The organism is Anaerocolumna jejuensis DSM 15929 (genome assembly GCF_900142215.1).
GTDB lineage: Bacteria > Bacillota > Clostridia > Lachnospirales > Lachnospiraceae > Anaerocolumna > Anaerocolumna jejuensis.
In genome coordinates this window covers 461374-519044 of record NZ_FRAC01000006.1, presented here as the reverse complement: position 1 = coordinate 519044, position 57671 = coordinate 461374, and the positions used below count along the sequence as shown (strand labels likewise).

Annotated in this window: 62 protein-coding genes (1 of these 62 running past the window's edge); 57 read left to right on the top strand and 5 right to left on the bottom strand. The window is 33.7% G+C overall.

The window, feature by feature from the left end; genetic code table 11:
• The 5 genes from BUB77_RS02360 to BUB77_RS02340 all read left to right on the top strand — a co-directional run.
• Positions 1-305 carry the 3' portion of a bacteriophage abortive infection AbiH family protein gene (locus tag BUB77_RS02360; protein ID WP_073272529.1) on the top strand. It extends 937 nt beyond the left edge of the window, so 305 of the gene's 1242 nt are visible here — the last part of the coding sequence; its start codon lies beyond the left edge, outside the window; the stop codon is at positions 303-305.
• Between the two features lie 21 nt (positions 306-326).
• On the top strand, positions 327-1370 hold the full coding sequence (locus BUB77_RS02355; protein ID WP_073272527.1) for a toll/interleukin-1 receptor domain-containing protein: 1044 nt from the start codon (positions 327-329) through the stop codon (positions 1368-1370).
• 32 nt (positions 1371-1402) lie between these two features.
• Positions 1403-2734, top strand: coding sequence for a pentapeptide repeat-containing protein (locus tag BUB77_RS02350; RefSeq protein ID WP_073272525.1), 1332 nt, complete (start codon positions 1403-1405; stop codon positions 2732-2734).
• A gap of 36 nt (positions 2735-2770) precedes the next feature.
• Positions 2771-3034, top strand: a complete 264-nt coding sequence (locus tag BUB77_RS02345) for a hypothetical protein (RefSeq protein WP_073272523.1) — start codon at positions 2771-2773, stop codon at positions 3032-3034.
• Positions 3035-3197: 163 nt separating this feature from the next.
• Positions 3198-3908, top strand: coding sequence for a hypothetical protein (locus BUB77_RS02340; RefSeq protein ID WP_073272521.1), 711 nt, complete (start codon positions 3198-3200; stop codon positions 3906-3908).
• A 121-nt stretch (positions 3909-4029) separates the two neighbouring features.
• Here BUB77_RS02340 and BUB77_RS02335 read toward each other — a convergent pair whose 3' ends face one another.
• Complete coding sequence (locus BUB77_RS02335; protein WP_073272519.1) at positions 4030-5076, bottom strand: hypothetical protein; 1047 nt, start codon at positions 5074-5076, stop codon at positions 4030-4032.
• Between the two features lie 120 nt (positions 5077-5196).
• Between BUB77_RS02335 and BUB77_RS30370 the strand changes: the two genes are divergently transcribed.
• The 17 genes from BUB77_RS30370 (at position 5197) to BUB77_RS02260 (ending at position 17690) form a co-directional block, all read left to right on the top strand.
• Positions 5197-6207 (top strand): DUF4314 domain-containing protein, encoded by a 1011-nt coding sequence (locus BUB77_RS30370; RefSeq protein WP_073272517.1) that lies wholly within the window; start codon positions 5197-5199, stop codon positions 6205-6207.
• Between the two features lie 18 nt (positions 6208-6225).
• Complete coding sequence (locus BUB77_RS02325; protein ID WP_242962339.1) at positions 6226-6417, top strand: hypothetical protein; 192 nt, start codon at positions 6226-6228, stop codon at positions 6415-6417.
• 236 nt (positions 6418-6653) lie between these two features.
• Positions 6654-6845 (top strand): MerR family transcriptional regulator, encoded by a 192-nt coding sequence (locus tag BUB77_RS02320; protein ID WP_073272515.1) that lies wholly within the window; start codon positions 6654-6656, stop codon positions 6843-6845.
• Between the two features lie 18 nt (positions 6846-6863).
• Positions 6864-7295, top strand: a complete 432-nt coding sequence (locus BUB77_RS02315; RefSeq protein WP_073272513.1) for a hypothetical protein — start codon at positions 6864-6866, stop codon at positions 7293-7295.
• A gap of 138 nt (positions 7296-7433) precedes the next feature.
• Entirely contained in the window at positions 7434-7688 is a 255-nt protein-coding gene (locus tag BUB77_RS02310) for a hypothetical protein (protein ID WP_073272511.1), read from the top strand.
• A complete protein-coding gene (locus BUB77_RS02305) occupies positions 7661-8551 on the top strand; it encodes an ADP-ribosyltransferase-containing protein (protein WP_170866559.1) in 891 nt (296 codons plus the stop codon). Before BUB77_RS02310 ends, BUB77_RS02305 begins: the two co-directional genes overlap by 28 nt.
• Before the next feature lie 131 nt (positions 8552-8682).
• Complete coding sequence (locus tag BUB77_RS02300) at positions 8683-8943, top strand: hypothetical protein (protein ID WP_073272507.1); 261 nt, start codon at positions 8683-8685, stop codon at positions 8941-8943.
• A gap of 226 nt (positions 8944-9169) precedes the next feature.
• Entirely contained in the window at positions 9170-9307 is a 138-nt protein-coding gene (locus BUB77_RS29730) for a hypothetical protein (RefSeq protein WP_170866558.1), read from the top strand.
• Positions 9304-9654, top strand: coding sequence for a hypothetical protein (locus tag BUB77_RS02295; protein WP_073272505.1), 351 nt, complete (start codon positions 9304-9306; stop codon positions 9652-9654). Before BUB77_RS29730 ends, BUB77_RS02295 begins: the two co-directional genes overlap by 4 nt.
• A 63-nt stretch (positions 9655-9717) precedes the next feature.
• Positions 9718-9852, top strand: coding sequence for a hypothetical protein (locus tag BUB77_RS30650; RefSeq protein WP_278277701.1), 135 nt, complete (start codon positions 9718-9720; stop codon positions 9850-9852).
• 1124 nt (positions 9853-10976) lie between these two features.
• Complete coding sequence (locus tag BUB77_RS02290; RefSeq protein WP_073272503.1) at positions 10977-11489, top strand: hypothetical protein; 513 nt, start codon at positions 10977-10979, stop codon at positions 11487-11489.
• Positions 11490-11569: 80 nt separating this feature from the next.
• Positions 11570-12145, top strand: a complete 576-nt coding sequence (locus BUB77_RS02285) for a hypothetical protein (protein ID WP_073272501.1) — start codon at positions 11570-11572, stop codon at positions 12143-12145.
• Positions 12146-12242: 97 nt separating this feature from the next.
• Positions 12243-12977 carry a hypothetical protein gene (locus BUB77_RS02280; RefSeq protein ID WP_073272499.1) on the top strand — a complete coding sequence of 245 codons (735 nt, stop codon included), beginning with the start codon at positions 12243-12245 and terminating at the stop codon, positions 12975-12977.
• A 112-nt stretch (positions 12978-13089) separates the two neighbouring features.
• Positions 13090-14598, top strand: a complete 1509-nt coding sequence (locus BUB77_RS02275; protein ID WP_073272497.1) for a hypothetical protein — start codon at positions 13090-13092, stop codon at positions 14596-14598.
• A gap of 111 nt (positions 14599-14709) precedes the next feature.
• Positions 14710-15615 carry a hypothetical protein gene (locus BUB77_RS02270; RefSeq protein ID WP_073272496.1) on the top strand — a complete coding sequence of 302 codons (906 nt, stop codon included), beginning with the start codon at positions 14710-14712 and terminating at the stop codon, positions 15613-15615.
• Between the two features lie 335 nt (positions 15616-15950).
• Entirely contained in the window at positions 15951-16367 is a 417-nt protein-coding gene (locus BUB77_RS02265) for a hypothetical protein (RefSeq protein ID WP_073272494.1), read from the top strand.
• A 105-nt stretch (positions 16368-16472) separates the two neighbouring features.
• Positions 16473-17690: a hypothetical protein gene (locus BUB77_RS02260; RefSeq protein WP_073272492.1), complete on the top strand. Its 1218-nt coding sequence runs from the start codon at positions 16473-16475 to the stop codon at positions 17688-17690.
• Between the two features lie 174 nt (positions 17691-17864).
• On the opposite strand, the gene BUB77_RS02255 is transcribed toward BUB77_RS02260, so the two are convergent.
• Positions 17865-19217, bottom strand: a complete 1353-nt coding sequence (locus BUB77_RS02255) for an HD domain-containing protein (protein WP_073272490.1) — start codon at positions 19215-19217, stop codon at positions 17865-17867.
• Between the two features lie 301 nt (positions 19218-19518).
• Here BUB77_RS02255 and BUB77_RS02250 point away from each other — a divergent pair, with 301 nt between their 5' ends.
• From BUB77_RS02250 to BUB77_RS02145, 22 genes are all read left to right on the top strand, one after another.
• Positions 19519-20616 carry a Fic family protein gene (locus BUB77_RS02250; protein ID WP_073272488.1) on the top strand — a complete coding sequence of 366 codons (1098 nt, stop codon included), beginning with the start codon at positions 19519-19521 and terminating at the stop codon, positions 20614-20616.
• Between the two features lie 158 nt (positions 20617-20774).
• Positions 20775-21311, top strand: coding sequence for a hypothetical protein (locus BUB77_RS02245; protein ID WP_073272486.1), 537 nt, complete (start codon positions 20775-20777; stop codon positions 21309-21311).
• A 498-nt stretch (positions 21312-21809) separates the two neighbouring features.
• The gene (locus BUB77_RS02240) at positions 21810-22586 is read left to right on the top strand and encodes a ParA family protein (protein WP_170866557.1); all 777 of its coding nucleotides are present in this window, start codon (positions 21810-21812) and stop codon (positions 22584-22586) included.
• 2 nt (positions 22587-22588) lie between these two features.
• Complete coding sequence (locus BUB77_RS02235; RefSeq protein WP_073272482.1) at positions 22589-22990, top strand: hypothetical protein; 402 nt, start codon at positions 22589-22591, stop codon at positions 22988-22990.
• Positions 22990-23670, top strand: a complete 681-nt coding sequence (locus BUB77_RS02230) for a YkgJ family cysteine cluster protein (RefSeq protein ID WP_073272480.1) — start codon at positions 22990-22992, stop codon at positions 23668-23670. The genes BUB77_RS02235 and BUB77_RS02230 overlap by 1 nt, the downstream gene beginning before the upstream one ends.
• A 492-nt stretch (positions 23671-24162) precedes the next feature.
• The gene (locus BUB77_RS02225) at positions 24163-24393 is read left to right on the top strand and encodes a MerR family DNA-binding transcriptional regulator (protein ID WP_073272478.1); all 231 of its coding nucleotides are present in this window, start codon (positions 24163-24165) and stop codon (positions 24391-24393) included.
• Positions 24386-24853: a hypothetical protein gene (locus BUB77_RS02220; RefSeq protein ID WP_073272476.1), complete on the top strand. Its 468-nt coding sequence runs from the start codon at positions 24386-24388 to the stop codon at positions 24851-24853. The genes BUB77_RS02225 and BUB77_RS02220 overlap by 8 nt, the downstream gene beginning before the upstream one ends.
• 17 nt (positions 24854-24870) lie before the next feature.
• Positions 24871-25602 (top strand): hypothetical protein, encoded by a 732-nt coding sequence (locus BUB77_RS02215; protein ID WP_073272474.1) that lies wholly within the window; start codon positions 24871-24873, stop codon positions 25600-25602.
• Positions 25603-25617: 15 nt separating this feature from the next.
• Positions 25618-26334 carry a hypothetical protein gene (locus BUB77_RS02210; protein WP_139241083.1) on the top strand — a complete coding sequence of 239 codons (717 nt, stop codon included), beginning with the start codon at positions 25618-25620 and terminating at the stop codon, positions 26332-26334.
• A gap of 26 nt (positions 26335-26360) precedes the next feature.
• On the top strand, positions 26361-27197 hold the full coding sequence (locus BUB77_RS02205; protein ID WP_139241082.1) for a hypothetical protein: 837 nt from the start codon (positions 26361-26363) through the stop codon (positions 27195-27197).
• A gap of 428 nt (positions 27198-27625) precedes the next feature.
• Positions 27626-28069 carry a hypothetical protein gene (locus BUB77_RS02200; protein WP_139241081.1) on the top strand — a complete coding sequence of 148 codons (444 nt, stop codon included), beginning with the start codon at positions 27626-27628 and terminating at the stop codon, positions 28067-28069.
• Positions 28070-29671, top strand: coding sequence for an S-layer homology domain-containing protein (locus tag BUB77_RS02195; protein WP_073272469.1), 1602 nt, complete (start codon positions 28070-28072; stop codon positions 29669-29671).
• Between the two features lie 32 nt (positions 29672-29703).
• Positions 29704-33609, top strand: a complete 3906-nt coding sequence (locus BUB77_RS02190; RefSeq protein WP_073272467.1) for a hypothetical protein — start codon at positions 29704-29706, stop codon at positions 33607-33609.
• A 207-nt stretch (positions 33610-33816) separates the two neighbouring features.
• Positions 33817-34020, top strand: a complete 204-nt coding sequence (locus BUB77_RS02185) for a hypothetical protein (RefSeq protein WP_073272466.1) — start codon at positions 33817-33819, stop codon at positions 34018-34020.
• Positions 34021-34177: 157 nt separating this feature from the next.
• Positions 34178-34699: a hypothetical protein gene (locus tag BUB77_RS02180; protein ID WP_073272465.1), complete on the top strand. Its 522-nt coding sequence runs from the start codon at positions 34178-34180 to the stop codon at positions 34697-34699.
• A 380-nt stretch (positions 34700-35079) separates the two neighbouring features.
• Positions 35080-35769, top strand: a complete 690-nt coding sequence (locus BUB77_RS02175) for a hypothetical protein (protein WP_073272463.1) — start codon at positions 35080-35082, stop codon at positions 35767-35769.
• Between the two features lie 966 nt (positions 35770-36735).
• Complete coding sequence (locus BUB77_RS02170; protein ID WP_073272462.1) at positions 36736-37131, top strand: hypothetical protein; 396 nt, start codon at positions 36736-36738, stop codon at positions 37129-37131.
• Positions 37118-37462 carry a hypothetical protein gene (locus tag BUB77_RS02165; RefSeq protein WP_073272461.1) on the top strand — a complete coding sequence of 115 codons (345 nt, stop codon included), beginning with the start codon at positions 37118-37120 and terminating at the stop codon, positions 37460-37462. The genes BUB77_RS02170 and BUB77_RS02165 overlap by 14 nt, the downstream gene beginning before the upstream one ends.
• Positions 37463-37715: 253 nt before the next feature.
• On the top strand, positions 37716-38318 hold the full coding sequence (locus BUB77_RS02160; RefSeq protein WP_073272459.1) for a recombinase family protein: 603 nt from the start codon (positions 37716-37718) through the stop codon (positions 38316-38318).
• A 373-nt stretch (positions 38319-38691) separates the two neighbouring features.
• Positions 38692-39978, top strand: coding sequence for a LysM peptidoglycan-binding domain-containing protein (locus BUB77_RS02155; protein WP_073272457.1), 1287 nt, complete (start codon positions 38692-38694; stop codon positions 39976-39978).
• A 565-nt stretch (positions 39979-40543) separates the two neighbouring features.
• Positions 40544-41644 (top strand): hypothetical protein, encoded by a 1101-nt coding sequence (locus BUB77_RS02150; protein ID WP_073272455.1) that lies wholly within the window; start codon positions 40544-40546, stop codon positions 41642-41644.
• 136 nt (positions 41645-41780) lie between these two features.
• On the top strand, positions 41781-42884 hold the full coding sequence (locus BUB77_RS02145; protein WP_170866544.1) for a hypothetical protein: 1104 nt from the start codon (positions 41781-41783) through the stop codon (positions 42882-42884).
• Between the two features lie 97 nt (positions 42885-42981).
• On the opposite strand, the gene BUB77_RS02140 is transcribed toward BUB77_RS02145, so the two are convergent.
• The 3 genes from BUB77_RS02140 to BUB77_RS02130 form a co-directional block, all read right to left on the bottom strand.
• The gene (locus BUB77_RS02140; RefSeq protein ID WP_073272452.1) at positions 42982-44064 is read right to left on the bottom strand and encodes a hypothetical protein; all 1083 of its coding nucleotides are present in this window, start codon (positions 44062-44064) and stop codon (positions 42982-42984) included.
• A gap of 225 nt (positions 44065-44289) precedes the next feature.
• On the bottom strand, positions 44290-45309 hold the full coding sequence (locus tag BUB77_RS02135; protein WP_073272450.1) for a helix-turn-helix transcriptional regulator: 1020 nt from the start codon (positions 45307-45309) through the stop codon (positions 44290-44292).
• 166 nt (positions 45310-45475) lie between these two features.
• Complete coding sequence (locus BUB77_RS02130) at positions 45476-46324, bottom strand: helix-turn-helix domain-containing protein (RefSeq protein WP_073272448.1); 849 nt, start codon at positions 46322-46324, stop codon at positions 45476-45478.
• Between the two features lie 307 nt (positions 46325-46631).
• On the opposite strand from BUB77_RS02130, the gene BUB77_RS02125 reads away from it, so the two are divergent.
• The 13 genes from BUB77_RS02125 to BUB77_RS02065 all read left to right on the top strand — a co-directional run bounded on the left by BUB77_RS02125 (position 46632) and on the right by BUB77_RS02065 (position 57468).
• Positions 46632-46850 (top strand): hypothetical protein, encoded by a 219-nt coding sequence (locus tag BUB77_RS02125; protein ID WP_073272446.1) that lies wholly within the window; start codon positions 46632-46634, stop codon positions 46848-46850.
• Positions 46851-46868: 18 nt separating this feature from the next.
• Complete coding sequence (locus BUB77_RS02120; RefSeq protein WP_073272444.1) at positions 46869-47723, top strand: hypothetical protein; 855 nt, start codon at positions 46869-46871, stop codon at positions 47721-47723.
• Between the two features lie 113 nt (positions 47724-47836).
• Complete coding sequence (locus tag BUB77_RS02115) at positions 47837-48382, top strand: hypothetical protein (protein WP_139241079.1); 546 nt, start codon at positions 47837-47839, stop codon at positions 48380-48382.
• A 32-nt stretch (positions 48383-48414) separates the two neighbouring features.
• The gene (locus tag BUB77_RS02110) at positions 48415-48984 is read left to right on the top strand and encodes a hypothetical protein (RefSeq protein WP_139241078.1); all 570 of its coding nucleotides are present in this window, start codon (positions 48415-48417) and stop codon (positions 48982-48984) included.
• A gap of 225 nt (positions 48985-49209) precedes the next feature.
• Positions 49210-50055, top strand: a complete 846-nt coding sequence (locus BUB77_RS02105; RefSeq protein ID WP_073272439.1) for a hypothetical protein — start codon at positions 49210-49212, stop codon at positions 50053-50055.
• 15 nt (positions 50056-50070) lie between these two features.
• Positions 50071-50805 carry a hypothetical protein gene (locus BUB77_RS02100; protein WP_073272437.1) on the top strand — a complete coding sequence of 245 codons (735 nt, stop codon included), beginning with the start codon at positions 50071-50073 and terminating at the stop codon, positions 50803-50805.
• A 162-nt stretch (positions 50806-50967) separates the two neighbouring features.
• The gene (locus BUB77_RS02095) at positions 50968-51450 is read left to right on the top strand and encodes a hypothetical protein (protein WP_073272435.1); all 483 of its coding nucleotides are present in this window, start codon (positions 50968-50970) and stop codon (positions 51448-51450) included.
• A gap of 349 nt (positions 51451-51799) precedes the next feature.
• Complete coding sequence (locus BUB77_RS02090; RefSeq protein WP_073272433.1) at positions 51800-51976, top strand: helix-turn-helix transcriptional regulator; 177 nt, start codon at positions 51800-51802, stop codon at positions 51974-51976.
• Positions 51977-52091: 115 nt separating this feature from the next.
• The gene (locus tag BUB77_RS02085) at positions 52092-53393 is read left to right on the top strand and encodes a tyrosine-type recombinase/integrase (protein ID WP_073272431.1); all 1302 of its coding nucleotides are present in this window, start codon (positions 52092-52094) and stop codon (positions 53391-53393) included.
• 574 nt (positions 53394-53967) lie between these two features.
• Positions 53968-54219 carry a DUF6061 family protein gene (locus BUB77_RS02080; RefSeq protein ID WP_330392476.1) on the top strand — a complete coding sequence of 84 codons (252 nt, stop codon included), beginning with the start codon at positions 53968-53970 and terminating at the stop codon, positions 54217-54219.
• A 478-nt stretch (positions 54220-54697) separates the two neighbouring features.
• Positions 54698-56149, top strand: coding sequence for a hypothetical protein (locus BUB77_RS02075; protein WP_073272429.1), 1452 nt, complete (start codon positions 54698-54700; stop codon positions 56147-56149).
• A 299-nt stretch (positions 56150-56448) separates the two neighbouring features.
• Positions 56449-57159, top strand: coding sequence for a hypothetical protein (locus tag BUB77_RS02070; RefSeq protein ID WP_073272427.1), 711 nt, complete (start codon positions 56449-56451; stop codon positions 57157-57159).
• A 120-nt stretch (positions 57160-57279) separates the two neighbouring features.
• Positions 57280-57468 (top strand): helix-turn-helix domain-containing protein, encoded by a 189-nt coding sequence (locus BUB77_RS02065; protein ID WP_073272426.1) that lies wholly within the window; start codon positions 57280-57282, stop codon positions 57466-57468.
• Positions 57469-57671 lie beyond the last annotated feature (203 nt).

Here is a 57671-nt window from a genome sequence, read left to right as displayed (position 1 = left end):
GTATACCATTTTCCTTCAAACAGCAGGATGCTTTGAAATTATTAAATAGTAAAATGGAAAATCATAATGTATATATTTTTGGACACTCGTTAGATATAACAGATAAGGATGTTTTGTGTGATTTGATTCTAAATGAAAACGTGCAAACCACAATCTTTTATTGTAATAGAAAAGTATATGGTCAACAGATTGCAAATTTAGTGAAAGTTGTCGGTCAGGATGAGCTAATTAAAAGAACAGGTGGCTCAACCAAAACAATAACTTTTAAGCAGCAAGCAGATATGGTAAGTGCTGCTAAAAATTAATTTTAAGATGGGAGATAATTTATGACAGAAATATTTATATCTTATTGTCAGAAAGATAGCAGTTACATAGATTTAATGGATTCATATTTTAATGCTAAAGATATTGTTCTTCGTAGAGATATAAGAGAGATAAGCCCTTGGAAAAGCATCAAAGAATATATGCAAACAATTAGAAACACCGATTATGCTGTATTATTAATTTCAGATAAGTATTTGAAATCATTCAATTGTATGTACGAAGTATTAGAAGTAATGAAAGAACAGAATTATAGAAACAGAATATTTCCGGCTGTGCTTGAAACTGGAATATATGATACTTCGTGCAGGGTAGAGTATGTTAAGTTTTGGCAGGATAAATATAAGGAATTGGGTAATCAGATGTCACAGATTGATATGGTTAATGCATCTGGTCTTATTGATGATTTAAAGAGAACACAGAATATTGCAGCATCAATGAGTGAATTTCTTGCGTTGGTAGCTGATATGAATAATCCAAGCATATCAGATATCAATACGGCAATAGAAAATAAATTAAATGAATATGGAGTGATTGGAAAGGCATCAGGAGTACCACAAAGCAAATGTCAACCGGTCCATGATATTTTTTCTTCGTTGAATATTCCAAGGGTAAATGCGATGACAGAACCAACTGACTTAGAAAAGAACCAATTTATGACTGATAGCTTTATAAAGATTAATGAGCTATTAGAACAACTATGCGAGCAGCTTCAGAATGATATTAGTAGTATCAAAGTATTAGTGAACCGGGTAGATGCTAAAAATGTTATGTATCGATTTTATGCAAATGGTAATCAGGTAAGGGGATTAAAATTATTTTTAGGGAATATCTTTGGTGGCAGAGATATGAATATAGGTATTTCTACTGATATGCTTTTGTCTGGTAACAACAACTCTTTTAATGGAATGCTTTCGTTGAAATTTGAAAAAGGACAATTGTTATTATATGCAATGATGTCTATGTCTATGAATCAAAGGACAATGACAGTAGAAGAAGCGGTAAAGGATATTTGGGAAAGCTATATACAACCATATTTAAATAGATAAAGAGTGTTGTAATGGTTCGCTGGAGGTTCATATTGAAGATAAATTATAAGAAAGAAAATAAGAAATATGAGAATCAGATTATTGAATATCGTAAGGTGACTGAGGAAGTAAGGGTTAAAGAAAAAATAGATTTAGTTAAGAGTAATCATAATAAAGAAGAAGTAACTGAAACACCGCATGAGGTATTATTTTGGGATGTGAAAATAAATAATCTTCATTGGAGTCAAGACCCAATAGAATTACCAAATAAGACTTATTCCTTTGTCACATTTACCAATACTAAATTTGGTAAGAAAGCTATTCTATCAGAGGATGATATGTATGAGCAAGATGCTACATTTTGGAATGTTACATTTACCAATTGTGAGTTCCAAAATATAAGATTTGTTAATTGTAGATTCTTTGGATGTAAATTTATCAGTTGCAAAACTAATGAATTGGGGATTGTTTTTGAGGATTGTTACTTTTGTAAAACTTCTATCGGTCATAATGAATTAGTTGATTTTGAAACCAAAATAGTCTCAACTGAATTTAAAGATTGTTGGATTACAGCTAAGTTTAGAAGATGTAAAATGGAAAATTTTTTATGGGATAATTGTACCTTGATGTTAACTACCTTTAAGGAATGCTCTCTGATGAATGCTATATTTACAAAGTGTGGATTTTACTCTGTAGTTTTAAATGAAACAGATATAGCGGGAATGGGTATTATTAAAATGAAGAAAGCAGATATTGAGTTTTATGGTAATTATAAGGATAGTGAATTCCATAAAAGTACATATATAGATTTGATGAGCTATAAAGATGTATCTACGAATAAGCAAATGAAGAAAATAGATTTGAGAAATTCTAATAAAAGCAATGCATCCGATTTATCAAAGATGTACTATACCCTAGTAAATAGTCTGCAGACAAAAAATGTAGATATTGATTTCTTAAGTGAGTATAGATATCAGTACCAAAAGCATCATATGATTGAAAAGGACAAGTGGTATTCAAAAACATGGGATTTTGTAAGCTGGGGACTCTGTGGCTTTGGTGAAAAAGTATTTCGTTTCTGTATTTGGTTAATGGTATGTGCAGTTGTATTTGCAATAGGTTATATGTTTACTGGGATACAATTTCAAAATGAGAATATACAATATGTGTTTATTGGTGGCAATCCTTTTGATTTTATTCAAACAATAAAAGACTTTGGGGTATGTTTTCATTTTAGTGTGTTAACTTTATCAACAGTAGGATATGAAATTGCATTACCTCTTGGAAACATCACTCATATATTAACGACAATCCAAAGTTTATTAGGGCTAGTATTTATAGCGATTTTTACTTCAATTATGATTATTAAGCTAATAAGACAATAAATATAAAGAGTGTGAAAGAAAGGAAAGGTGATTGTTATGGATATTGAATTATACCGTAAAAATCTTGAAAAGGATGAGAAAATAAGTAGTGAAGATGGTATAAAATCAAGAATTAGTCGAATACAGAATATTGAGGCTATATTTGGCGTTGACGTGGATAAAGCAGTAAAAGATGACGGCATAATGCTAAATGCTCTTACAATTATTAAAAACAGTAAGGTTCCAAGACCAGATAATTATAGCAATGCATTGAGAAAATACTATCTATATGAGAACGGTAAGGAGTTTCCAAGAACATAGTAATAGTTAAAAGATTATATACTTATGATAGAGGGGCATTAGTATTTCAAATGCTCCTCTATCTACCCTTCGAGTTTATTGTATTCTTATTGAACAGATACACCCTTTTAGTGGACACCTAATTTTACTTTATTTATCAAACAGTAAAAGAGGGTGTTTTTAAATGCACGAGGAAGTCAGTAAAGTCAGTATGCTATGCGTGGTTTTGTTTGCCTTAGCTGTAATAATCAGCTTGGGGTATGTAGTTTTTGTTTCAGCCAAAGGGGTAAGTGATAATCTAGTAATGGATACACAGGCATCTTTAACCACAATAACTCAGGCTGATTTAGAGATGTACGACCAAAATGAAGTATCCGGCACAGAGGTTATGGACGCATTTTATTTGTTTCAGGGTAGGCCAATCGCAATCTTGATACACAATTATTCTATGGAAAATGGTCTGAAAACCAATGTAACAGAGGATAATGACCCTGATACAGTAGACCCATCTCCTTATGCAATTGAAATTGAAAGGGTAAAGGCTGGCACCGAGACTATAGAGAAGATACAATGCCTAAACTATAATGCACTCTTGGTAAGCGATGAGCAAGGTACTTTGCCAAAAGAGTTGGCTAAGACTGGGGTAGTTGTAGCAGACGGTTCTCAGGGTATTCTCACTTTGAATAAGGAAAAGGGTTATACAGCAAATTATAGTTTTGCAATAGATTTGGATGAGGAATCAGATGACAAAGGACAAATACGTAAAAATTACGGTGTAGGCGGATTTCAAGCAAAAAATACTTGTGAGTATATCCCTTCTGGCGCAAGATATAATGCATCTTTAATAAGGTTTACCGATGGGACAATTATGGGAATTGTCTTTATTCAAAAATAGTAGAATTTCCTAAATTACTTTATTTTAAATAATAAACGCGATATAATATCAGTAAGGGGTTATGTGGTAAATTATGCTACATAAAAGACAAAAGGGCTTACTTAGAAGCCCTTTTATCTTGTCAAAATAAACCTACCTCAGCTAAAATTCTGTTGTGTTCTTCTAAATCTAATTCCTTAAAACAAAGATTTTCTTTTAAGGGTATCAAATCTTCAATTAAATCCTCAACCTGCGGGTAAATCTGCAAATCTGGAAAATACATTGTAAGAGAGTTACTGCAGTACTCAATTATAAGTCGTGTGGGTAATTTCCTAAAGCCTTTTTCATCTAGTTGGCAATAATCTAGTACCAGTTCTTTTATATATGATAATTCATCATATTTATTAAGAACATCAACCCGGCTAATATCAACATAAGCGGCATAATAACCATTGTCACAAAACCCAGATTTAATGTATCGCACACCCCGTGTATTTGGGTTATACCAAGCAGATACAGTATTATCACCAAGGCAGATAAGCGGGTCCGAATGCGAACCCATAATAAAGTTGTCAGTAGGCTTTCTAAGGGTAGGAGCAGAAGAAAGCCTGCTATACCTTATATTCTCTTCGAAAAACCATTGCCACATTTTAGTATACTCTTGACCATCTAATCTAACAGGGTATTTCACAACACAAGGTGTACCATCTTTGTAACATAGCCGGCCAATGCCGGCCCGTTCCTCATGGAGCAGCTCGCCAAGGAAATCTATTGTATATTCAAGTCGGTCAGATTTACCTATCTCATAAAGCTCTGTATCGCGGCTTATTATATCAGCCCATACTTTGGGGTAGGTATCAAATAGCCCTGTGAGTTCTTCAAAATCACAATCAAATCTATGCATAACAGTAGAGATTATCCTTGCAGCCACTTGAGTAGCAAAAGCACTGTCCTTATCCTTATTGGGTATTCTGCTTTCTGCATTTAAGCCTCTTTCCTTCATTAGTTCTTCAAAACACTGCCTTGCATCTATCTGTAAATGGTCATTCCTGGCTGCATACACCCGGTTTCTTGTGTATGACCAATACCACAATCCTATTGCTTGTTTTCTATGAATCTGCGACTCTCGCATAATAATTTCAACTATATTGCCATCTAAAATCATTTTACCTATATCTTTAACATCCATAGTCACCCGCACCTCCTCAATTTGGCCAATTATAACTCCATGCCTGTTATAACTCAAGCACCCGTTTACACAATTTGGCGCATTCGATACAATGAGACCAAAGAAAGGCAGGTGCATGTAATGAAACAAATAGAAGAAGATTTAGAAGATTTAGAAGATTGGGACATAAGTGAGAGAGCCGACCAATGCTGTATGATACTCATTGATTTGTATTTTACAGTGGTAAATGTAGGTGGTGAGATAAGATTAAGGGTATCACTAAAAGAGAATGAAAATGCTTACTTGGACTTGTATTTAAGGGGTAAGCAGTATTTTGAGGTTTGCCGAAGGAAAGATATAAGTGATACAGACTTTTGGAGAATAAAATTTGATGTCGAAAGAAATCAACAGTATCTAAAAGATGCAGTAAAAGGTAAAAAAGACCTTGTAGAAGCTATGGGAAATAAAGATTACATTGTAGACAAGAAAACAGAAAGGCTACCTATCTCTATGAAACCAGAAGAAATAGCAAAGGTTAAAAATGATTACCCTAAAAATGCAGTGATTATACTTACAGAGGATATGTATTCCGATGGTGTACCTGAAAAAGATATGAATAAGAATCTAACTGGTAGGGTATCTTTTGTCGATGATGCCGGGCAAATCCATGTGAAATGGCAGAATGGTCGAGGATTGGCTTTAATACCTGAGGTAGACCATTTTCAAAAAGTTGAAAAGTTTACAAAAGCATATGATTTAATGAAAGCGGTCTTTGAACGGATGGAAGAGGATAATAATGAGGGTAGACCTTCACTAGGATATTTTGATGAACATTATAAGGTTATATCAAAGATTAGGATAGCCGATAGTTGGATATCTGGCAGTACTTATCAAGACACCTCAGTTAGTAAAAAGGAGTTGGAAAAGCAAGTAATATCAGGCTATTGGGTATTTACACATTCTGGACACGATGGTGATTTTTCTGCGAGATGCTTACTGACATATGACGATGCTTACTATGTAGTATCTCACCTAATATTACAAGATAAAGGTGTTGAGGGTATGGGGTATTTTACAGATATTCTGATTATACATAATACTGAGGTACAGTTTTATCTATCTATTTACAATAAAGGCCAGATTAAACTGTGATGGAAAGGAGGCGGTAGCATGATTGAAAAGCCAATATGCCGATTAATAGGTGAGGATGGTAATGTTTTTAATTTGGCAGCAAGAGTAAGCCGAACCTTAAAGGATAATGAACTTCCAGACCAAGTCCAAGAGGTGTGGGACAAATTAAAAGAATGTGAATCCTATGACCATGCATTGGAATTATTTATGCAGTATGTAGAAATTGAATGAGGCACCTAACGGTGCCCCGCATCCACAATTAAATATTTTACCAGTATAAGAAAGTGTTGAAACCAAAGGGTATTCGGCACTTTTTCTTTTTACAGGATGGGCAGTTGAACATCCTTGACCTACACATACCAATACAAACTTACACATATATAAACAAACTTGCACACAGTTTTATGGACAGAAAAAAATATAATAAGTGAAAGCAATAAAAGGTTATGAAAGGATAGGTGGTGGTGATGCAAGAGATGGTAGGAATCGGTGTGGCAGCAAAGTATTTGGGAGTAACAACAAAAACAATGAGAATTTGGGAGGATACAGAGGGTTACATAACCAAAGGCAATGTAACTATTAAGGTATATCGCACCAACGGTAAAATCAGAAGGTATGTTGTAGAAGATTTAGAAAGATTAAGACAAGTAAGGGTGTAAGAAGAAGGAGGAGTTGTTATGGTTTTGAAATCAAATGCAGATAAGAGAATATATAAATGGATAGTAATTATAGTATTAGCTATGGTTTTACCGATTTGTGTAACAGTTAATGAAATACCTGTATTTGTTATTAATGTGCTTGTTTCTATATGTATAGTTTCTTTTTTTACAAATGATAGAAAAAGAAAAATATTGGAGAGAGCCTATGGGTATAAGTCAGAATGGTTTGAAGCTGCTGATATGAAAGTGATAGAAACAGGGAAAGTATCGAGAAAAGTAGCATTTGCAATAGGAAAGGAAGAAAATAAAGAGTTGGGTACTCAAAGTAAGTATTCCATTATTTTCTCAAAAGGAAGAAAAAAGCTTACAGAATATAACCGAACTTTTGAGGGTAGTTCTTTTTCAGAAGTAAGTGATTATTTGGATTATGTAGCAGAACAGATTAAGTAATAGTTTGACCAAATAAAAGTTTTTGGGTACTAAATCAAGAGTTTTCAGTGAAAAAATTTGATAAAACCGAATTTTAAAGGAAGCCAAAAATAACGTGCTAATATAGCACTATAAAAACTGAAAGGTAGGTATTGTATTATGAGAGGAATTGTAGAATTAAAGAATGTTGAATTGGAAGCACGAAAGTTAAAGAGAGGTCAGTTGTTGCCGGACGGTATTTATAAGACTTATTCTGCTGATGAATTTGAGTATGAGAGAATCTATGTTATTAATGGTAGAGTGGTTTATTCGACCCCAAGTGAATCTCAGGATTTGGGTAAAGCAACAAAGACCAATCTTATACAGCAGATAAGAGAGACAGATAAGTGGCGCAAGCAGGTAATGGGATACTAATACATAACCCACCAGACCATCAAAAGTTTGGTGGGAACACAAACAGAATATTTGGAGGAGTTATAAAAATGAGATTTTTAGCAAAGTTAAGAACAGCAAATGCTCCTGAGGTATATTGCATTTTTAATGATTATGACTTAGTAAGAAAGAATGGTGTAAACCAAAATAATGCAGCTAAGTTAATGTTTTACAAAGCAGTATATAATGTTGCAGAACCAGTAATGAAAAGAAATACACCACTTATGCGTGAAGATTTTGAGGTTGTATCAGTTGAAGAGTGGCCGGAAACAGAATCCAGAGTAGTTAGAGGTAATAATAAATTTATTGGTTTTGCCTACAATGTAAAAACAAATGAAAGTATGAATATTGGTGTAGATACAATGAGTGGTGTAAAATCAGCTTATAACAGGATAATTGGTTCGTTGAGTAAAAAATGTGATACAGTGGTAATTATTTATCAGGGTAATAACTTTGTAAAAAACGATGGTTTAGCAACTAAGAATACAGTAGATGTAAAGAAAACATTTTATCACGGAACGGACGCACAATTTGAAACTTTTGATGTAGTTAAAACACAGCCCGGATTTTGGTTTACAGAGGATAAAGCCTATGCAAGCACACACGGAAAGTACTTAATCAAGGTTACATTAGATATAAAAAAGCCGTTAGACCTTGAAAAAGTAGATATTATGAAACCATTCGAAAAATGTTTTAAAGGTAAGGATTTCAACGAGAGTTTGGTATTTAGCAAAACTTTTAGAGATTACTTAGTGAATGAAAACTATGACAGCCTAATGTGGAAACATCACGGATTTTACACAGTTGTAGTTTTCCACTCGAAGCAAATCGGACTGTTTAACTAGCATAATTAAGGATTTTGAGCAGGTAGCCGAGGAAGTAGCAATGGCATTAATGTAATTAATATTCCACCAGCCCTTAATGGTCTGGTGGGTACTATATCTATAACAATAACAGAAAGAAAGAGGTATTTATTATGAGAACATATTTAAAAGTAACACAATTTTTAGTTTTAGTAGCAGCGATAATTTTAGTTGCAGTTGTAGGTTTTGGTGCGTTTGTGGGTATTGGTAGTTTAACAGCCTGCACCGTAGCAGTAGCTTTTGGATTTATTGGATGCCTTTACATAGTGCCAGCAATTAAGTTCCAAAGTAAGGCAGTTGCCAAGGTAAAACCTCTTGTAGATGCATATCTACAAGAAAGCTATATAGAGTTAATGGCAAAGAAACAGGCATAAAGAAATAACTAAAGGACTTGGTGCTTTTGAAAAATTGTATCAGGTCCTTCTCCTAAGGGTAGATAATTTCTTTTAGGTTGATATAAAGAGATAATTTACATCGGATGGACACATAGAAAAATAAGTGGTCATAAATGGGGACATAAAAAGAAAAATAATTAGAAGAGTTAGTTAAAAAATTTCGGGGCGATGATATTGGAAAGATATTAAAAGAAGGAACTAGAAAATGATAAATCTAAGACTCTTTCTGTTCTTTTCTATATTGCCCCCTATTAAGAATTTGGACGAGTGGGGAGCAATCCCCAAAGTCAGTAATATGGAGGATAAGATTAAATGGGACACCAAGAGAGTTTTATTAGAATGAATAAATCAAAGGATTTCAATTCCTTAGTATCAGTAATAAGAATGCAGGGCGAAGCCCGTTTTGAAGAAGCCACACCAGTAGTGGTAATCACATTGAACAAACCTATCAGAGGTAATCTTCTATACCAATGTGACCCCTCAAAGTATCATTTTAAAGCCGGAGAGCAGTTTGTATACATAAGTGGTGAGCGAAGCGGTCAGAGAAGTGCATGGGATTTCTTTGAGAACTGTGAGGGTATTGATGACTTGTATTTAGAGGATTTAGAGATTTACTTTGCAGAGTGTTTTCCTGTAGAAGAAATCTTTGAAAATCCAGAATTTGCAACTTACGAGGATTTTCCGTGGTAGTAATTAAGCAGTAAGGGGCAACTTCGTTGCCCCGCATCTATATAAATGAGGGAGTTGATAATAATGGCAGAAAGCAAAACAATATCAGAAATATTTGAAGATGCAATACCATTAATGGATTTGATAAGGGACAGGGTAATTAAACAGTATGAAGATGAGGAAGAACGCGGTTATGTAGAATTTGAAGTAATCCTTTGATAGAGGGCAATCCGGGGGCGAAGGCGAAGCCGAGCCAATAGAATAAGAAAATATAGTGGAAGATAAGCAGCCTATTGTTTATCTTCTTTTTCTTTACCATCCAATATCAACCAACCAGATAGCGGGGCATTTGTTTCCAAATGCCCCGCTATCATCAAGATTAAGCAAAGTAAGAAGTTAAGCATCAGAGGTTATATAAGAAACCCTTACTTTCACATTAGTAATAAGCAAATTCCCTCTTTCATAATGACTTTTTTACATAATCAACAGCCTGTATATTCAGCAATAATAAGGTGTTTAACCAATTCCAATATAATCTCCTTTCCCAAGGGAGGAACATTTCAATGTCTACTTTAAGTGATTATTGCTGATAAAACCCCTCTTTCACTTCGCAAAAAGTATTCCTCTAACAGGGTAGAAATGTAGTAATCACAAGGTTTTGTAAAAAGGTTGTTATTTCACTTGGACTAAGCTGTACCAGTAAAAACAGGGTTTTAGATTAATATTCTAGTATTTCTAATTTTCCCAAGTGAAAGTTCGCAAGAACGAGAGCCAATTTATGCTCTGTCTATAAGGTTTTTCAATGCTAAATAGGTAATGTATCTGAAAAGGGAGTGTATACTCAGACAGAGGGTTTATGTGATTATTGTTACATAAACACCACCTCAACTTCGCAAATTCAAGCATCGAAAGTAGCAAGAAAGACTGTAATCAGAGGATATTAAGAAAAGCATTGATTTTGCACTTGGACTAATGTGTATCAGTAAAAACAGTCTTTCTTCTTACAATGACAACAAAATTAATTTTCCCAATAGAAATCTTCGCAAGAATGACAAGGTAAAAGAATTGATTTTACAATGTTTCAAGTACATTAAAAGGTAATGTATCTGAAAAAGGAGAGTATGCTCCAACAGGGTATATAAGTTGTATTAAGGGGTAAATCGCAGTGTTGACTTCGTAAAAATAGTAAATAGGAAAATGGGTAGACCGGGCGGCGAGCTTGCGAGCCGGGTGATGTTAATAGTAGAAAAAATATATAAAATGAACATAAACAGAACAGTTGGTCATAAAAGTGAGCAGTTAAATCCACTTTTATTATAAAAATCAAGTGGAGGATACTGATTATGAAATATACAATAAACAAGGGAACTGAAGGAATCCAAGAGGTTTTAGTAAGAGCGAAAGAATATAAGTTATCAAGATATATAAGGGTAACAGAGTGTAAGCTGGTAAACCTTTTAACCTTGGTTAACTATTTAGTTAGGGTGGAATATGAACTGGTAGAGGATACTGAGATAATTGTGAATCTAACTGTAAATGCAAATTATAAAGATAAATTTTTACCTAAACCAATTAGGGTAATAGAGAATGATTACTTGAACATTATGGACTTGCTTAGATTGCCTGAGGATGTATTACCTTTTGTGACTGCATTACTTTTAGATAATAATGAGGACTGTACTGACCTGTTTAGTACTTTGCTGTCTGCCTATGCCTATTCAGTAAGAAATGGTGCACAACCTAAAGTGAGTGATTTAGTAGGTCTGCAGACTATTTTGACAGTATCAAATCAAGCAAAACAACACCTTGCAGAATTAGATGAAGCAATAGCAGAAATAGTAATTAAAATGATATAAGGGTATCAATCCTTTAAATATAAGCAATTTGTAGAGCAGGTGGCACCTACGGTGCCCCGTTCTTATAGGAGGAATCTGTTATGGCGAAAGTAAAAGCAAAAGAAGTGGAATCAGTATTAAGTAGTTTGGCAGATAGTTTGGTTTATACAAAAGGCTCAATTAAGCCTTTACTTGATAATAAGTTAATAGATGCCTTGTTAAAGCTGTATGCAGAGGGAGTAAGTGTAGATACAATGTCAAAGGCTCTGAATTATAGTAAGGTCTTTATATTGGTTAATTTGGGTATCAATAGACCTGATGACCAGAGCCGAGAGGAGTTCTTTGGTGAAGATATTGAGGTCAAATCCATAGGAGCAGGTATAAGTTTTATCCTTTCAGAAGCCTTTGAGGAAGATGGAATAGCTTATATAGCGCATCTATTGGAAGAAGATAAGAGTCGTGCTTATTATGTGATTACAATGGGATATGAGGGAACTGAAACAGAACCAAGCAGTGTAACTGTAATGGGTAATGTCTGTGGTGCTGAAAAGAGTACTTTGCTGATGTCTTTATTTAAGGATGACAAGGGAGTGCTAGAGAATTTAGAAAAACTAAGTAAGTCATATAAAGCAGTAGAACGCTTTGTTACGGAAGAATTAAGAGCTGGGGTATTATAATAACTAGATAGCCAAATTGTAGCAGTCCGGGCAAATGGTTTCCATTTGCCCCTGCATCAACAATCTAAGCAACCCGTAAAAATAGGAGGTATTGAAAATGCAAACAATAAAAGAAAAAGTAGCCCACTGCAAGGAAACTTTAAAATCAAATGGTATTGAGATAGACAAGCTCAATCGTCTCTTTAGTGATTCTAACTTAAAGGCAGTACTAACAGACCTTATAAATGATGGTAACAGCATAGAAGTATTAGCAAAAGCATTATATAAGCGAAAGAAAGGGTATAGAGGTTATCAGTACATAGATGTAGTAAGACTGTTGGATATGCGAAGACCTCAGGGTACGGGATTAGAGGAATATTATGGTAAGCGAGGTTTTACAGTATCTGATGAAAACCTATATATGATAGCAAGTGGTGTAGATAGTTTGATAGATAACCTATATCAAATATTTCTTTTTGAAAATAAAGAAACTCGCTTTCATTATATTATTACTATTAGGTATAATAATCAGACCCAAAATGAACCAATGGGTCCAATACAAAGTATTTTAGTTGAGGCTAAAATGGACGATGGTGAGAGAAAAGTGTTTTTGCCAATAACTGAGGGTTTACTTGATTTCAAAGGATTACTTTCACTGGGTATTAAAGCACCCGAAATGCTTTCATTTGTAGTAAGTTTTATTATGAACGAAAGAAGTGCGAATACAGAGTTATTAGAGCAAAAAGTAAAGAAAATCATAGATAATGATAATGCTTATATGGGTAGTGCAGATGAATTAGAAGTGTATAGGCAGATAGATGCAATTATAAAGAGCTGTCTGTCTTGGAGTTAATAGCAATTGCAGTCAATGGAGCCGGGTTCTTACTAACCCGGCTCCCCGTTATCCCGCTTGTAAATCAGTAGGTAACGCGTTAATCTACAGATAAAAATAGGAGGCCAAAGCTATGAAAATTGTAGAGATAGCAGAAAGAATACTTAATTGCCGGAAGGAATTAGAACCTTATGATATTGAAAGTAAGCTGACAACACATAAGGAAATTGGTATAGAAGTAGTCGAAGACAATGAGGTGTTAGAAAAACTAAGAGAGTTGCTTAATCAGGGTAACAGCATTGATATATTGGCGAGTGCTACAGACCTTAGCAATGGGAGTATTATAGTAAGCCTTAATCTTAAAAGACCAACCGGGGTAGATATTGATGCTTATTATGGAACAGATTTTGAATTTGATGTGTATCCTACAAGACCTGATTATCTGAGATGTATTTCTTCAAAAATTAAGTTTTATACTTGTGCTCGCACTCATACAGATGTTTTGGAAAACATAGAGACCTTAGATAATTATGTGATTTATGGGGTTGTCGATGGCGATACTTTAAATTATATAAATCTATTAGTTCGAGAGAATATTAATAACAATGTTACTTATCATTGGGTAATTAAAGATAACCAATTATCTATAAGTAATCTATTGGGATTATGTGAGGACATTGCTCTTATTATAATAAACAAAATTGTTATTTTTTCTAGTAATATAAATGAACTACAGGAAATCTTATTTAATAACCTGAATGAAACCATATCTGATAAAGATAGAAGTAGATTACAAACCTATATAATAATGTTTGAAGAAAGAGATTTTGATTATCTGGAAGATGGTACAGAAAGTGTAGCGGATTGGTGTGACAAAATTGACCGAGAGAGAAATAAGGGTACAATTTGTCCAAATACAGATGATGTTGTGATTATAACAAATTGCTTACCTTTTGATAAATCTTTAAAAGATTGTATCAAAGTTATGGATGCTTTGGGTGGTATTCAGTTTTATGATAGTCAACATAATGCTGAATTAAGTTTTACACAGCATAAAGCATTACAAATGTTGTATGCAGAAGGGTATACAAACCTTTCTGTTTTATCGCAAGCATCAGAAAATAGTATTGGCAGCCTTTTATGGGTGTTAGAGATAACAAGACCAATAGGATTAAGTAAAAAGGACTTTTGGGGTATAGAAAGCAGCGAGATTGTAGATACCTTCAGCGAAGATTTAGACTTTATCTGTAGCAGGATAATTGATAAGAACGGTGTTAGGTATATAGAGTATGTTGTTGAAAATTCCAAGTCTTTAACCAATTATACATTGACTCTTAAAGTCTGTAATGATACTGTCAACTCTGCTGAATTATTTATTAACACAGCAACCGATAGACATTACATATATTTGCAGAATAATGTAAGATTACCGTTTTCAAGGTATGCAAAACTAAATGTCCAAAAGAAAAATCAAAAAGAAATAATCCCTTTTATATGTACTGTAATCAAAAGAGAGGCGAAAGAAACAGCAAATCAAATGGCTTTAAGGTGCAAAAAGTATTTACAAGAGGGTAAAGCCAGAAAGAATGTTTTGGAAGCAAGTAAGGTCATATATCAATACATTACCGGGGAGACTGAGTAGAAGCGATAGGATGGCAAAGAATAATTAACTTACCATCCTATCTACACCCTGCACCCCGCTTGATATCATCCCCAAAGCGCGTTATTGTACAACTAAAAGGAGGCCGAGCCTATGATAAAAGATAAGAAATTAATAGATAAGATTGAACAGATAGAAGAATGTAAAAGGGTACTGCAAGCCTTTGGTGGCAGAATGATTGAACTTAATGACAAATACCTGGTCCCGGACGAAGTAATGTTGGAATCACTGAATACATTGTACCTTCAAGGGTATAGCATAGAAGTGATAGCGAGGGCAGCAGGATTAACGATGGCTAAGGTTCTAAAGGTGCTGGGTATTGATACAAGAAAGGATTTCAGAACCAAGAATGCCTTCTACGGGAAAGTAATCCCAGATAAGGACATTGAGGAATATATTGACTCCTATCATAAAAAATTGGTCTGTATACAAAAGGAAACCTCCCGCACCATAAAAGGAACTATCTTGATAGAATATATATTGGAGAGCAAGTATGACCACCTAATTTATGTGGTAACTGCAAAATATGAGGAAAACATTGAGGGTAGACAGAAAGAACCGCTTCCTTCAGATGGATTTGATAAGGAAAGGTTTTATAAAGAAGTAGCCGATAACTTGGTTAACCTGAAATTAGATTATTATTTTTCAGGTAAGCGCAGAATTATTAAAGATGGTGAGATGGATGCCCTTGCAATCCTAAGTTTAAATGATATTATTCTTCCTTTTGTACTAATGTTAATTTATGAAAATTATCATGGAAAAACAGATGAATTATTTGATGAATTGGGTATCTTAGCAGCAAAGCAATTATGTGACCGCAACCAAAAGTGTTTTTACAATAACCTAAATCTTTGTCATGATATTCTTGTAGAGGGCAGCCTTTGGACACAGGCCCAAGAGGAGTATGAGAAAGCAGTAAGAGAGGGCAAAGCCAAGGGTATTATTGTTCCGGGTGTAATCCCAGGCACCGAAACCATCAATAAAGAAATAACTGAATAATTAAGCAGTATGCAGTCCGGGGCAAGTGTATAAATCACTTGCCCTCTTCTCTTGCCCCGCATCCCGTTCTACTGGTAGGAAATTTTCTTTTGTTGTATTTACAGGCTTTTTAACATTGGATGGACAGTTGAAGAATTATTGGACATAAACACTTGCTGATTTAACTAAAAAGTATAAGGAGAGGGTTAGTAAAATTGTTAAAGAAAATCTTGCTCCGGGGAATGTTGTTATAAAGATGAAAAGAGTGAGTAGAAAGATAGATTACATAAGGGTAGTTTGGAAATAGGTTATATGGTATATGGCAGTGATAAATGAACACTATGGAGGATAAGATTATGAGATATGATATAAGAACAGAGAAACCTACAATATATAGAGATGGGACAGAAGCTAATTTTATTTATGATTTGTTTGATATTGTAGAGTTAGATAATGGTAGAGTAGGTATAGTTACAGGATTTCATCCACAGATAGATAATGGTTATTTTTTAGAAGTCTATCGTGTATATGGTGATAAGATTGATTTGGGTTTAGCTGATTGGTATTACACAGTAGATTGTAATATAAATAAAAATGCATCTATTATCCAAAAATTAGACCAAAATACTGCGAGAACTTTATTTTTAGAAAAGCTAATAGAAGCACTTGAAGAAGAGCAAGAAATGATAAGAAAGAGTTGGAATAATAACTTTTATGAGATATTTAAAGCTGATAATGAAAAAGATATTGCATTTATAAAAAGCCATATGTAGAGCCAGAAGGTAATGGGGCGAATGAACATTCGCCCGCCCTTATCCCAATTAGAGTAAACGAGAGTCCCGGACAACAAGATTATAATTAGAAGGGTAGTGTATAGTATGTTTATAGTAGATTTTAAGAGACCTGACGGGACACTAATTCAGGCAATAGTAAAGGCCGATAATGAGGAAGATGCAAGAGTAAGAGCATCTTTTAATTTGAGTAATATGGCTAATGGATTAAGAAAAAGTGCCATAGAATATTTTAGAGATAGGCTGTATGATTTTGAGGATAATTGGGAATTTGTGAAGGATGAGAAACAAAATTTTAAATTAATCAAAGTAACTGAGTTCAATGATAATGATTTGGAACTTAATTTAATAAATGGATTATCAAATCTACCCTATGGTAATAAAAGCTACAGAGTAACTGTGCTTGATGGTGGTTGTTTTTACTATACTGCAAATAACGTTAGAAATTTCGAAGAGGCTTATACTAATGCTGTTATTAATTTTTATAGAACAAAACCTGTTGAAGGATTTGTTTTTGAATTATGCCAACCATATAAGGTTCATAAGGATAGGGTAAGAATAATTGAGTATGAGTATGAGGTTGGTAAAAATAATTATTCTGTAGTAATGGAACAATATGCTGATTACTCAAGAATAAGTATGCAGCATAATGCAGCAGGAATGACATTTGTAGGTCAATCTATGACGATAGAGAAGATGTTGGGTAAGTTAATCTCTAAAGGTACAAAGGAAGAAAAAGCAATTCAATTAATAAACCATATGCTTAAAATAAACCAAAATACTTTTGTTTGGGATAATTCAGATATTAAAGTGGCCGACAGAAACGAAAGGTTTCATACTAAAAGTGCATTTGAAGATTACCTTAAGTATGAAAATGTAATAGATATTACACATCAAAAGTCTGTATACATTGATTGGAAGGCAGTCGAAGAAAAACAAAAGAAACTAGATGAATTTGAAAGTGCTAAACGAGATTTAGGTAATACATTAGGTGAGTTATTCTATGAATTTGAAGAGATAATGTCAGAAGAGGAAAAGAATATTATATACCAAATGTATCAAATGTATAAAGACCTTCATTTTGGTATAGGTTGGGGTAATTGTAATCATGAATACCCAGCAATGCCTTGTAAAGCGTTGGATTTGGATGAAAATGACGATGATAATTGGGGTATTCGCTTTGAAGATTTCTCCTTTGAATACACTTCCAATGACACCGAACCACAAGTAAACCCAAAGAAGTCCACCAAGCCAAAATCCACTAAATCGCAGGCCTCAAAGGGAAGTAAGAAGAAGGGTAAATAGGCGACAAGACAGGAAAATAATATGGGTAATGTAATATTTACATATATATAGCATAACAGTACGATAGAGGGGCGAATGTAATTCGCCCCTCTATCTTTAAGCATTGCCCCGTTGCCCCCGTAGCAACCGTAGTAATCAATTGCAGATAAGAGCCTATGAGCATTATTCAAGGTATTACAGCATTTTTTCAATTTTTCCTTTAAATAAGCCATCTACAATAAAGAGCAACCGCCTTGATTCAGCAAATCTCAGATATTCAATATCAAACTCATATCTATAGTTGTTAAATCGCACCCGGTCAAGACAGTCAGCATCCTTAAAAATTTTATATAAATGTACTGCTCTGTTTTTATCACTAATCAGGGTATTCTCAGTGATTCTGGATATGCCTTCCTCATCCGAAATACAATGGTATCTAATAATATCCTTAGCAATCAGCAGGTTTTCATATGACAGGTCAAAGGGTAATACATCTAAATCATCCTCTTCTTCAAGTCTGTTAACACTTTCATATCCATGGTTTTCATCAACCCCGTCATGGCACCGGCCAGTGTCGTGGAAAATGCTGCAGTATGCAAGAATCTGTATGTCCTCAATATCTTGTACTTTAAGGGTATCAGCAACCATAAGGCTGTAAAATAGCACTCTGGCAGTATGAGAAAAATCGTGGGAATCGCCAGTAAACCAATCAGAGTCAATGAATCTACCATAACCGTTGTAATAAGGGTAATGCTTATTAACGAGAGATTGTAAAGTATCCTGACTGCAAGGTTCAAGGTCTAATAATTTAACTTCTTTAAGGTTTCCATATCTTACAATCACCTCTTTTTCATTTCTATCATCAGTATAAAATAGTATGTCCTCAGGGTAAACAGTTGCAGTAGCGATAGCCTGACCATAACCAAATCTGGTGGCAAACCAAAGTGCAACATTGAGGTCAGTAGTCCAAGAGTAAGAGTTTTCTAATGGTGTACTTTGAGTTCCTATACCTCTGTATATAGTAAGCGGCTCAGTGATTTCAGTTGGCTGGCAGAATTGAAATACATAATCAAGAACAGCCTTGCCCCATATTTCAAATCCAAAATCAAAGTCAGTGTAAATATCAAGCCATACCTCTGCCACTTGGGTAGTCTTGATGTCTTTGTATCTACGATGGAAGTCATAAACCTTTAAACTAGTAGGTACAAAAAGATAAAAGCATAGATAGTCTTGGTTATCCAGTAATTCTTTGATTTTATCTTTACTAGCATTGATTCTTTCAGGTAGCTTCATAAATTCGAGCATACCTTTCTCAAAGACAGTGCAATCAATATAAATCCCATTTTTGTAATCTATATAAAAACAATTCAGCATCTTACTATCAGTAACGTAAAAGTTGGTTATATCTAAACCTAAATCAGTAATGTATTGAACAAAATCAGAGTAAGTCCAACCCTCACATTCAAAGGGTTGGAAAAGTTCTTCTGTAATTTGATTTACTTGGTCTGTAACTCCGTTGGATGCTTGCATAACATCTACAATATTCATATGTTCTCCTCCTTGGGGTATCTTACAGATTATAACATAATGCTATGGTGGATATCAAATAGAAAACGAGAGCGAGCCGAAGGCGAGCGTCTATATGGACTATATGTTTAATTTGCATAGGTTAGCCAATAAGGAGTAATGGGCTTTGTTCCAAAGCCCCGCATCCCCAATTTAGCAAAGTAATTGATTTTATGAGGTTTGCAAAAAGTAGTCTATGTTGTCTTAAACTTTATGATGCCAAAGGTAAATAAAAATGTTATAATGGACAATAATCATAAAATGGTAAAAGGTGGTGAGCAGAATGATACATTATGAAAGCTATAATACTTTAAAGAGAAAAGAACAAAATGGTGATGTTAATGCTGGACTAGAGTTAGAGTTGAGGAAGCTGTTTAGAACTGATTTTGGATTGAGAGGCATAAATGAAGAAATTATTTGTTGTCAGTCAGAATCAATGTTCTTATCTTTACCTACTTCTATTCATGAAATAAATTTGCTATATAAAGATATGGAAATCGGTGATGAAGCTTATAGAGATAATGTTATTATTGACAATTATCATTCGGCTACCATTGAAGGTGCACGAACCACAGTAGAAAATGTTATTAATGCTATGAAAAGTACACCAAAAACCAAAGATGATGCAATGGTTGTAAATAGTATAAAGGCTTTTAACTATGCTATGGATATAAAGCCGAGCATCAATAATCTACAGACCATCTGGGAAACAGTAGTCGAAGGTGTATGTGAGAATGAAGGACAACGTGGTGAGAAATATCGGAAGGGTATGGTAACTGTAAGAACTGAAACAGAAATTATTCATACACCAGAGATACCAGAAAAGATTGAGGAAAGATTGAATAACCTTTATGCTTTTTTAGAGTTGTCAAAGTTAGATGATATTCTAAAAGCTATTGTATTTCATTTTTACTTTGTATATATTCATCCATATCCTGATGGCAATGGTAGAACATCGAGAATTATGATGTCCTCAATTTTAAAAAATGCTGGTTATGGTAAAGTAGGTGCAATGCCTATATCACGTTGTATTAATGATAATCTCAATGGGTATTACAGAACCTTAAAAGAGAGTGAGGAAGTACAGATAGACGGGGGCAAGAAGTATTTAGATATAACTCCTTTTATCGTTTATATGCTTAATATATTGGAGCAAAGTATAATTTCTGCAAAAGCATCACAACATAGGTTATCTGAATTTGAAAGCAGAGTATTGATAAAGATGAAAAAAAGTTCAAGCTCTGAAATCTCAATTTTGAAATTTGCTAAAATATTCGGTGTAACTGATATTTACGCAAAAGAAATATTGGATGGACTCGTTGAAAAAGGGTATTTAGCACGATATAATGGTAAACCAACCATTTATAAGCTAATTGTATAGCTACAGTAAAGATAGAGGGGCAAATCAACAAAATGATTTGCCCCGTTGTTTATTGAGAGGATATATGACGTAATGTAAGTATTAAATATAACTTGAATAAGCATAGACTTTTAAATATACTATATTTAGACATAAAACAACGATAGGAGAAGGGTATTATGGGAGATAACATGGACAAAAGAACAGATGAGTATAAGAAGTTGAATTTAGATTTAGAAGAGCATATTGTAGAGAAGAAAGAGCTGATATATTTTGAATCAGCTGAATTAGAAGAAGAAAGATTAGGTCATATAAAAGGCTATGATATACATAATTTTGATTTAGCAGAACAAATCGAAGAAGTTTCAAGTAGTGTTGGTGATGTTGTAGTTAAAGATATAAATGAGTTGCAAGAAAATTATAACGGGATAAAGATGGTATCTAAAGCAGTGTATAAACAAATACCTCTAAGATTAATTAAGATACTGTTTAAATTGGCTGAGGAGATGCCCGTAGAGTATACACAAGGAACTCAAATATATTTTGTAAGTGCAGATAATGAGGGTAGACAAGCAATAGTAATGAATCGACGCGAGCCTGCTTATGCAAAGATATATAAATGTAAATATGAAGTAGAAAAACCAACAGATACTTTTAAAATCATTATTGAGAGTGGAATAAAATATTGTTGTATGTATTTAGATAGTGAATATTAAGATAGGAATGGGTATCCAATCACTAAGCAGATTGGGTACTTTTTTTCTGCCTTTCTTTATCTAGGAGCATAGGCACAACCTTTGCAGTCGAGGGCACAATTTACATTGTGCCCCGCATCCCCAGTGGAGCAGATTAATTATTGTAGCTAATATGGTAAGTTCTAGCCAGTTTCATTCAAAAGTATCTCAACTTGGGGTACTTTTCTTTTTTTGCATTTAATTAAGACCTAACAAATTACAATGATAAAGGTCAGTGCTTACACTTCTTAGGTCTTAATAAGCCTTAATAATTTTCCTGGCACCAGAGAATTTCATTGTAATAACGACCAGAACCACGGTATTGATGAAACCCTGCAATCGTAGCATTCTCACAAACTTGAGTTTTGATGTCAAAAAGTTATGGATATCCTGACTGCAACGCGGTATACCGTGTATATAGCACATATGACATCATAGTTGAGTAATCAATAAAAATAGAGAGTTATGGAGGAAGAAAGTATGGGTAAAATAATCGCAGTAGGAAATCAGAAAGGTGGGGTTGGTAAGAGTACCTTAACTTATAATCTTGCTGTATCTTTAGCAAAAAGAAATTTCAAAATTTTGATGGTGGATGCAGACAGTCAAAGTTCTTTAAGCCAGAGTGTAGGAATAGACCCCATGCAGATGGAATACAACATTACTACATTATTTGATAGTAAGGCTACAGAGCATATAGCAGATGCGATTTATGATTTGGGTATTGAGGGTTTAGATATTAACATAATACCGAGTACCCCGATGCTGGCCTCTGTGGAGATGAACTTATTCCAAGCGCAAAATCGCGAGTATAAGCTCAAAAAGGCACTTGGGTATATAAAAGATTACTATGATTTTATATTAATAGACAGTCAACCTTCTTTATCATTGTTACCAATTAACTGTATCAGTTGTGCAGATTATTTACTCATTCCGGCAGAGGTATCAAGGTTAAGCCACTTTGCATTTCAACTTTTCAATGACACGGTTTCTGAACTTACAGAAGAAATTAATGAAAACCTTAAAATACTTGGGGTTGTTGCCACTATGTATGATAGCAGAATTAGCGAAGACAAGGTAGTTTTAGAGGATTTGAAAGAAAATCACACAGTATTGGGCGTAATTCCACGAGCTTCGGCAGCTAAGAAATTCGTTAGAATAGGTTCTTGTGCGGTGCTTGAAGCACCAAAAACCAAAATTAGCTTAGAGTATCAGAGCATTGCAGATAAAATAATAACTATGGTTGAGGAGGATAAATAATTATGTTAGAAAGAGCAGAAAGACAGGTAAAACAAAGCCCTCTGAAGGCTATGCTTGGATTAAATAGAGTAGTAGAACAGGATAAAGAAGACAGGGTAGTTGAAAAAGCTGAAACCAAAGAACCCACTACTACATATAAAATGGGTGCTGTTGGAAGTAAAGAAGAAACCAAGAAAAAGCGCAATGAGCGTAGCTACAAGCGCTGGAGGGGCAAGGCTGAAGGAGTTGCTACTAAACCGATGAGTTACTATATAAGTGAAAATCAAATCGCTGCTATCCTACTGAGAACACAGCGTGAAGGTGGGGATAAGGACAAATCTGCGGTTGTACGAAGTGCTCTTGAAATGTACCTCAAAGAAGAATTGACTTTTATCCAAAATCAGAAGAAAGAAGGTGCGAAATAATGGGGTATGACGAGAAGTTTATAGAAGATATGAGGAAAAGACAATTAGGCTTAGATGATATTTTCCAATTTTCCTGTTTGGAATCCTGTAAAGGGCAGTGCTGTAAAAATAATGATACTATTATCCTTAATCCTTTTGACATCTTTAGGATAGCCAAACACTTTAATCAGCCTATTTCAGAGGTTATTAAAGATAACTGCGAGTACTACCACGGTTCCGACAGTAGGCTACCTATAATGTCCATCCGTAGGAGAACCGGGGATGGCAGTTGCAGATTCCTACGGATGGGTAAATGTACCTTACACGGGACTTGTAAACCAATTAGTTGCAGAATCTATCCATTGGGGCGCTACCATATGCCGGGTTCTGATGAAGGGTATATGTATTTCCTACAGCAAATAACTTGCGGTGGTAAAGAAACACAAACAGTCCGAGACTGGATTGATGCTGACACTATAGGCGAAATTGATAGAATGAGCCTTGCATGGGGTAAGGCAGTCCTTGAATTATCAACCTACCTGAGAAGTATTAATAATCCTGAGCATCTAAAGATGGCGCAGAGAGCAGTAATGATAGCAACCTATGTGTCATATGATACTGATATAGATTTTGTAGAGCAGCTAGAGGGTAACCTAGATAAGCTACAACTGGTGCTACCGGGCTTTAAACGAGGTAAATAGATTACATATAGGGTATATGAGAGAGAGCCTTTCACAGGCTCTTTTTTCAGTTGTTGTACACATGTAGGATATAATGAGCAGTTATAGGATATATAGAGGGTGTTGGAATTATAATTGATATAACCAAAAATTCCCTGAAAGAGGATGGTGATAATTATGGTTAGCTATCATAAACAACATGGGGTTATATTTTTTAGACTAAGCCTAATAGATGAGTTTTTCTTATACTTAAGATTTGATTTAAGTCCAGAGGTACGATATGCAAAGAGGATGAGGAACATCAAGAAGTTTTAAAAACATAGATAAATCAAGAAGTAGAGCCATTGTAGGCTCTATTTTTTTTTTGCCTAAATGACTAATCCAGTATTTCTGACATTTCCATTTTTTTAGACTCTACAGTTTTTTTCAACGAAAGGGACATATCAAATTATTTCACGGAGTTATATGGACATAAAAAACTATATTAAGTAGCAAGGATAGAGAGGTGGTTTTATGGGCGAGATTCGAGAGGTTGATATTGAAAAGTATATAAGAATTGGTGAGTTTTCAAAGAAGGTGGGGTTAGCTATTTCTACAGTAAAAAAGTATGAGGATATGGGGATTATCATACCTCATCATGTTTCAAAACAGAGTGGTCATAGATATTACACCGAGAGACAGGCAGAAGATTACAACAGAGAAAATCAGATAGTGTATAAGAGAGGAGGAAAATACTGTGTATAACAACGGATATATGAGTGGGGTAGCAGGTCAAGTTACTCTTGCATTAAGAAATGTACAAGCAGGTGTTAATAACCGTAGATTTGCAAGTGGTTTAAATAGACCAACAGTAGTAACACCTAAAGACAGTGTTCATAAGGGTAAGGTTTTAGAGGATGTGCATTTTAGATTAGTACGTACAAAAGAGTATTTTGGAAATGAACAGGTTAAGGACAGCATGATTATAAAGTTTAAGGACTCGAATGACCAAGTAATTAAAAAGAATGAGGTATATTTACCTGCCAATAAAAATGTGGATTATTCCAAAGAGGTTTGTAGGATAGCAAAAATTTGTGAGTCTGGGGTATTAAGTTATACTGCCGGGGTTGTAAATGTTTCTGGCAGACCGATGAGAAAAACCTACATTGATAAGGCAGAACAAGAACGCTTAATAAATGAAGGCTATGCAATCCGAGTGCAGTAGTAGAGGGGGAGGTAAATATGATTTATAAGTTGAATTTTAAGTTAGATGACCAATCAGAGATGATAGCAATAGTAGATAAGGTAGGTGGCGAAAAAAAAGCATTCAATAAGGCCATCATAATCTCTAAACGTTGTTTTCCGGCAAAGAGTAAATACCAGTTATCAAAGGATAATACTTACCGCGCTGAGAGATTTAGAGTGGATGGGGAACAGGGTACTGCAAAAGGGAATTATAGTTGTAGGATATTAGCTCATTATATAAGTGGTAAGCAAGATAGTAGAGAGTTATTTAAAATAAAGGGTTCAAGGACAGCATATGCAGCAATAACGAAGGATAACAAAGTCAAGCCGGATGTTGTTTTTATCTATAGTCTAAGCCAAAAAGAGGTTAAGGAAATAGGTAATAAAAAGGCCAAAAAGATTTTGGGTAACGAGCAAGAAGCTAAAAAAGTATTGCGAAAATTTGAGGATGCAGTGGCACATATACCGGGTATTGGAGGTATAGTACAAGATTTTTTGGTTCTTGGTTCGATGGTTTTGGATTATGTGACGGGTAAATATCGTGAAGTTCCTGCAAGCACAATAATAGGTATTGCAACTGCAGTAGTTTATATAGCGGCACCGGACCTAATACCGGGAGCTTTTGATGATATAGCAGTTTTTAAATTTACATATGACAGATGTAAAAAAGACATCGAAGCATACAAAGAGTGGAGAGATGGTAAGAAACCAAAGCAGATAGCGGGGTAGGTGTTAAAAATGAGGATGGGTAAGAGATTATTTATATTAGTAGCGATAATGATGTTATTTAGTTCTGGGGGTATATATGCAAGTGATTTAAACGGTGTGGATACAGAGACTCAAGTATCAACAGAACCTACACAAGATAAACAGACCACTGTAGAGCAGGATACAACTGCAAAAGCAGTAGGTGATATGTTTGGTGAAGCCGGTCCGAAGGCGGAAGATATTAAAGAAGCACAAGTTTTTATACAACCATTCGCTAAAATAATGAATTTTACAATGGCAGTTATCTTAGGTATTACCGCACTTCTTATGATGGCTGTTTCAGTTTTGGATTTACTTTATATAGCTTTTCCACCAGTAAGAGATATTTTGGACGGTGGTTCATATGGTGGACAACCTCAAATGGGAAGTCCAAGAGGAATGGGTATAGAAAGTAACCCTTCGATGAATGGCCGGGGAATGCAAGGCAATGAACCCGGAGGAGGCTTTTCTTCTCTCGGAAGGTGGGTATCTGATGAAGCAATAGCAGCTTGTATGGAGTCAAAAGGCGGAGTAGCTATTGGTGGTATGCCAACAGCACCCAAAAACATGATAATAGGTTACTTGAAGAAAAGAGCAATATTTCTAAGTATGTTTGGAGTCTGTGTGATTTTATTCACATCAACAGTGTTCACAGACTTGGGTATTAAGTTAGGAATGAAAATTTTAAACTTTATAACAGGTATTAGTATTTAACCAATGAGGGGGTAATTATTATGAGTATGAAACAGACAATTAGTAGAGTTAGTTTATTATTAATATTATCAATGCTTCTTTCTAGTTCTATGTTTTCTATATTTGCAGAAACAAATATTCCTATTTCTGCTAATGATAAAGGAGATATAGAAGCAGCTATAAAGGAAGCATCTGAAGCAAATGGAACAGAATCAAGTAGTACAAGTGAAGTAGTTATCAAGAGTACAGATAAAAATGCAGATGGAACAAAGACAGCAAAAATTTTTGAGTATAATGGCGAAAACAGTATAGTATTTGATGAAAAGGAATTTAAGAGAGCAAATCAAAAAGAAGCAAGAAAGGCTTTATTTGCATTTGTAAATTCTCTTAAAGAGTCCTCAATTTCTGCAGATACTCAACAAGAAATCATGAACGAGATACAGGAAAGCGATTCAGATGTTGCGGCTATGATGTTGCCAATGGTATTTGATAATACAAAGGCAGATATATTCACAGCATATAAGTGGTTAGCTCCATTTATGTCAGTTATAAGAGTCTTCTTTGGTTTAGGCTCTGTAGTGATAATTATTATGGTTATAAGTTCAACAATTTTTGATTTGGCCTATATTGGGTTACCAGTATGGAGAGAAACACAGGATGAAAAAAGTGGTGGCAAGAAACCATTTGGTGTATCTCATGAGGCTCTATCAACAGTAAGAGAAGTCGAAAAGAATTTAGAGGTATATAAAAATGCCTATGTTATGTATTTAAAACGTAGAGCAACTACATATATAGTATTATCAATAGCTCTCTTATGGTTAATTGCGGGAGAAATGAGTGGTTTGATAGGATGGGTATTAAGTTTAGCAAGTGGTATAGTGTAATAGATGGTTAATAATATAACGCTTGATGTATGGGTAGTTAACACGATATAATAGTTCTGTAATCTATTTTATTCCCCAGTACATAGATAGAGAGGTAATATCCTTAAACAGATATTACCTCTCATTTTTTTAGTAAAGTTTATATTGGAGTTACAATGTAATTCTGTATTTACAAGGCTTAGAAAGTAATTATTTATACTAACCCCGTTGCTTTTTATTATAACCCGCGTTACACTAAGAGTGTAATAAAATGTCACAGAGGGTATAGTGTTCGGATGAACAAGTGCAGATTTTCGTTGTATCTACTTCCTCTAATGTTTTTTTATTGCTACCTCAAAATTGTTATAATTTCTTTATGAAATACCCTTACTTCAAGCAGTTGGCCGATTACCAACTGCTTTTCTCTTGCCTAAAAATTTTATTGGGGAGTGGAAAAGGAATATTGGGACGGTAGAATAAAATATCACATAAATTATTTTGTATGGACAGTTGTCCATACAAAAGTGGACAGAAAAAATTATACTAAATATAAAGCAAGGAGGGATGTGGGGGAAATGGCAACTGAGGGTTATAAGCAGAAAATAAATGTGGTATTGTCCGAAAAATTGTATGATGACATTATAGAATTTGGTCTGAAGAATGATATGAAATTTTCAGAGTGTGTCAGAGAGAGTGAGAGGTTATATGGTGATTTGGTATTAAGTAGTGGGTATCTGAAGAAAAACAAAGGTAAAATTAAGAAGCAAGCTAAGTTTAAAAAGAAAGAGTATTTGAGGATTAAGCAAACAGTTGACATAAATCATATCACTATAAAGGTTTATTTGACAGCCTGCTTAGAGTTTATGGTTTATGGTAACAGTAGAGAGTTATAAATGAGCAGTAAAAATAATTTGAAATCGAAAGGGGTAAAAACCATGAAAACAGAAGGTTTACAAAATGATGCTTATATGACAACAGAGCATAGGAGAGATAGAAAGGCTAAGGTTTCTTTTGCTATGGTTATGAATAAAATTTTGGTTGGTTCTTTAATCTTGACATCATTAGCAGGCGGGGCAACAGTTCCAGCGCAGGCAGCAAGTAACAAAGATACAACGCTTGATGTAAGGCTAAATATTTCAGAGAATTATATGCAGAATCCAGAAAACTACACTTATAACACAGAGTATGTTTTAAGTCAAATTCAGACTATGCAGAGAGAGGGTATTGTTACAAATGCAATCCTTATTGAGTTGGCAACAGAGCTTAATACATTATCACAAGCTGTTTCTGCAAGTGGAAAATCAGCATCAGCCGACGTTTTAGCAGTAGTAAAAAAGGCTGATAGCATTATAAAAACAGTAGTAAAAACGGAAGAAAACGCAGATGGTTTGGCAAAAGCGAAAGCAGCTTTGATTGCATTTGGGGCAGTATCCGTAGATACAGAGACACAGACTAATGTAACTTTACTTGCTACTAAAGCAAGTTATCCAACATCTTTCAAAGATGTAAAATCCGGCAGTACCTATTACACTGCAGTAAACTACTTAGCTAAGAAAGGTACAATTGGGGGTTACACAGATGGTAATTTCAAAGCAACAACTAATATCACTAATGCGAAGTTTGTAAGTATGTTAATGAGAGCCATCAATCCAAAATTGAGTAGAGCCACAAAGGGTAGTGATTGGTCTTCTGCGATTATGAAAGAAGCCTTTAAATCAGGAGTTGTTAAAGCCGATGAGCTGAAATCAGAGAATTATGCTAAGTCTATGACCAAAAAGGATATGGCTTTATGGACATCAAGAGCTCTAAGTATAGTTTTAAAAGAAGATACAGATATGATTTATGGGATTGATAGATTAATACCAGATTACTCAAAAATTGGTTCTGAGTATCAAGAGTCAGTAAAAATAGTGTACTCAGAGGGTATTATAACAGGTTCTAGTGATTATACATTTAATCCTTCTGCAAAGGTTACTCGTGGCAGCGCAGTAACAGTTATTTACAGGGTAATCAATGTTAAAGCAAGAAAAGATATGAGTAAGGTTAAGATACCTGTACAATCAGTGGAGACTAGAGCAGTAATGACATTAAAATGGTCTGATAAAAATAGACCGCTCCCTATTCCGGGTGATACATTTATCGACAAAGATGGCAAGAAGACAATTTTAAAGGGCATAACAATTAACGGATATACTGTTATTTATAGTAAAGTAAAGGACTTATATGGCAATATGATAACAGCAAAAGGAGTAATAAAAGATGGAGTATGTGGCGACGTTTGGAATGATGATTATACTTACCTAGGAAGTCCTTATCTGATAGATAAAAAAACAGGTGTAGGGTATTTTCAGAAGGATTGGTTACTTATTTCAGAATATGAAGGAAAACTTGCTGAAAAGGTAAAGAATCCTAAAGCAAACCAACGTGTAGGATTTTGGACTGTCTATAATGCTGAAGCTTTTGGTGGCTCTTGGGAATGGGATGGACCGAGGTAGTGAAATTTTAAGTAATTAAAGGGGGAGTAGCAATGTTAAAGAAGATATTTTCAATGGTTTTAATTTTATGTATGATTTTAACCATATTGCCAATAAATACGGTATTTGCTGGTGAAGGTGGTAATATGGATGGTGGGGATTCAGGTGGAAGTACAGGAAATGGTAGTGATAGTTGGAAATTCACCACACAGAGTTCAGGAGTTAGGATATCTGTATATTGGGCAAAAGGGAACGAGGAAGCCTTTAAAGATTCTAGTTTAGTAAAAAAATTGGGTAACACAACTGACTTTATACCTAAAGGGATACCAAATAGTTATAAAGTTGAGTATTATACAGGGAAAAGTATTTTTGATTATATGAATGGTGTGGGTGCTTCTTTTAGCTATATTAATGCTTCAAAAGATAAGTTTGAATATAAAGATACATCTGAAAAAGTAATTGTTGATATGCCAGACCCCTTATCAGGAGATGCTGAATCTTGGCTAAAATGGTTTATGGGGGACGATTATAAAGATAATCCTGATTTTAAGAATATTCCAGCAATAACAAAGCTTTGTGGTTACGAAATTTCTTCAGAAGACTTTGCATCAGGTGCATATAAGACTAATAATGGTGTAGAGTATGGATGGTATAAAATATTCATCGAACCAGAGGTATTTGCTGTTATTGATGGTAATTCAATGATTGTGACTTTAAGGGATATGATTAAATTAGGTGAATCAAAGAATTATACTCATACTAAACTAGTTGATATGCTAAATTTAGTATATGAGTACTTAGCAAATCCAATGTACCTTCTGGACCAAGAAGATGCAGCTTTAAATATGTCTGCTAACAATTGGGATAAGTCAACAGGTAAATATCTGGACCCAAAAGTTAAAAAAGGAACTCCTTATGAGGTACACTATGATAAAAGTACGAAAACTGCTGATAAAGCTGAAATTGTAAAACAATTAGGTAAATCAGGAAAGATATATAAGAGCATGGGAGTAGGGACAATAAATCCTCAGAGACTAAACAATGAAAGGGTAAAAGTAATTGCCACTTATGTTAAAGCTGATATCCAGACCGATGGAACTGTTGGGTATACTCAAGTTGGTGCAGCAGGTACAAGTTATATTGACCGCAGTAATTTAGAATCATTTTTGGCTTCTGATGTGGTAACAGTTCCTTTATATGGTAGTGCTTATTTAAACGATATTATTACAAGCCCAATAGATTTAACACAAAAATCATCTGTTAAAAATGTAAAATGGGACGGAGAACTACCTCAAAATATTAGTACTAAAAAAGAAATTTCAGCAACTGCAGATGATATATGGTCATATGCTTTTAATCTAAAAGTTAGACTAATATATGCTCTTGAAAACGGTTTGATTGCAAAGACTGATTATGAGACCTATTTAGATTTAATTGATGAGTATTCCGAATTATCTGGTAAGCTAAAATCAGCAAGTACAGCGCAAAAGGATGTTATAAGAGCGCAGATGCAGTTAGTTTTTACAGAAGCCTTAACATTATTTGGATTTGACGATGCTTATACTTACTATAAAGATTTGGCGAAAAAACCAGAGACAGCTAAAAAGTTTTTGCAGTATGTATTAGGTATAGCGGATGCATCTGGGTTATACAGCAAAGCAACTTATATAAAAGATGCTGATGACATACAGTTGGAGAGTATATTGAAAAAAGGCGAAGATGGAGTTATCTATTTAAGATACATTATCCAACCATACCCAGCCCAAAAAAATTATTTGGATAGATATAAGGATGGTGAATTTGTAAGCAGGGTAGAAGTTTTGGAACAGAAACTGGTATCAACACAAAAGGTTGCAGAGGATGGCACTATCAAAGTGGATGTAACGCAATTAAATGATTTAACAAAGAAAAAGGGTTATACAGAAGCTAAATTGGTTAAGTGGGTAACAGCAAAAGGATTACCATTGCTTAAAAGTTTTCCTACTGATTCGCAAGTTATAAAAAAGGGAACAGCTTTTTCAGGAATTTCAAACATGGATATAGAAGAGAATGTTTATGTTATATGGCGCATTGACAAGAAAACGCCTGTCGATGGTGAATTGGCAGTACCTGAATGGAGATTGAGCAAATATGATACAGACATGAAATATAGTGACTCTGCATCAATGTCATTAAAATTAACACAGGATGCCGGCCATAAGGCTTATTGGTCTACACTAAGTCCATCTGGAACATATAAATATGATACAATAAACCCAAATGGTAAAGTGACAACAACAGCAAATACACCTGCCAATATGAAGTACTCAGATTGGCTACATAGCAAAACTAAGACAAAGGGTAGTTATTCTATCTCTCACAGTAATCCAAGTGTTTCAGTTGATGTAGCAGGTATATTAAATGCAATTAAGAGTACTGATTTAACGGGTATTAATATTGCTTCATGGACTATTTCTTCCTCTGACAAAAGTACTTTGTCAGATTATGATTTAAGTACAGGATTAAAGAGTACTTTTAAAGACAAGGATAATGCAAACATTAGTAAAACAGATACTCTTTCATACAGTATAAAAAATAAAGATACTTATAATCATAATTATGGGTATTACTCACATTATACAGTGCATGTAGCAGATAGTGACCCTACTGACGATGTGAACGATAGTTATTCCTATGATGTATGTAACTGTACCACTATTCCAGAGACAGCTTCAGCGAGTTATGTAAGCGCAGATTATAAAATCAGGGTAATCCTTGACCGATATAAGGCGGCAAGCAACAATAGTGATGTTTTGAAAGTAAAAGCAGCAAAAACAGAAGATAATGGTAAAACAACGATAACAAAGCAAAATGCAAGTTATTTAACTATTTATCCTGAAATACCAATGCTGTTTAGCGATGACAGTGGTAAAGATAGTATATTCTTTGCAGCCGGTACCCAAAGCAGAAAAATCACAGCTGTAGATTACCACACCTTGACCCATACAGCCTATGTAACAACAAAAGTAGATGGTTCACAAGTTACAGACCAAAAAGCAACCAAACAAGCAAAAGCAATAGGTTTGGGTGGAAACCCAGTTTTTGCAAAAGGTAGTGTATTGAGTACAAACAATAGTGTTTCTGAGAGTAAAGGTAGTAAAAATGCAGGTCTTTTAACTGTAAAATCCTATGCCTTAGACATTGATAATGATACATTAAAGTCAACATGGGGAAATGAGGATTATAACCCAAAGGCAGCGCATACTTCCTTATTAAGCAGTTTTAATAATTTCAGTAGTGGAACAGCAACCGAGAAACTTGAAATAGCAGTACCAAATGGAACAAATGTTGCTTATACAGGTGCAACTGTTAAAAATAAGCTTTCTTATAAAGAGAAAGATAATACAACTGTAAAGCATACCTTAACAGTTCGTGGTGGTGTTTTAACAGAGGTTGATGGCAAGTCAATAGCAAGTATTAAGTCTAATGATAAGGAATTTTATAGTGCCTTAGAGGGTATGAAACTGATAGGTAATAAAGATGATACAGCATTAAGGACTTTAATAAGTGGTGCCGGAGATAAGTTGACTGAAAGCAATTTTGCAACCCTGGCCAACAAAGAACGTGGTGTATCTGATATAGCAACAGGAAAAGGTTGGTATTTTGAAGATGCAACTACATTGGTAGTTATGGAATATACAACTACTTATGAGTTACCTATTTCCGGCTTTACTGATAGAATTCCAATGACAGTAAAGGGATTGGAAACACCAATTAATAAGGCTCAGTTCTTTAATAAAATCAGTAAAGGGTATAATGTACTGAATTATACAATGACAAGTAAAAGCATTACTGGTCTAGGAACAGTCAAAGTTTACTTTGAGCATAACAGTAGGACAGGTAGTGATTTTGGACCTAAAGAACCGGCCTATGGTGTAAGCAATACTACTACTTTAGATAGTACAACAAGTGGTTTTTAATGAATAGGATAGATAAAACGGAGGGTATTTACATTTCCCTCTGTTTTATTTTCCAAAATATTTTTTAATTTAAAAAATTATTTATTCTATTTTTTCGTTGAAATTACACAAAAATGTATAACAAGTGTATATACAGGTGTAAAACATTTTGTTGACTCCTGATTAATAACCCGCTACAATAATAGGTGAGGAGGGGAGGAGGATGATATGGCAAATAAAACGGAACCTAAAAAGATATGTAATGTTGGAGTAAGAGTAACACCTTTAGCAAAAAAAGTATCAGAAGTTATGCAAGAGGTCTCTCAACAATCCGAGAGTGATGTGGTAACCCAAGCGCTATATACATATGCTAAGGAGTGGGGTATTGATTTGATTGAAATTGCAGAGAGTTTAAAAGAAGAAAAAGAATAAATTACCGTGTTGGTAATTTAAGATAGAGTTAATGGACATTTAGTAATAATTCCTGTAAAGGGTATTATTTAGAGATGTCCTTTTATTTTGTCAAAATTAAGTGACTACATAAACAAGCACATAAAATTTATATGTATGAGAGAGAGAGGTAATTATTATGAAGAAGTTATTATCAGTAATGCTTGCAGTGGCAATGGTTTTTACTTTAGGAACAACAGCAAGCCCAGTAAAAGCAGCCGAAAAGTCAGTTTTGTATAAGATAACACCAGTTGAGGGATATAATGAGACTATTGGTAAATATATAGAATTTACAAAGACAGGAGAGCTATATTCATTTGGTGATTGGCAAGAATATATGAAATTGGATAGTACAACCAATTTTACCTCACATGGGGTAACTGTAACTGCAGTAGATTTGACCAAAGTTAAGAAAGTAAAGGATAAGACATTGCAAAGAGGAATGTACCTTGTAAATTACGAAATAAAGCCGGGAAAATATAAAATTGTGGGTTCTGGAGCAGCAATTATGATGTCGGATACTACAATTGACCGAAATGATGACTTTATCCAGTCTACCGCTGTTATTGCTGAGAAAGGCAATCCTCAATATATAACAGTTAAAAAAGTACAATTTGCATTGTACTTAATTGGCAATGTTACAGCAACCAGAGTAAAATAGCAAAATTATGTAAGTTTTAAGCGACTTCGCATAAAAAGTATCTAATGGCTAACCGATGAGTTAGCCATTAGTTTTACCTTATTATATATTATGGGTATATTGAGTAAGTATTTCCTCACTTGGCTCAAAGTGATAGCAATATACTGTAAGAGTATTTCATAAATTACTTTTGCCTTACTACAGAAATGAGATTTTAGGAAGCATAAATATTGGACAGTCGAACTTACTTTGTAGTAGAAAACTTGCTGGACAAAAGGAGCTGATTTTTATTTCCTCTTCATAAAAATAAAAGATTGGCTTCAAAAGTGGGTTTTTTGGGAAAAAAATAAAAGATTATAGTACTATGTTGGACAAAATATTATGAGGATGGAGTGATAATTATGGGATATGCAGTAGGCGGCTACTCGGCTTTTAAACATTTGGATGGATTGATTAATCAGATTGATGAAACAAAGAAATTAGTAGGTAGTGAGGGAGATAAAGAGGATTTGGATGCTCAATTATCTTTATTAGCAGAGATAAAGGAATATGAAATGGGTTTTACATGGCTCAAACAGAGAGATTTTAAGGAAAAGGTCAAACAGTATATTACTAATGGATTTGATTATAAACTTCTTATGGAGGTATATGGTGCTACTTATGATAGACTAAGAGGGTCAATGCATTATGCTAATTCGGAATTTCAAAAGCATATAGGTCAAAACACTCTAAAATTGATTGAAGCCGGGGATGTTGCGGTAGCTCAACTGCAGTTTTATAAAACTGCCGGACTGCTCAAAGATACCGACATATTTCCACAGACTTTACTTGATTTGTTGCCAGAGCAAAAATATTCTACTCGAAGCCTGAGTAGTTGCGAAAAAGAATTAAGATTTTTGTATAATCACAGCCTTTCAACAATGCAAAGTAGATTAAGTAAGTTGGATAAGGAGAATTTGCAGTACATACAGTGGGTACTTCACAGTGACTCGGCTACTGCGACAGAAGCAAAGAGTAAGCTGCTATATTTTCTTTTGGGTGGTGTAGAACCACGAGATGCCGAGGCTTACATAAAAAATATTGATGAATAATTGACTGGGTAGCCATTGTGAAAGCAGTTGCTACCTATTTTTATGCCCATATGTTATAGGTTTGTGGTCAAACTGGTTATAACTTACATAATATAGACCTTTAATTGAGAATTTTGAAATCATTCAATGGACATAAATTATAAAACATTATGCAGTTATTATATATCTATAAACTATGATGCTATAAGTGTAAGTAGTATTTATAATCCAAACTCAGTTATTATAAAAGTCCTAACTAAGATGCTAAGAGTATAAGCAGCTTTTAGTCTCCCAGCTCAGTTATTATAAAAGTCCTAACTAAGATGCTAAGAGTGTAAGCAGCATTTAGTCTCCCAACACTGTTTTTATAAAAGACCACACTATTATAATAAAAGATTGAGCATAAATAGAAGTTTAGGTATGAAGGTGAAATATTATTGCAATTACAACACCGGGACGGTAAGATGAGCAAAAGAAATGTAGGAGAGCTCTTTTATTACTGGGTATTATCTTATTGGCAGAGCCTTATTCTATTTATGGATGTATTATTATAGAAGAAACAGCTTCAATTCATATGCTTTTGCTTGAAGCTGCCCGGAACTTACATAATATCGAGTAAGTTTAAAAATTGTTTGATGCTCAACACCTATATTTCAATACTTAGACCCGAAGTTGCCCGAAACTTACATAATAAAGGGCTAAAATTGAGGATTTAAAAAGAATTAAGGTTAAGTCAGGGTACTTATTAATAAAACATCTTAAAACCTGCAAAATATGAAGCAAAATCTAAATTAATATTTTGGCACTTAATTAAGACCTAAGCAATCTGATTGATACAGTTTTAATACTTAATTAATTAGGTATCAATGAGCCTTAAAAAAATTGTAGTGGTTATATAGTAAGCACCAAATAGCAGTAAAACAATCAATTGAGGATTATGTCTGGTATTTCAATGTAATTCAAAAAGAACGGAAAGTGGGTAAAGGAATGAAAAGAGATTGGAAGATACATATTGTGCCGGATGAAACCACCGGCCTATTGTCAGGTCACACTCATGGATTAGATAAGTGGGGTAGCTTAGAAATTGAAATTAACCTACACCTGCGACCTGAGATTCTGGGGCAATACCTAAACTTGATTGCAGAGAAAATTGTAAAAGGTTTAATGGTTGAAGATGGTGAGAGAGTGATGGGTATTTTTGATTGTCCTATTTACTTTTTTAAAACCAAATCAGTCCAAAGCGAGGATGAAGTGCTAAGGGTAATAGTGCCAGATGAAGAAATGAGGTTTCCTTGGGATAATGATTGTTCTGAGAGTTACCGCGAGCAGATAGAACCAAAGCATATTTTAAGAAGGAAGGATATTTATTATGAGAGAGATTAGTACAGTTAATGTTGGTAATGCGAATGGTATTCCATTCGCACAATATAATTCTATAGTTGGTGAGAATAATTCACCAATAGAAGTAAATGGAAAAGTGTATGATGGTTTTTATGTCAGTTACAACAATTATGACCGAGCTATCTATGGTGATGTAACAACTGCCTTAGTACTTGGTCAAATGCAAAAGTTTTATATTTTGACTGGAAATCACTGTGAGCAGTACGAGGAACTTATTAACCAAGGCTTTTTCAGGTGTCTTGAATACTTTAAAGCGAACATTAATCAAGCACATAACTATAGTGATAGAATGGACTTTGAAATAAAAGTATAATGAAAGAAATAATTTGGATAGAATAATAAATTGGACTACTGCTAATACAAGGGTAGTCCTTTTTTATTGTCATAATACCATTACAAAAAACGATGAATTGTTGTAACGAAATTTAGATAGTCATTTTTCATTGAAAAAAGCATGAAATTATTACAAAAACTTTGATAAAAATCTATTTACAAATAGTCAACCGTTTATTATAATGGACTCCCAGCGAAGAGTCAAATACTGGAAATTCACGGAGGTAGATAAAATGGAAAATAATAAATATTATTATGGAAGAGTTTCCACCGAAGCCCAATCCCTTCTTCGCCAGATAGATATGGCAAAGAATTTAGGAATTGATGACGAAAATGTATATATGGAAAAAATGACGGGTACGAAGAAACATAGACCTCAGCTAGACCGACTTTTAAAAGAGATTGAAGATGAGAAACAGTTAGGCAGAAGTAGCACTTTATATATTGAATCATTGTCGCGATTGGGTAGGTCAACCAAAGACCTGCTTGAACTAATTGAGAGATTAATGCTACTAGATTGTACTTTAGTATCATCCAAAGAGCAAATTGATACATCCACTGCAGTTGGGCGATTACTAACAACACTTTTATGCGCATTGGCTGAGTTTGAACGTGATTTAACAGTGGAAAGAACTCAAAATGGACTTTCTGCATCGAGAGCTCGAGGGAGGGTAGGAGGTAGACCACCTGTTAATAAAAAGGATTTGAAAATAGCTTTATCACTGTATGACAGTAAAGAGTATTCAATTTCTGAGATTTGTAAAAGGTGTGGGGTAAGTCAGGGAACATTGTACTCTACAATAAGAAAAAGAAATATGGATGTAGCATATACTTAAGTAATGATACGGAAAATGTAATAATGGCCAGATTTCTGCATAAGGAACAATTTGTTAAAGAAACTTAATAAAGTCGCTTTTTTTCTATATGATGCGTTATACTCTGATAAAAGGTTGTGAAAGATAATGAACCGTCACCTTAAAGACCAAACCCTTACTCATATAGGATGTCACTATTCATACGTCGATTATTAGAGAGGAAACAGGAATAAACGGAGAATACGAGTAAAACAAAATGAAGATATATTCAGTGAGCTTGACCGTGAAAACAGTTAAGTCCTTTTTGATTTATGATACGGTGTATGATGGTGAAATATTCAATTTTTATTTTTATTATCATATAATTATAACAAAGTGTAATTTAGGGTGATTTATGGATATATATATTGTTCAACAGGGAGATACGATTTATTATATTGCAGATAAATATGGGATTTCTGTTGAAAAATTAACACAGGATAATGGATTAATATTTCCATATAACTTAGTGATAGGTCAAGCGATAGTGATAGCAATTCCTAAGCAGTCACATACAGTACAACAGGGAGATACATTACAAAGTATTGCAGATACCTACAATATCCCTCTCATGCAATTATTGAGAAATAATCCGTTTCTTTCTGACAGACAATATCTTTACCAAGGAGAAGAATTAGTAATCAGCTATAATACGATAGGTGGCATTACTATGAATGGGTATGCTTATCCACATATAATGCAAGATACTTTACTTAAAACCTTACCTAATTTGACCTATATATCAATATTAAATTATCAAATTGCTGAAAATGGTGAAATAATATCATTTCAAGATGATAGTGAGGTAATAATAAAATCAAAAGAATATGGTGTAATTCCTCTCATGTTGATTACTCCGTTACTACCTCAAGGAGTACCTGATTATCAAACTTCAATCAGAACCTTACTAAATGAGGAATATCAAGATAAACTTATTGATAAGTTCATAGAAATAATACATGTTAAAGGGTATTATGGTGTTAATATAATATTTAATTTTTTAAATGTAGACACTCAATCACTTTTCTTGAATTTTACAAAAAAAGTATCTAATCGGGCTAAACAAGAGGGCTTACTATTCTTTCTTACCATTAATTATAAGATTAAGGAAACCAACAATGAAATTATATTTGAAAAAGTAAACTATTCAAATTTTAATGACTATGTAGATGGTTTTGTTTTCTTAGACTTTGTTTGGGGTACAAATTATTCTCCACCAAAACCTGTATGCAATATGTATCATATTGGTATTTTGGTTGATTATCTAATATCATCTGGTGTATCAAAGAATAAATTAATTATTGGGAAACCTATTGTCGGATATGATTGGAAATTACCATTTAAACTCGGTTCAGGTGCAAATTCACTTACTCTTTTTTCAGCATTAGATTTAGCTTATAATTTTGATGCTATCATAGGTTTTGATAAAGAATCACAAACGCCTTATTATTATAAAGAACTGTTAATAGATTTGACTTCTGAACATATAGTTTGGTATCTCGATTCAAGAAGTTTTAATTCCTTGGATAAATTAATTATAGATACAAACCTTAATGGTGCTGGAATTTGGAATATTATGATTTATTATCCGCAACTTTGGATAGTTGTTTACTCTCAGTATGACATAATAAAATTAATATAGGTTTTTCAGATAAAACATTACTGACCTATAAGTGTAATTTTAGAATAGGCTATTCACATATGATATTACCTGATATTGCAAATGATGGAGAGCCTATTACTGATATTTACTTACAAAAGGAAGATGCTCAATGATTTATTGAATTAATAGGTAACAAAAGTATACCCACTGTACATAACATAGTATTATCAGTTCAAGGCCTTAAATATGACATAGATTTAGGATGAATGACATCATAGGGATAAGCAAGGACACCATCTATATCCGGGTAGTGTCCTTTCCCTTTTGTTATATTACACAAAATATTGGGAATTTTCTATTTCAAAAGTACTCACTTTTTGCTATAATATGGGTATTCTAAACGAAGGAGGTATGTACTATATTTCCCGACGATAAAAAGTTTGGAGAAGTAAAGCTAGGAAAATCAAGAGGTTCAGAGGTGATATAAATTAATAGTAATGATAAACACTGTAAAGATTGACTTTTAATTTATAGCTATTTTTATAACATTACATATTGTTGAAAAGCATCATAATTAAAGACATAAGAAATAGGAGAAAACCATATGAAAAAAAAATTATCAATTGTGTTATTACTAACAATCTTACTATCATCAAATTCAGTTGCTTTTGCAGCAACGGCACCAGCCTTAACAGCAAGAGAAACCGCCATTGCAAAAGCATACGTAAAAGCATATGAAAGCGGCAGTTCATCGGCAATAAAGAGCTATGTTTATCCTAAGTCTACAATAAAAGTTAATGCAGTGCCGGATGCAACAAAAATTAAGATATTTTCCCCAATGTATACCAAAAAGTATGACTCAAAAACAAGGATGTATTACATTCTTATCTCTTGTGTAATAGCATCATCAGATGGAACAGATTTAACGGTATCTAAAGGCACACTGGGAGTTAATCTAAAGACAAAGAGTAAAACCGTTTATGCATATTCTACGAACACCACAGCGACTAAGTTAACTGAAATACAGGTAGATGACCTTACGAAAGTACAGATAGATAAAATACAGACATACCTGACAGATACCTATGATGCCACAACAGCTTCCAAAATACTGTTTGGAAGTCCTAAGGTATCAACAGCTACATTTGATAGTCCAGTACCATTAGGAAGCACATATACCTATGATAAATCATTTTCTCGCATAGGCGATAAATTAAGCGGCGAGTTTAGCATTACAGTAAACAAGGTTACTGATTTGACTGATGTCGAGCTAAAAGATATCGGCTATGTGAAAGGCAGCATTGAAGAAGAAAATGCTGAATATTACGATTATAGGCTTATAAACGTAACTTGGGAAGTAAAAGACGCAAAGATAATAGAGCTTGCAAAGAATGGGCCTGATGCTAGTAAGTATAAGAATAATGTTTACAAGCGTTATATAAGACCAATACTTGCAGGTGTAACTGACGCAAAGGATTCCAAATCATATTTGAACATTTACACACTGGATGGTTTTGACGGCAGTTTTCAAAGCAATATGAATGACAAATTTAAGTGGAGTACTCTTGAGTTAGATTCCACAGTAAGCTTTACAATGACTGGAAATATTATATTGCCAGTTCTTAATTATACAGAAAATTATCTGAGATTTGGCAAAGTGGGAACTAATACTTATGACGAAGATATCTATTTTAAAATACAATAAGTATGTCTGAAGAAAATTAACTTAATTACAAATGGTTTTGTTTAATTACGGAAAGGAGAGTTAGGGTAATTTAATTCATTGCACTAACAAAAATAATGTGATGAGAATTAAAAGAACTTTAGTGGTAATCTTAGTAATGGCGTTACTCATTGGGACAGGATTCGCTCCAGTAACAGAAGTTCAGGCAAGTGAGGAAACGACTGCATCAACATATCTTGATTATTTAACTTCACAAGTGAAAGCTGGTTACTATGGATATTATGGAGGTATAATAGCGCAGTATGCCCATGTAGCAAGGCTATATGATTCAAGCCAATATAATAAGACGCAGTATTCTTTTGTTAATACACCTAAAAGACAAAATGCACTTTGTACAGATGCATATGATATGATAACAATTGCAAGTAAATATTCAACTGTATTAGCGTTTAGTTTTGATTACTATAATGATACCGACTTCGATAGACCGGCTGTAGGTTACACATCCGATGGAACAGTTGAGATAATTTATGATGTGGATGGTTATGATGCATTAGGCTATGATAAAGATGGATATGATGTATTAGGTTATGATAAGGATGGTTATGATAAAGACGGATACAATAGGTCTGGTCGTGATAGAAATGGCTATGATAGGTCTGGTCGTGATAAAAATGGATATGATAAAAATGGATTTGTAGTTGATAAAATTGTAGCCACGCGTGATGAAAGCGGCAAGTTAAATATAACTGTGCTGAATACTAAAGGTTATAGGATTAGCTTAGATGATTATAAAGTTTCAACAAAAGCAATATCGGCACGGAAAGGATGCGGAACATACAAAATTACTGTAAAATTAAACGAAAATCGTGGTGGTGAAACATTCACACAGACAGTTACTGTTTTACCAGTTGCATATAATTTTGAGATTGTCACAGGTATAGGTGGGTATTCAAGTAAAAGTGCAAATTATAATGGTAAAGCTGACTTTAGATTTTCGGTAGGCTATGAAACTTCAGCATTGAATTATTTCGATGGTATCCAGTATGTTGCCAGCAAGGATAAGAATTACAAGAATGTATACGCAAAAAATACAATTAAATTGAAAAAAACGAGCAAATCTAAAGACTATTATCGAGTTAGCGAGTTTGAAGTTAAAGATGGTTCAACATGCTATATAAAATACAGAGTATACACTGTGGTAGATGGCAAGAAGATTTATTCAGAATGGATGACTTACAGCGATAAAATAAAACTTTGATATTATCATACAATGATATAAACAAATAAGAGTCGGCAGTTTGAACCGACTCTTATTATTTTCAATACACAGGATGTGTATATCCCCATAAATATATTTATTTAATATTTACACTTTTAATTGCACTCCATGAAGAATAACATTTTTCTCCATTTACAGCAGTTGAGTAAGTTCTTACTTTCACATAATAAGTTATTTTTGATTTGAGATTTGTTATACTTTTACTATTGCTTGTAATTAAGTAAGATTTTTTGTTCTGCGTAAACGTGCTATTAGTAGCAATTTGAATTTGATAACCTGTTATATTTGCTTGTTTGTTCACTGTAATATTCAAAGCGCTTTTTTTAGGGCTTTTTAGGCTTTTTATTGATGTTTTAGTAATATCAGATGTAGATAATTTTAATTGATAGTTTCCTGTAAAATCAGTTTTTGCATTTTTAACAGCCAAATAATAGGTGCCTTTGGGAAGTACTATAGAGAACTTATTACTACCTGCCACTAATCCATCTTTCTTTAAATCAAAGTCAAGCAAATCATTAAATAATTGAATATTAACACTGTCTAATTTGCTCGAAAAATATAAATTTAAATTTTGTGCTTGTGTGGTACTAAAAGTATAATAATCTACAGAATCATTTAATGCAAACTGGCCTTGTAATATAGCATTATCAACGGATAAAATATTTGACGCAACTCCATATTCATCATTGGTAATAGTAGCATCTTCTGCATACGTCTCATTAGCATCTGTAAATGATGTGCTCATTATTCCATTTGCAGGACTATTATCATAAGGTTCACCATGAATATTAGTACCTTTAGTTCCATTGGAATAATTAAATATCAAAACATATGTACCAGCCTTTAAATCAATGCTTTTTTTATAACTTCCAGTAAAGCCATAAGAAGTGAGTTTTTTGTTACCTCCTTCTGTATACACAAAAACTCCAGAACTTCCATCTGTACTATTAGATACAAACTTAATATCAATACTTCCAGATTTTTCAAGTGTTAAATCAAATCGTTGCATTCCACCAGTTCCATCAAAGGTATAACTTTCTCCAAATACCAAATCATGAGTAGTATTAGCATATACTATTTTCGGTGAAACTGAAAAAACCAAACAAATTAACAGAGTTGCAGTTAACAAAATACTCATACATTTTCTGATTTTAAACATTGTTATTTCCTCCCTTATATGTCTTTTTATGCAATTTTAGACAATTTAAAATATTATATCTTAAATAAACAAGTAAGTCAACAAACCTCATCAATTGATTCATACTGTAAAATCAGTTTCTTAATATTCCGCTACACAAAACGAATGACAGCATAAGAGGGGAAGCCACGCGTGGCTTCCCCTCTTATGACTCCCGTTATGCAATTAAGCAACCCGGCTTATAATTTAGTACACTTCTTTAACCCGTTCATCCCGCATCCGGGTCAATATTTGAATTAACTCAACGAGCATAATCTTATCAAGCTGATACTTTCTAAACCCTTGAATATCCAAATCAACATAGTTTTCCAGAAAGCCTTTTGCATGAGCTAACGCATCTTCTTTGCTATCAGCCATTTGGATTTCAGTCTGTAAATCAAGCAGTTCCTTAAATGGAATAACACATTGACCTGTCTCACAAGGTAAATTCAGATACTCAGTAAGCACTTGTACTAAATCTGAATCCCCGCTACCTTTAGTTTGGATTATCATATTAAGTGTTCTGAGTATATCCTCCGAACCCCGCCTATGTAGTTCTTCTAAGATAGCAGTACTTTTTTCTTCTAATCCGCAGTTTTGATATACAATGTGCTTTTCCATAGATTGCGCAACCATATCAGGTCTAAATAGGAAATCCAAAGTAATATTAAAAATATTACACAACTCAATTGCAGTCGATTGGGTAGGATACCCCGATGCTTGTATCCATAGTGATACAGTCTGCTGTTTTACACCTAACTTCTGAGCAAGCTCACTCTGTGACATTGCGTGAGTTTCTAAAAGGTGTTTTAATTTTACTGAAAAAATGTCCTTGGTGTATGTTTCAATAATGTCGCAGACCAAAGACAGCTTTTCAGCAACAATTGGTACTAACAGATTAATAATGTTACTATCAGTAATTTTATTATCAATTAAGTGTTGTAGTAACTCTTGGGTATTGGTCAAAGCAGTACGATAATCATAAAGTTCGCTTACTGGGGTATCGAACCAGCCCGAAACAAATATGTCTGCTGGGTCATATTTTGCTAACTCCTCGTGAGTAATTGTATCTATGTGCATATATAAGTTGGCAAGCGCATTAAACTGCTCTTCGGTCACGTTGGTTATTTGGGTAATATCAAAGCTCTCCTCATTAAAGCTAAACAACTCAGATACATCCTGTAGAGCCTTGTCTACAGGTAAAGCTGTATAAAATCCTGTATTCATAGTACAGTCACATCCTTTCTATTTATATGATAATAACGCGATGATGAGACTGTAGCACATGTTTGGACAATACTCAAGCAAAAATTGTAAATTATGTAGTGATTACAAGAACAACTTGAAAAGGTTATCAAATACCGAAGCACTTGATAACCTTAATTATGTTGTATTATTCAACTTTTCCGTTCTTGTCCTCGCTTGGGGTATCAGATGGCAAGAGTTTATAATTACTATCGAGTATGTCTGCAACTTTACTAAAATCAACATCTTCGAGTGCATTAATATCAACATCCCAAGTACCGACTGGTTCGTTTTCGTAGTCATCAGCATAATGTTTATTATTGATATCTCTTGATAAAACCTGCAGTGCGCCTTTAATGGTATCTAAATAAACATTGGATTTATTTATGTTCGAGAGAGCGTGTGTTTTATTTATATCTACATCAAATGTTGTGCTGAAGTACTTATTAAATGCCTCTCTTATTTTTTCAGAATCTTCTTCGCTATTTAATATATCAGTAAAGCATTCATAAGCTGTATCATTAATAATGTAGAGTGAGTCATCAGCTTCAAAAGTTAAGTACCTTGCAATATAGTATAAAACATCAGTATTGGGTAGACCAATATTACTAATAAGTAGTTCAAGGGTAGTCATAATTTTATTGTATATTTTCTCGTTTTTATTTCTATAGTGTACTAATCTTTTAAGACACTCAGAACTTAGTCCAGTATTGTTTAAAATGTTTTGATTTCTTGGATTAGGCTCTATAACATCTTTTCTTATTAAGAAATCCACGGAACAGTTTAATCCTTTTGATAATTTAATTAAATTTTCAACTGAAGGCTTATTCGTTCCTTTGTAATATACACTAATTTTTTGCTTTAAAACACCTGTAAGATTAGCCAATTCCGTTTGACTGTATTTTGGTATACCTTTCTTTTCATATTTTCCATCTAATATAGCTTTAAATTTTTTGAAAAATTCATCATATTCATTTTCTTTGTTATCCTCTAGCAATTAAATCCCTCCTCTTTTATATGATATATGTTGATAGTATTGCATATTTAAGTAACTAAATCAAGACCATATTTCGAGATTAACTAAAACGTGACTAAATGGAGATAACAAACTGTACTTTAACTAATTGTCGCTAAAACGTGACTAGAGCATAAAAAAACACGAAATAATTACAAAAAGGGGTGTTTTTGGTTTGACATCACTATTGTAATCGTGTATACTCAGGCCATAACAAGTCACGAAAACAAGATAAAATACAATGAGTAATGAATAAGTGACATATAAAAGAAAGAGAGGAGTTATTGATTTGAGGGTAGATGAAAATTTAAGAAATGCTTTTAACCAAAGAGATTTACTTAGTAGAAAAGTACCACCAAGAAATTTTATGGCAAAGCACCAAATCTTATCGCAGTACATAGTAGAGGGTAAATCAAAAGCCGGGTTAACAGTATTCTGGGAGCAAGAGGTAACAGTAGAGCAACTTCAAGAGCAGTGCAATAGACTAAAACAATTAATAACAAATTAAGAAAGCGAGGATATTACGATGAACAGAGCCGAAAGAAGAGCAGAAATGAAAGGTAGTAAATCAAATCAGAAAAGAGATGGAGAGAAAATTATGAAATCAGCAAATGTATTAGAAGTAAAGGGTAATGAGAAAGAAGTAGCAATGTTACCTACACCAGTTGAAGTTAAATATAATGGGGTATCTTACATTCTTGACGGTATTGAAAGTGTTAAGAAGGCAATTCAAGCATCAAGTTCCGAATTCTATGATGATAGTGTACTGTATTCAACATATTTGGCTTACTACTTTAGAAGTATTTGGTCAAGAAAAAAGATTGAAGATTTGGAAGTGGTTATTTTTAAGAACCTTTACAAGAAAGAACTGGTCAGAGGGTATATAGCAGATGACCGACAAGGCTATGTTGACGAGGTTGGCTATGCATTAAATGATTTGGATTTTGCATCATTTGATGAGGTATTAGCAGATAATGAAGATTTAAAAGAATTAGATTCAGTTAGAGTAAATATTTTAAGAAAATCCTTTGAAGAAATGAAAAAGGCACTTGAAGAGGTGGGTATTACAAACTATGAAGGAAACCTTAACAGTAAGAAGAAATCTGAGAAAGATGAAATGAGACTTTTGATAAACCATTTCCTAGGCACTTTGTTTACTGTACCGGGTTCTGATAGCATCTTTAGTCCAGAGATATTCACTAATATGAGAGAGAGAACATTAGTAGATGCCTTTGTGGAATTGAGTAAATCTGGGCTGACAATCTGGCAGGCAACACCAACTGCAAAGGACAAGAAGGGTAAATATTCTTACTTTACAGCGGCTTGTAACCCTAAACTGTTAGATGCTGGCGAGGATGTAACAGTTAAAGAAGTAATGTAGTTGAGAGTAAGCAACAGGTCTTACAACCCTGTTGCCCGCTCCGCAGGGTCAAGTAAATAAATTAAATAAGAGAAAGGTTAAGGGTAAATAATATGCATACAAGATATATAAACATGGAGAATTTTGAGTTAAGAGATGGAATAGTAGCAGTTAAGGAAAGAGAGAACATTGAAAAGGAGCAGTATTTGTATCACTTTACAGCTAATGATAAAAATCATATAGGTAGAATAATGCAGACTGGGTACTTAAAGCTTACACCAAGTAGCCTATTAAAACCAACGAAATGGTGGAATGAAATGCGAAATGGGGTAAAGACCTTCTGTACCGACACGGATGATTACAAATCTGTTGTTTGGATGACAAATAAGAAAAACGCAGAAGGATTGGGTATAGACAGCGGTATGAGCCCAGCTTATGTTGATGCTAAAAAAGAAATCTGTATAACAATTAGAATGAAGGATACTTTCAAATGGTGGAATCAATGGGCAGATGAAAACAGAATGAATAAGTCTTGGAGAAAGGCTTTTACAAGTGGTATGAGTTATGGGTCTTGGTATGTTTCAGAAGAACCAATTTATATGGAAGATATAGTGCTTATTGAGAATATGAGAACAGGCGAAATTTTGTTTGATAATCGCCAGAGTAAAAAGGCAGCTTAATATTAAAAGAAAGGTTAAAAGGTGAAATTATTATGGGTACAAGAGGATTAGTATGTGTGCAAAAAGATGGAGAGTATAAGGTGGCTCAGTATGGGCAATATGATACAAACCCTTATGGTAGTGGTGTGTGTATCTTGAAATTTCTTAAAAACGTCAATTTGAGAGTATTGGAATCAGATATTTCAGAATGTGTTTTTTATACAAAGGAGCAGCTACAAGAAATTTTAAGTGAGTACAAGCCGGGTACTATGATATTTGGTGTGCCGTGGCATAGAGAACTTTGCGGGATTACTTTTGAGGAGATTTTATCATTAATTATGTTTGGTAATTTAAGAAGTTTAAAAAATAATAGTGAGTTTGCTCAAGATAGTTTGTTTTGCGAATGGGGTTATGTAATTGATTTTGATAAGCGTACATTTGAAGTATACAAGGGTTTTAATAAAAGAAATCTTACAAAGAAAGACCGCTTTTATAAAGGTAAATCTACAGAGGAATATAAGCCAATAAAATTGGCTAGAAGTTACAGTTTGAACGCTTTACCAACCGAAGAGGAGTTCTTAGATTTCTTCTACCCAGACGAAGATGGGGAAGAGGTGAGTTAAATGAGAAACCAGAGATTAAGAACATTACAATTGATAGACCTTTACATAAGAGGGTACATTCCTCAACCGGCCTTCGATGCGCTGATTTTGGCAAATAGGCAACAATTTCAACAACACTAAATTGTTGCCCCGCATCCCGGCAGAACCGGGTTAACAATAAACCCTAATTGGGTATCAGATGGATGTAACTAGTAAACAAAAATACAGAAAATGGAGGATTTTATTATGGTAAGTAATGCAGTAGAAGGAAAGGGGATTTATTTTAATCCTACATGTTTAGATTTTATTAAGATAGTTGAGGTCGTGAGTATAGCAGTGCAAGAGCAGATTTCAAGAGGTTATGTTTTATTGGATAATTATGAGATATTAAGATGTATTGGTGAAAAACTACAAGCGAATGGTATAAAACTTCCTGAAGATATTTACCAGCAAATAGCTATGGAAAAATCTATTGTAAATTTGATAGTTTTACCTACAATGTTAAAAGCAGGTGAAGATGATAGTGTGGTTTTGTTACATAAATATGGAGAAGTTATATTCGCAGGAAACAAAGATTATGTTACTGAAAATGTAATGGGTAATGAAAAATTTTTTGCTATTGATGAAGTTAGACATAATTTGTTGAAAGGTCGTGTTTCTAATAAACATAAAAGAGAGTTGTTAGGTCTACTAAACCAAATGGGTATGCTAGGGTCCGCTGATATATGTAGTAATTACAATGAAAGCAATAAAATTGTAATTTCACACAGTTATAGATGCAATATAATTTTTAATATTGAAACAAGAGAAATGTATGTTAAAACCGAAGTATTGGTAGAGGATTACCAAGGCAGAAAAACCACATTACTTAAAATGTTGAATGAGCAACTACATTTACCAACACGGCATACTCTGAGCCTTGAAAAAGATAATAAAGGAAGATATAAGGATTTTATTTATTGCACCAGTACTTATGATTACTGCGAAGATGGTTGTGTAACAAAAGAAGAAATACTGAGCATGGTTGAAGAGCATGAGGAAATAGAGAAGAAGGTTAGAATATTTAGAGACCGAATAAATAATGAGAAATAAAGGAGGAGGAACAGTATGTATAAATCAAGTTTACATAAGCCAAATGGCACAAAAGTAGTAGCTTACACCAATTTGGGTACTCATTCAGATGCAGGAGCTTTCAAGGTAATTAAGTATGCTCGAATGATAGCAGATAAGCCGGAGGGCGGCTCACAGGTAATCCCACCTAAAAAGTACCTAAGGGTAGAAAATGCAGAGGAATTAAAGGACTTTAAACCCAAAGCTATGCCGGGTAAGACTCAATACATAGTTTTGCTGTTAGATACCAAGGCAGAAGCCTTTGAGGAAATCACAGTAAATGCAGGCAGTACAACATCAGCATATGCACTAGCAATAAAGCAGACAGTTATAAAGGAAAATCTAATTGCTTATGTGTATGATACCAGCCAGAAACCTATAAAGGGTAAGCAACCAAAGGAAATCAGGCTTGATAGTGAGTTAAGGCAAAGATTAATTTCTTTCTCAGAACGGTGTGATTACTATAGAAATAGTTTCTTCTGGACCGCCCCCTCATCAGCATCAAATCGCAGATACAAAGAGGATAAGGATTCGATACCTCAGTATTTATTTGCAGTTGGTAGTGATTATTATAGTATTGAGTTTAATGTGCGGTGCAGTTGTAAAAATGTCTATGCATCATCAAGTATTGCTAAGAATGGGTGCTGGACTACATTGACCACACTAAAGACATTGCTCAATAAGGACGTAGGTATAGGTTGCTACGCAAACCCGAAACCACAGGCAAGTTAAGAATAAAGTTATGAATGAACCAGAAAGGTGCAGTCAGCAATCAATCAAGTAATAATCACATCTTGGGTATACAGATTTAAGTCACACCAATTAATTTGGTGTCGTTAATTGAAATGATTAATTAAAATAAAACAAGTGAGAAAGTGAGGAAGTGAGGCTTAAATGATTAAGACAAAGGGTAAAAGTACAAGAGGTGCAAAGAGAACGAGGATGCTTGAAACCTTAGGTTATAAACTTGACTGTGATACAACAAACAGGATATTAAGCTTTATACCTGAGGAATTAAAGCAAGCTCTTACAGGCAGACAACTTGGATTGATAATGAAAGCAATCTATGAAAGTGGGGATGTAACAGATACTTCAAAATATACCATTACAAGTGGCAATATAACTAAGCCTGCCGGACTTACAGATGCAGAAACAGAAGAATATGAAGAGGCAATAATGAAAATAGAGAATGACTATGACAGATTTAGACATTATAACAACTTTGATGCTTCTGTATTGGTAAACCATACTAACAGATTTTGCTTTAGATGTGGTTGTGAATTGGCATTTGAAAATGAATTGGATTATCCATATGTTTGCGTTGAGTGCGATGAGAATATGTTTTCATTCGAAAGTTGTTCGAGAGATAAAAGATGATAAGGTTAATGAAGTATAGTAGTTAGTGATGACATTTTAGGTTTTGATTTAATAAGTTTATTGAAAGGCACATCCAGCATCAACCCCAAGGGTAATCAGTGTCTTGTATAAAGTATAAATCATAAAATCTTGTTTAGTATAGGTTATCACGTAGGTTGATAACTTTTTTTATGCAATTTTATATTTTGTAGAATGCACTGATTATGCAATAGATTAACTATTACAGAATTGTTTATAACAGATATTGTTAATTTGCAAACAGTTATAATACTTTTTGACATAAAACACGGCAGTTATAACCAATTAGTATAGCTAGTCATAGCAATACAACGATTGGGGGGTAAGATTTATGGATAAAGCTCTATTAGATTTAGAAGAATTTTGTACTTATTTGGGGATTGGTAAAACACAGGCTCGTAAGATGTTAAAAGCACCGAAAACACCTTATACAGTGAGGTTGGGTAATAGATTATATGCTAATAAAAGGCTATTGGATAAATGGCTTGACGGAATAAGTGGTAATTAGTTGGTGTAACTTGGAATTGCTGATTGCGAAAAGGACAAACAGTATAGTATAATCAATATGCAAGCTGATTTTCACTATACTGCAGTCCTTTTCATTCAAAAGGAGGGAAAGCAGTATGGGTAAGGATTTAAAAGGTAAAGAATTAGGTGACGGTATCTGCCAAAGAAAAGATGGTAGATATGTTGCAAGATTTACAGATAGGTTTGGAAAGAGACCTGAATTTAAGGATTTTGATTTATCGAAAGTAAAAGAACAGTATAAAAAAGCAGTTGCCGAAAATGAGTTAAAATTGAACGTTGCTGAAGAAAATACAATACTATCAGAATGGTATCAAACTTGGATGAGATTGTATAAAGGTGATGATGTTATATGTGCTAATACTAGGAGACATTATAATACTGTCTTTAATAAACACATAGAACCCACATTAGGTAATCGCAAGCTTAAAGATATCAAACAGATACACATCTTAGATTTAATTAAAAACCTTGCTGATAATGGTTATCTTTATGAAACAAAAAATAAGGTCAGAATTTTAATGTTGGATATGTATGATAAAGCTATGAGAAGTGATTTAGCTAATAAAAATCCAGCACGCGGCATTGACCTTGACAAGGGGAAAACTCCAGAACCAAGAGCATTGACACAAGAAGAGCAGAATATTTTCTTTGAATGTTGCAAGGGTACATTTTATGATAACCTTTTTATTGTTGCAGTATCAACAGGGTTAAGACCCGGTGAGGTTTGTGGGTTAACTCCAGATGACATTGATTTTAAAGCTAAGACTATTGATGTTAATAAAACTCTGTTGTATCAAAAATTAGAAGGCGATGAACAGAAAGAGTTTCATTTTGACCCACCAAAAACAAAGAGTAGTTATCGCAAAGTACCAATGACCGAAAGGTGTATACAAGCGTTAAAAAGACAAATGGCACAGCGTAGTGTCATTAATTCTAGGTCAACTGCTAAACCTGTTAAAGGTTTTGAAAATTTGATATTTACAACAAGGTGGGGGACTCCAATAAACTCGCAGATATACTCAGATGCCATAGATAAAGTTTTGGAGGAGATTAATCTTACAAGGGACACGTTAGAGCAAATTACACATTTCTCAGGGCATTGTTTCAGACACACATTTGCTACAAGATGTTTTGAAGCTGGGGTAAAACCTAAAACAGTACAAGCTTATTTGGGTCATGCTTCACTAAAAATGACGATGGATTTATATACTCATTTATTTGAGGACCATTCAGTCAAAGAAATGGAAAAATTAAGTAACATAATGGATGAAACATTTAATGACACTGCTGACCTATATGAGAGTGAATGTGAGGACTTGGTAGATGCAGAAGAAACAAAGGAAGTATCCGACAATTCGATGAAAGATAATGTTGTTTACTTTAAGGCTGCAAGGTGATAAACTATATTGGTGTCAGGTTGGTGTCAGACTTAGTTAATTGGTGTCAGACGAGTGCTAAAAACCTTGATAAATAAAGGAAAGTTAAAAGCTAATCGGTACAACTTGATAGTTTTATTATGTTTATCAGGTAACGCCTTACGAACTTTAAGAAATGCCTTGAAAATGCTAGATTCTAGGCGGTTTTGAGTGATTTGGAAGTGTATTTTCTTATCGTAAAATATCGTAGGTTTTGGGGTGAAATTGGAGTCAAAAGGTGTCAAAATTGGAGTCAAAACGGGTGAAAAAGGTGTCAAATCAGAGTGGTGCTACTTGGGTTTTGAATGACAAATGGTGTCAGGTCTTTTGGCTGTAATGTGTAATGATTAAATGAATTGTAACGATGAAAATAGATTGCAGAAGATAATCTGTGAGATGGGAATCGGTGCATGGAATGCATGAGAAAGCAGTGTGTATTGAAGTTGTCTGTGAAGGTGACTTTAGCATGCTGCTTTTTGTTTTTATTATGTTTTCTTTTTATCTGTAGATGAAGGATTGGAATTTTGATTGTGTATTTGATTTAGTAGGAGAAAGGATGATTATTATGAATGGAATATACGCAAGGTATAATAAACAGAAAAATTGTATTGATGTTACGGTATTTGAAGCAGGATATGTATTAAGGCTGGATTGTGGGAAATGGGAAGATGTAGTTAAGACAACTATGAATTCACAGAGGAAGCTGGATGCAATGCCGATTGATGATCCACTAGAATATATGAGGCTGGCGTTGGGTGTAGAAATGCAGGTGTGGGTAGACGCAATGGATGATAATAGTGTGTGGTGATTACGCTTTATGAAAAGGAATTGTGCTGATTGGAATTTGACGAAAATTCTTTTGTATGTTTTGGGAGAAGAGAAGGGAACACTTTCAAAGAAGTTCACGTGGTCAATGGCTAGATACGCATCAGCGACTGCTCCAGTCTTTGATGCATCTAGTTAGGGAAAAATCCCCTAAAACCCCTGAAATATTGTAGTGATAGCACTTTTTGCTATCATTTTGGAAAGTGAGTGTACAAAATGCTATCACAGGGAAATTATAAGTGCACTTTCTGCTATCACTTTTTTGAGGGAACTATATTGACCTGGATAAGGAAGTTGAAGTGAGTGCATTTTTTGCTAACATTTTGAGATATGAGTGCACAAAATGCTAACACAGGACGATTTTGATGGCAAATTTTGATATCACATAATAGAATGTAGTTTTTTTTGAATATAATGTTATAATTGGTATTAACAAATATTAAAAGTGGTAGGAGCTTGGAATGAATAATTATTTGAATAATAATGTTTTATTGATTAATGAATATGAAAAACTCTATTCTGACGGAATTAGAATTGATGAAGTTATTGATAAATTTCGAAACGACAAATTTTATTTTACAGCTTTTGATTATGGAAGATTTAGGGTTTTTATAGATAGTTGTTTGTTATTACTAAATAAGGAAAAACTGAATAAGTATAAGAAAGATGAATATAGTTATGCTGAATTCTTTAAATTGGTTGAAAATGATCAACAATTAAAATATTACTTATCATTTATAAGAAGTAATCCGATGTTTTCAGAGGTGAAAAAACCATGTTTATTTTTTTCGACAGAAGGAAAAAACAAAGGAGCATGGGATCAGGTAGCAACGATTCGACTTTCATTTGCGCATATGCAGTATGGAAACTTTATGTCTCAAGAGAGTGGTTTGATGATAAGTTTTATGTTATATAATAAAGATAAAGGAGTAAAAAAGGATGAAGGTATTGTATTTGAACCTATGCTGCACGAGTTTGTAAAAGGTTTTTTTAGTAATTATAGTTTTGGGATGCCCTTTAAAACTTGCTTTTTTATGAAATATTCGTTAAAAAATAATAGAAAAACTTTGAATTTTAGGTTTTATGAAATAGTGGCAAAGAAAAATAAAAATCAAAAGTTTGATGGCTATTCATCAAATGTTATTTCGGAATTAATAAAACAATTTAGTGATAGCAAGGTTGATATAGTACAATATATCTATAAAAATGAAGCGAAGTATGAAATTAAAGAAAGTGAAATTGCCGAGAAGATTAATATTAAACATTATAATATCTGTGCAAAAAAATACAATTTTGACACAAATGATAAGTATTACTATGGTTTAAAAACATTTCTAGATTTTGAAACGGAGTTATCCAATTTTTTGATTCATGTTGGACAGTTGAATAATGTATTGTATGAGTATTCAATTGTTAAGAACTCTGGTAATTATACAAAAAAACAAATTGAAGAATTATGCCCTCAATTCGAAGGACAAATTAGGGAACTAAAAGAAGATGAAACAGCTACTATTTCTTTTGAAATAGGATTTTCCTATTTAAAAATAATGAACTTTGCCTTGAGAACAGAAGATGATGATTATGAGAAGATAGATTACTCTTTGATAGATGTGTCCAAATTTTTGTTCAATACGGAGTTATTAAAAAAATATATTGATGATAATAATATAATTGATAGTGCTAAACAGAAGTATGTAATTGAACGAGTTCGTAATTCATTAATGCACGGGAATATTAATTGCGAAGTTACAAAGAGCGGTGAGGTTTTAGTTGTTTTTACAGATTCATTTAATAAGAGGAATGATGTAATTAAAATATTATTATGCGACCTTAAATGTTTCTTGAATCAAAAGGCTCTTTATACCGGAATTCCAGGCCAAACGGATGTATTATTGATGCAAAGAAAGGAGTAATCCCAAATATGTAAATCGCTAGGAATAGGTTGTAATAACTTAATCTGTTTTGCTATGAGTTTTCCTACAGATAGTAAATAATTTATTTTGAAAAATACGTGGAATCCCTTGTAAAATAGTGAATTTGTAGGCGATTTATGGAGTTTGATAACATTGATTAAGGTATATTTGTTTACTGGAGCAATATCTAAATCAGAGGAAGAATGTGCTCATTTTCTGAGATTTAGATTGATTAGTATATTTTTTTATGCCTTCAACTTGAGTGATTGTGGTAGGTAAAAATGGAGATAGGATGAATTATGAATGATTTAAGATATTTAATCTCACGTGATTATTATGAACTGGTGAATAATTGGAATAAAAATAAAATGCTATATAATTCGCTTCGATTTTATCAAATATATAATCTACATATTGAACGAAGTGATTTTGCTAAAAACTTTTTTTCAAAAGTTATTAACGAGGCAGAAAATGATATTGCACCAGACATAATGACTGGATGGTGGCTACCATTAAAGTGGTTTTTATTTCGTACAAAGGACGGTAATCGAGATCATAGAACCGCCGAATTGATTGAAATAATACCAGCAAAGAACGATATTTCAATACTAACAGAAGAACTATCGATTTTAAGACATGGAAGTTCAACTGTATTATCAGACAATGTGGTTAAAGAATTACTTGCCTTTTTATGTGTGATTTATTCAGAGGGAAATCTTACTTCAGTAGCAAGAACAAATAAGTTAGGACCATTGGATGGATGGAATTCCAAGTTGGAAGATTTAAAAAAACAGTATCATGATATAGATAAGTGGGTAAAATTTGTTGAAGATAATTGTTTTGAAATGTTCTTTCAAGATGTACAATACACCAAAATAAAAGAGTATTGGCAATATGGATCAATAAATTTGTGTGATGCTTCAGATGACGATTGGAAAACTTATTTTCTGACTGCAAAAGAACTTATAGTGAAGAGGCATAAACAACTTAAGAAAAAATATAATATTTGAGTAACCTCAGAATATGTAATAATAGTAAGTACTTATACATTTTAATACTATGATTTAAACAAAAATAGCCCTCTACTTAGGGGCTATTTTTTTATCCCATTTTACACAAGGAGGACTCCCATGAACCAACAAACCGAAAAAGCCCTACTCAACCTAGAAGAGTTCTGTTCATATCTAGGTATAGGCAAAACCAAAGCAAGAGAATTGCTGAAAGCCCCATCAAGTACATTTACGTTCAAGATTGGCAATCGTTACTACGCCAATAAGAAGAAATTAGACCAGTGGCTTGACCGGACCAGTGGGAATTAGCCTATGAAGAATTTTATAAGAATTTATGAAACGATAAATCAACAGACGGTGTCTGTTAAATTAAGCAACCAGATCACAATTACAAATAAAAAAATAATTATACACACCAAGCAGCCTGTTTTATAGTATAATAAGTCCATACATTGCTATGTACTTACGATTCCTGTAACGCAGGTTTTTTCATTTATGAAAGGAACCTGTAT

Coding starts and splice junctions, on each gene's coding strand:
- BUB77_RS02355 (WP_073272527.1), top strand. CDS start 327: ATGACAGAAATATTTATATCTTATTGTCAGAAAGATAGCAGTTACATA.
- BUB77_RS02345 (WP_073272523.1), top strand. CDS start 2,771: ATGGATATTGAATTATACCGTAAAAATCTTGAAAAGGATGAGAAAATA.
- BUB77_RS02340 (WP_073272521.1), top strand. CDS start 3,198: ATGCACGAGGAAGTCAGTAAAGTCAGTATGCTATGCGTGGTTTTGTTT.
- BUB77_RS02335 (WP_073272519.1), bottom strand. CDS start 5,076: ATGGATGTTAAAGATATAGGTAAAATGATTTTAGATGGCAATATAGTT.
- BUB77_RS30370 (WP_073272517.1), top strand. CDS start 5,197: ATGAAACAAATAGAAGAAGATTTAGAAGATTTAGAAGATTGGGACATA.
- BUB77_RS02325 (WP_242962339.1), top strand. CDS start 6,226: ATGATTGAAAAGCCAATATGCCGATTAATAGGTGAGGATGGTAATGTT.
- BUB77_RS02320 (WP_073272515.1), top strand. CDS start 6,654: ATGCAAGAGATGGTAGGAATCGGTGTGGCAGCAAAGTATTTGGGAGTA.
- BUB77_RS02315 (WP_073272513.1), top strand. CDS start 6,864: ATGGTTTTGAAATCAAATGCAGATAAGAGAATATATAAATGGATAGTA.
- BUB77_RS02310 (WP_073272511.1), top strand. CDS start 7,434: ATGAGAGGAATTGTAGAATTAAAGAATGTTGAATTGGAAGCACGAAAG.
- BUB77_RS02300 (WP_073272507.1), top strand. CDS start 8,683: ATGAGAACATATTTAAAAGTAACACAATTTTTAGTTTTAGTAGCAGCG.
- BUB77_RS29730 (WP_170866558.1), top strand. CDS start 9,170: ATGATAAATCTAAGACTCTTTCTGTTCTTTTCTATATTGCCCCCTATT.
- BUB77_RS02295 (WP_073272505.1), top strand. CDS start 9,304: ATGAATAAATCAAAGGATTTCAATTCCTTAGTATCAGTAATAAGAATG.
- BUB77_RS30650 (WP_278277701.1), top strand. CDS start 9,718: ATGGCAGAAAGCAAAACAATATCAGAAATATTTGAAGATGCAATACCA.
- BUB77_RS02290 (WP_073272503.1), top strand. CDS start 10,977: ATGAAATATACAATAAACAAGGGAACTGAAGGAATCCAAGAGGTTTTA.
- BUB77_RS02285 (WP_073272501.1), top strand. CDS start 11,570: ATGGCGAAAGTAAAAGCAAAAGAAGTGGAATCAGTATTAAGTAGTTTG.
- BUB77_RS02280 (WP_073272499.1), top strand. CDS start 12,243: ATGCAAACAATAAAAGAAAAAGTAGCCCACTGCAAGGAAACTTTAAAA.
- BUB77_RS02275 (WP_073272497.1), top strand. CDS start 13,090: ATGAAAATTGTAGAGATAGCAGAAAGAATACTTAATTGCCGGAAGGAA.
- BUB77_RS02270 (WP_073272496.1), top strand. CDS start 14,710: ATGATAAAAGATAAGAAATTAATAGATAAGATTGAACAGATAGAAGAA.
- BUB77_RS02265 (WP_073272494.1), top strand. CDS start 15,951: ATGAGATATGATATAAGAACAGAGAAACCTACAATATATAGAGATGGG.
- BUB77_RS02260 (WP_073272492.1), top strand. CDS start 16,473: ATGTTTATAGTAGATTTTAAGAGACCTGACGGGACACTAATTCAGGCA.
- BUB77_RS02255 (WP_073272490.1), bottom strand. CDS start 19,217: ATGAATATTGTAGATGTTATGCAAGCATCCAACGGAGTTACAGACCAA.
- BUB77_RS02250 (WP_073272488.1), top strand. CDS start 19,519: ATGATACATTATGAAAGCTATAATACTTTAAAGAGAAAAGAACAAAAT.
- BUB77_RS02245 (WP_073272486.1), top strand. CDS start 20,775: ATGGGAGATAACATGGACAAAAGAACAGATGAGTATAAGAAGTTGAAT.
- BUB77_RS02240 (WP_170866557.1), top strand. CDS start 21,810: ATGGGTAAAATAATCGCAGTAGGAAATCAGAAAGGTGGGGTTGGTAAG.
- BUB77_RS02235 (WP_073272482.1), top strand. CDS start 22,589: ATGTTAGAAAGAGCAGAAAGACAGGTAAAACAAAGCCCTCTGAAGGCT.
- BUB77_RS02230 (WP_073272480.1), top strand. CDS start 22,990: ATGGGGTATGACGAGAAGTTTATAGAAGATATGAGGAAAAGACAATTA.
- BUB77_RS02225 (WP_073272478.1), top strand. CDS start 24,163: ATGGGCGAGATTCGAGAGGTTGATATTGAAAAGTATATAAGAATTGGT.
- BUB77_RS02215 (WP_073272474.1), top strand. CDS start 24,871: ATGATTTATAAGTTGAATTTTAAGTTAGATGACCAATCAGAGATGATA.
- BUB77_RS02210 (WP_139241083.1), top strand. CDS start 25,618: ATGGGTAAGAGATTATTTATATTAGTAGCGATAATGATGTTATTTAGT.
- BUB77_RS02205 (WP_139241082.1), top strand. CDS start 26,361: ATGAAACAGACAATTAGTAGAGTTAGTTTATTATTAATATTATCAATG.
- BUB77_RS02195 (WP_073272469.1), top strand. CDS start 28,070: ATGAGCAGTAAAAATAATTTGAAATCGAAAGGGGTAAAAACCATGAAA.
- BUB77_RS02190 (WP_073272467.1), top strand. CDS start 29,704: ATGTTAAAGAAGATATTTTCAATGGTTTTAATTTTATGTATGATTTTA.
- BUB77_RS02185 (WP_073272466.1), top strand. CDS start 33,817: ATGGCAAATAAAACGGAACCTAAAAAGATATGTAATGTTGGAGTAAGA.
- BUB77_RS02180 (WP_073272465.1), top strand. CDS start 34,178: ATGAAGAAGTTATTATCAGTAATGCTTGCAGTGGCAATGGTTTTTACT.
- BUB77_RS02175 (WP_073272463.1), top strand. CDS start 35,080: ATGGGATATGCAGTAGGCGGCTACTCGGCTTTTAAACATTTGGATGGA.
- BUB77_RS02170 (WP_073272462.1), top strand. CDS start 36,736: ATGAAAAGAGATTGGAAGATACATATTGTGCCGGATGAAACCACCGGC.
- BUB77_RS02165 (WP_073272461.1), top strand. CDS start 37,118: ATGAGAGAGATTAGTACAGTTAATGTTGGTAATGCGAATGGTATTCCA.
- BUB77_RS02160 (WP_073272459.1), top strand. CDS start 37,716: ATGGAAAATAATAAATATTATTATGGAAGAGTTTCCACCGAAGCCCAA.
- BUB77_RS02155 (WP_073272457.1), top strand. CDS start 38,692: ATGGATATATATATTGTTCAACAGGGAGATACGATTTATTATATTGCA.
- BUB77_RS02150 (WP_073272455.1), top strand. CDS start 40,544: ATGAAAAAAAAATTATCAATTGTGTTATTACTAACAATCTTACTATCA.
- BUB77_RS02145 (WP_170866544.1), top strand. CDS start 41,781: ATGGCGTTACTCATTGGGACAGGATTCGCTCCAGTAACAGAAGTTCAG.
- BUB77_RS02140 (WP_073272452.1), bottom strand. CDS start 44,064: ATGTTTAAAATCAGAAAATGTATGAGTATTTTGTTAACTGCAACTCTG.
- BUB77_RS02135 (WP_073272450.1), bottom strand. CDS start 45,309: ATGAATACAGGATTTTATACAGCTTTACCTGTAGACAAGGCTCTACAG.
- BUB77_RS02120 (WP_073272444.1), top strand. CDS start 46,869: ATGAACAGAGCCGAAAGAAGAGCAGAAATGAAAGGTAGTAAATCAAAT.
- BUB77_RS02115 (WP_139241079.1), top strand. CDS start 47,837: ATGGAGAATTTTGAGTTAAGAGATGGAATAGTAGCAGTTAAGGAAAGA.
- BUB77_RS02110 (WP_139241078.1), top strand. CDS start 48,415: ATGGGTACAAGAGGATTAGTATGTGTGCAAAAAGATGGAGAGTATAAG.
- BUB77_RS02105 (WP_073272439.1), top strand. CDS start 49,210: ATGGTAAGTAATGCAGTAGAAGGAAAGGGGATTTATTTTAATCCTACA.
- BUB77_RS02100 (WP_073272437.1), top strand. CDS start 50,071: ATGTATAAATCAAGTTTACATAAGCCAAATGGCACAAAAGTAGTAGCT.
- BUB77_RS02095 (WP_073272435.1), top strand. CDS start 50,968: ATGATTAAGACAAAGGGTAAAAGTACAAGAGGTGCAAAGAGAACGAGG.
- BUB77_RS02090 (WP_073272433.1), top strand. CDS start 51,800: ATGGATAAAGCTCTATTAGATTTAGAAGAATTTTGTACTTATTTGGGG.
- BUB77_RS02085 (WP_073272431.1), top strand. CDS start 52,092: ATGGGTAAGGATTTAAAAGGTAAAGAATTAGGTGACGGTATCTGCCAA.
- BUB77_RS02080 (WP_330392476.1), top strand. CDS start 53,968: ATGATTATTATGAATGGAATATACGCAAGGTATAATAAACAGAAAAAT.
- BUB77_RS02075 (WP_073272429.1), top strand. CDS start 54,698: ATGAATAATTATTTGAATAATAATGTTTTATTGATTAATGAATATGAA.
- BUB77_RS02070 (WP_073272427.1), top strand. CDS start 56,449: ATGAATGATTTAAGATATTTAATCTCACGTGATTATTATGAACTGGTG.
- BUB77_RS02065 (WP_073272426.1), top strand. CDS start 57,280: ATGAACCAACAAACCGAAAAAGCCCTACTCAACCTAGAAGAGTTCTGT.